Source organism: Butyricicoccus faecihominis (genome assembly GCF_024462775.1).
GTDB lineage: Bacteria > Bacillota > Clostridia > Oscillospirales > Butyricicoccaceae > Agathobaculum > Agathobaculum faecihominis_A.
In genome coordinates, this window is record NZ_JANGCE010000010.1 from 1 (window position 1) to 56512 (window position 56512).

The 56512-nt window shown below is 53.8% G+C and carries 57 protein-coding genes, 3 tRNA genes and 1 pseudogene (1 of these 61 cut by a window edge); 24 read left to right on the forward strand and 37 right to left on the reverse strand.

Annotated features, from left to right (window positions below):
* Positions 1-289 precede the first annotated feature (289 nt).
* Both NE562_RS07040 and NE562_RS07045 read right to left on the reverse strand, forming a co-directional pair.
* Positions 290-1027, reverse strand: a complete 738-nt coding sequence (locus NE562_RS07040; RefSeq protein ID WP_280961708.1) for a hypothetical protein — start codon at positions 1025-1027, stop codon at positions 290-292.
* A gap of 22 nt (positions 1028-1049) precedes the next feature.
* The gene (locus NE562_RS07045; protein WP_280961709.1) at positions 1050-1568 is read right to left on the reverse strand and encodes a peptidylprolyl isomerase; all 519 of its coding nucleotides are present in this window, start codon (positions 1566-1568) and stop codon (positions 1050-1052) included.
* A gap of 363 nt (positions 1569-1931) precedes the next feature.
* Between NE562_RS07045 and NE562_RS07050 the strand changes: the two genes are divergently transcribed.
* Positions 1932-2642, forward strand: coding sequence for a ClpP family protease (locus NE562_RS07050; protein ID WP_280961710.1), 711 nt, complete (start codon positions 1932-1934; stop codon positions 2640-2642).
* A 58-nt stretch (positions 2643-2700) separates the two neighbouring features.
* Here the strand turns inward: NE562_RS07050 and NE562_RS07055 are convergent, their stop codons facing one another.
* On the reverse strand, positions 2701-3162 hold the full coding sequence (locus tag NE562_RS07055) for a DUF1273 domain-containing protein (RefSeq protein WP_280961711.1): 462 nt from the start codon (positions 3160-3162) through the stop codon (positions 2701-2703).
* 18 nt (positions 3163-3180) lie between these two features.
* Positions 3181-3825 carry a hypothetical protein gene (locus tag NE562_RS07060; protein ID WP_280961712.1) on the reverse strand — a complete coding sequence of 215 codons (645 nt, stop codon included), beginning with the start codon at positions 3823-3825 and terminating at the stop codon, positions 3181-3183.
* Between the two features lie 145 nt (positions 3826-3970).
* On the opposite strand from NE562_RS07060, the gene NE562_RS07065 reads away from it, so the two are divergent.
* The 5 genes from NE562_RS07065 to NE562_RS07080 all read left to right on the forward strand — a co-directional run bounded on the left by NE562_RS07065 (position 3971) and on the right by NE562_RS07080 (position 6715).
* Positions 3971-4306, forward strand: a complete 336-nt coding sequence (locus tag NE562_RS07065) for a helix-turn-helix domain-containing protein (RefSeq protein WP_280961713.1) — start codon at positions 3971-3973, stop codon at positions 4304-4306.
* A gap of 131 nt (positions 4307-4437) precedes the next feature.
* Positions 4438-4836, forward strand: coding sequence for a helix-turn-helix domain-containing protein (locus tag NE562_RS17875; RefSeq protein ID WP_419195995.1), 399 nt, complete (start codon positions 4438-4440; stop codon positions 4834-4836).
* 78 nt (positions 4837-4914) lie between these two features.
* On the forward strand, positions 4915-5244 hold the full coding sequence (locus NE562_RS07070; protein WP_280961714.1) for a helix-turn-helix domain-containing protein: 330 nt from the start codon (positions 4915-4917) through the stop codon (positions 5242-5244).
* Positions 5245-5275: 31 nt separating this feature from the next.
* Positions 5276-5752, forward strand: a complete 477-nt coding sequence (locus NE562_RS07075; protein ID WP_280961715.1) for a helix-turn-helix transcriptional regulator — start codon at positions 5276-5278, stop codon at positions 5750-5752.
* A gap of 633 nt (positions 5753-6385) precedes the next feature.
* Positions 6386-6715 (forward strand): hypothetical protein, encoded by a 330-nt coding sequence (locus tag NE562_RS07080; protein WP_280961716.1) that lies wholly within the window; start codon positions 6386-6388, stop codon positions 6713-6715.
* Between the two features lie 58 nt (positions 6716-6773).
* On the opposite strand, the gene NE562_RS07085 is transcribed toward NE562_RS07080, so the two are convergent.
* The 3 genes and pseudogenes from NE562_RS07085 to malQ all read right to left on the reverse strand — a co-directional run.
* On the reverse strand, positions 6774-7688 hold the full coding sequence (locus tag NE562_RS07085) for a DMT family transporter (RefSeq protein ID WP_280961717.1): 915 nt from the start codon (positions 7686-7688) through the stop codon (positions 6774-6776).
* Positions 7689-7698: 10 nt separating this feature from the next.
* Positions 7699-10068 carry a glycogen/starch/alpha-glucan phosphorylase gene (locus NE562_RS17880; RefSeq protein ID WP_419195996.1) on the reverse strand — a complete coding sequence of 790 codons (2370 nt, stop codon included), beginning with the start codon at positions 10066-10068 and terminating at the stop codon, positions 7699-7701.
* A 45-nt stretch (positions 10069-10113) separates the two neighbouring features.
* Positions 10114-11613 (reverse strand): annotated as a pseudogene (gene malQ / locus NE562_RS17885) (4-alpha-glucanotransferase); the annotation flags it as partial.
* A 159-nt stretch (positions 11614-11772) separates the two neighbouring features.
* On the opposite strand from malQ, the gene NE562_RS07095 reads away from it, so the two are divergent.
* Both NE562_RS07095 and NE562_RS07100 read left to right on the forward strand, forming a co-directional pair.
* Positions 11773-12087 (forward strand): phasin family protein, encoded by a 315-nt coding sequence (locus tag NE562_RS07095; RefSeq protein WP_280961719.1) that lies wholly within the window; start codon positions 11773-11775, stop codon positions 12085-12087.
* Positions 12088-12156: 69 nt separating this feature from the next.
* A complete protein-coding gene (locus NE562_RS07100) occupies positions 12157-13740 on the forward strand; it encodes an ABC1 kinase family protein (RefSeq protein WP_280961720.1) in 1584 nt (527 codons plus the stop codon).
* Positions 13741-13853: 113 nt separating this feature from the next.
* Here NE562_RS07100 and NE562_RS07105 read toward each other — a convergent pair whose 3' ends face one another.
* The 6 genes from NE562_RS07105 to NE562_RS07130 all read right to left on the reverse strand — a co-directional run bounded on the left by NE562_RS07105 (position 13854) and on the right by NE562_RS07130 (position 20282).
* Complete coding sequence (locus tag NE562_RS07105; protein ID WP_280961721.1) at positions 13854-14810, reverse strand: sugar ABC transporter substrate-binding protein; 957 nt, start codon at positions 14808-14810, stop codon at positions 13854-13856.
* Between the two features lie 50 nt (positions 14811-14860).
* Positions 14861-15838, reverse strand: a complete 978-nt coding sequence (locus NE562_RS07110) for an ABC transporter permease (protein WP_280961722.1) — start codon at positions 15836-15838, stop codon at positions 14861-14863.
* Positions 15825-17351 carry a sugar ABC transporter ATP-binding protein gene (locus NE562_RS07115; RefSeq protein ID WP_280961723.1) on the reverse strand — a complete coding sequence of 509 codons (1527 nt, stop codon included), beginning with the start codon at positions 17349-17351 and terminating at the stop codon, positions 15825-15827. Before NE562_RS07115 ends, NE562_RS07110 begins: the two co-directional genes overlap by 14 nt.
* Positions 17352-17572: 221 nt before the next feature.
* Positions 17573-18463, reverse strand: coding sequence for a flavin reductase family protein (locus NE562_RS07120; protein ID WP_280961724.1), 891 nt, complete (start codon positions 18461-18463; stop codon positions 17573-17575).
* Positions 18464-18489: 26 nt separating this feature from the next.
* Positions 18490-19263 carry an SDR family NAD(P)-dependent oxidoreductase gene (locus NE562_RS07125; RefSeq protein ID WP_280961725.1) on the reverse strand — a complete coding sequence of 258 codons (774 nt, stop codon included), beginning with the start codon at positions 19261-19263 and terminating at the stop codon, positions 18490-18492.
* Between the two features lie 17 nt (positions 19264-19280).
* The gene (locus NE562_RS07130) at positions 19281-20282 is read right to left on the reverse strand and encodes a Gfo/Idh/MocA family protein (protein WP_280961726.1); all 1002 of its coding nucleotides are present in this window, start codon (positions 20280-20282) and stop codon (positions 19281-19283) included.
* 348 nt (positions 20283-20630) lie between these two features.
* Between NE562_RS07130 and NE562_RS07135 the strand changes: the two genes are divergently transcribed.
* A complete protein-coding gene (locus tag NE562_RS07135) occupies positions 20631-22850 on the forward strand; it encodes an extracellular solute-binding protein (RefSeq protein WP_280961727.1) in 2220 nt (739 codons plus the stop codon).
* A 467-nt stretch (positions 22851-23317) separates the two neighbouring features.
* Positions 23318-24484, forward strand: a complete 1167-nt coding sequence (locus NE562_RS07140; protein WP_280961785.1) for an iron-containing alcohol dehydrogenase — start codon at positions 23318-23320, stop codon at positions 24482-24484.
* A gap of 115 nt (positions 24485-24599) precedes the next feature.
* Here the strand turns inward: NE562_RS07140 and NE562_RS07145 are convergent.
* From NE562_RS07145 to NE562_RS07155, 3 genes are all read right to left on the reverse strand, one after another.
* Positions 24600-24675: transfer RNA gene (locus NE562_RS07145), tRNA-Thr, on the reverse strand.
* A 2-nt stretch (positions 24676-24677) separates the two neighbouring features.
* Positions 24678-24753: transfer RNA gene (locus NE562_RS07150), tRNA-Trp, on the reverse strand.
* A 4-nt stretch (positions 24754-24757) separates the two neighbouring features.
* Positions 24758-24833: transfer RNA gene (locus NE562_RS07155), tRNA-Asn, on the reverse strand.
* A gap of 353 nt (positions 24834-25186) precedes the next feature.
* Between NE562_RS07155 and NE562_RS07160 the strand changes: the two genes are divergently transcribed.
* The 3 genes from NE562_RS07160 (at position 25187) to NE562_RS07170 (ending at position 27760) form a co-directional block, all read left to right on the forward strand.
* Complete coding sequence (locus NE562_RS07160) at positions 25187-25519, forward strand: hypothetical protein (protein WP_280961728.1); 333 nt, start codon at positions 25187-25189, stop codon at positions 25517-25519.
* A gap of 120 nt (positions 25520-25639) precedes the next feature.
* Entirely contained in the window at positions 25640-27010 is a 1371-nt protein-coding gene (locus tag NE562_RS07165) for a Mur ligase family protein (RefSeq protein WP_280961729.1), read from the forward strand.
* Positions 27011-27025: 15 nt separating this feature from the next.
* A complete protein-coding gene (locus tag NE562_RS07170) occupies positions 27026-27760 on the forward strand; it encodes a type 1 glutamine amidotransferase (protein WP_280961730.1) in 735 nt (244 codons plus the stop codon).
* 94 nt (positions 27761-27854) lie between these two features.
* Here the strand turns inward: NE562_RS07170 and NE562_RS07175 are convergent, their stop codons facing one another.
* Positions 27855-29006, reverse strand: a complete 1152-nt coding sequence (locus NE562_RS07175) for a GGDEF domain-containing protein (RefSeq protein WP_280961731.1) — start codon at positions 29004-29006, stop codon at positions 27855-27857.
* A 378-nt stretch (positions 29007-29384) separates the two neighbouring features.
* Positions 29385-30242 carry a tyrosine-type recombinase/integrase gene (locus NE562_RS07180; protein WP_280961732.1) on the reverse strand — a complete coding sequence of 286 codons (858 nt, stop codon included), beginning with the start codon at positions 30240-30242 and terminating at the stop codon, positions 29385-29387.
* Positions 30243-30451: 209 nt separating this feature from the next.
* On the opposite strand from NE562_RS07180, the gene NE562_RS07185 reads away from it, so the two are divergent.
* Positions 30452-31087, forward strand: coding sequence for a GyrI-like domain-containing protein (locus NE562_RS07185; protein WP_280961733.1), 636 nt, complete (start codon positions 30452-30454; stop codon positions 31085-31087).
* Positions 31088-31192: 105 nt separating this feature from the next.
* Here the strand turns inward: NE562_RS07185 and rsmG are convergent, their stop codons facing one another.
* The 8 genes from rsmG to rpmH all read right to left on the reverse strand — a co-directional run bounded on the left by rsmG (position 31193) and on the right by rpmH (position 38503).
* A complete protein-coding gene (rsmG, locus tag NE562_RS07190) occupies positions 31193-31894 on the reverse strand; it encodes a 16S rRNA (guanine(527)-N(7))-methyltransferase RsmG (protein WP_280961734.1) in 702 nt (233 codons plus the stop codon).
* On the reverse strand, positions 31891-33777 hold the full coding sequence (gene mnmG / locus NE562_RS07195; RefSeq protein WP_280961735.1) for a tRNA uridine-5-carboxymethylaminomethyl(34) synthesis enzyme MnmG: 1887 nt from the start codon (positions 33775-33777) through the stop codon (positions 31891-31893). Before mnmG ends, rsmG begins: the two co-directional genes overlap by 4 nt.
* Before the next feature lie 295 nt (positions 33778-34072).
* Positions 34073-35434, reverse strand: a complete 1362-nt coding sequence (mnmE, locus tag NE562_RS07200) for a tRNA uridine-5-carboxymethylaminomethyl(34) synthesis GTPase MnmE (protein ID WP_280961736.1) — start codon at positions 35432-35434, stop codon at positions 34073-34075.
* A gap of 19 nt (positions 35435-35453) precedes the next feature.
* Positions 35454-36446: an RNA-binding cell elongation regulator Jag/EloR gene (gene jag, locus NE562_RS07205; protein ID WP_280961737.1), complete on the reverse strand. Its 993-nt coding sequence runs from the start codon at positions 36444-36446 to the stop codon at positions 35454-35456.
* 1 nt (position 36447) lies between these two features.
* Complete coding sequence (yidC, locus tag NE562_RS07210; protein ID WP_280961738.1) at positions 36448-37419, reverse strand: membrane protein insertase YidC; 972 nt, start codon at positions 37417-37419, stop codon at positions 36448-36450.
* A gap of 208 nt (positions 37420-37627) precedes the next feature.
* The gene (yidD, locus tag NE562_RS07215) at positions 37628-37840 is read right to left on the reverse strand and encodes a membrane protein insertion efficiency factor YidD (protein ID WP_280961739.1); all 213 of its coding nucleotides are present in this window, start codon (positions 37838-37840) and stop codon (positions 37628-37630) included.
* Positions 37837-38178, reverse strand: a complete 342-nt coding sequence (gene rnpA, locus NE562_RS07220) for a ribonuclease P protein component (protein ID WP_280961740.1) — start codon at positions 38176-38178, stop codon at positions 37837-37839. Before rnpA ends, yidD begins: the two co-directional genes overlap by 4 nt.
* Before the next feature lie 190 nt (positions 38179-38368).
* Positions 38369-38503 carry a 50S ribosomal protein L34 gene (rpmH, locus tag NE562_RS07225; protein ID WP_125116087.1) on the reverse strand — a complete coding sequence of 45 codons (135 nt, stop codon included), beginning with the start codon at positions 38501-38503 and terminating at the stop codon, positions 38369-38371.
* A gap of 314 nt (positions 38504-38817) precedes the next feature.
* Between rpmH and dnaA the strand changes: the two genes are divergently transcribed.
* The 8 genes from dnaA to gyrA all read left to right on the forward strand — a co-directional run bounded on the left by dnaA (position 38818) and on the right by gyrA (position 48232).
* The gene (gene dnaA / locus NE562_RS07230; protein WP_280961741.1) at positions 38818-40098 is read left to right on the forward strand and encodes a chromosomal replication initiator protein DnaA; all 1281 of its coding nucleotides are present in this window, start codon (positions 38818-38820) and stop codon (positions 40096-40098) included.
* Between the two features lie 229 nt (positions 40099-40327).
* Entirely contained in the window at positions 40328-41437 is a 1110-nt protein-coding gene (dnaN, locus tag NE562_RS07235; RefSeq protein ID WP_280961742.1) for a DNA polymerase III subunit beta, read from the forward strand.
* A complete protein-coding gene (locus NE562_RS07240) occupies positions 41430-41645 on the forward strand; it encodes an RNA-binding S4 domain-containing protein (protein WP_280961743.1) in 216 nt (71 codons plus the stop codon). The genes dnaN and NE562_RS07240 overlap by 8 nt, the downstream gene beginning before the upstream one ends.
* A complete protein-coding gene (recF, locus tag NE562_RS07245; protein ID WP_280961744.1) occupies positions 41642-42742 on the forward strand; it encodes a DNA replication/repair protein RecF in 1101 nt (366 codons plus the stop codon). The genes NE562_RS07240 and recF overlap by 4 nt, the downstream gene beginning before the upstream one ends.
* A 213-nt stretch (positions 42743-42955) precedes the next feature.
* The gene (locus tag NE562_RS07250) at positions 42956-43204 is read left to right on the forward strand and encodes a DUF370 domain-containing protein (protein WP_280961745.1); all 249 of its coding nucleotides are present in this window, start codon (positions 42956-42958) and stop codon (positions 43202-43204) included.
* A 54-nt stretch (positions 43205-43258) separates the two neighbouring features.
* Positions 43259-45193, forward strand: coding sequence for a DNA topoisomerase (ATP-hydrolyzing) subunit B (gene gyrB, locus NE562_RS07255; RefSeq protein WP_280961746.1), 1935 nt, complete (start codon positions 43259-43261; stop codon positions 45191-45193).
* On the forward strand, positions 45193-45480 hold the full coding sequence (locus tag NE562_RS07260; RefSeq protein WP_280961747.1) for a GIY-YIG nuclease family protein: 288 nt from the start codon (positions 45193-45195) through the stop codon (positions 45478-45480). The genes gyrB and NE562_RS07260 overlap by 1 nt, the downstream gene beginning before the upstream one ends.
* Positions 45481-45652: 172 nt before the next feature.
* Entirely contained in the window at positions 45653-48232 is a 2580-nt protein-coding gene (gene gyrA, locus NE562_RS07265; RefSeq protein ID WP_280961748.1) for a DNA gyrase subunit A, read from the forward strand.
* A gap of 40 nt (positions 48233-48272) precedes the next feature.
* Here the strand turns inward: gyrA and NE562_RS07270 are convergent, their stop codons facing one another.
* The gene (locus tag NE562_RS07270) at positions 48273-48476 is read right to left on the reverse strand and encodes a helix-turn-helix transcriptional regulator (RefSeq protein ID WP_280961749.1); all 204 of its coding nucleotides are present in this window, start codon (positions 48474-48476) and stop codon (positions 48273-48275) included.
* A 2-nt stretch (positions 48477-48478) separates the two neighbouring features.
* Positions 48479-48877, reverse strand: coding sequence for a hypothetical protein (locus NE562_RS07275; protein ID WP_280961750.1), 399 nt, complete (start codon positions 48875-48877; stop codon positions 48479-48481).
* Positions 48878-49358: 481 nt separating this feature from the next.
* Here NE562_RS07275 and rnhA point away from each other — a divergent pair, with 481 nt between their 5' ends.
* Together rnhA and NE562_RS07285 are read left to right on the forward strand one after the other, a co-directional pair.
* Positions 49359-49796 (forward strand): ribonuclease HI, encoded by a 438-nt coding sequence (gene rnhA, locus NE562_RS07280; protein WP_280961751.1) that lies wholly within the window; start codon positions 49359-49361, stop codon positions 49794-49796.
* Entirely contained in the window at positions 49756-50469 is a 714-nt protein-coding gene (locus NE562_RS07285; RefSeq protein ID WP_280961752.1) for a hypothetical protein, read from the forward strand. The genes rnhA and NE562_RS07285 overlap by 41 nt, the downstream gene beginning before the upstream one ends.
* Before the next feature lie 66 nt (positions 50470-50535).
* Here NE562_RS07285 and NE562_RS07290 read toward each other — a convergent pair whose 3' ends face one another.
* From NE562_RS07290 to NE562_RS07330, 9 genes are all read right to left on the reverse strand, one after another.
* Positions 50536-52335: a recombinase family protein gene (locus NE562_RS07290; RefSeq protein ID WP_280961753.1), complete on the reverse strand. Its 1800-nt coding sequence runs from the start codon at positions 52333-52335 to the stop codon at positions 50536-50538.
* Positions 52332-52739: a recombinase family protein gene (locus NE562_RS07295; protein WP_280961754.1), complete on the reverse strand. Its 408-nt coding sequence runs from the start codon at positions 52737-52739 to the stop codon at positions 52332-52334. The genes NE562_RS07290 and NE562_RS07295 overlap by 4 nt, the downstream gene beginning before the upstream one ends.
* Positions 52740-52838: 99 nt before the next feature.
* The gene (locus NE562_RS07300) at positions 52839-53015 is read right to left on the reverse strand and encodes a transposon-encoded TnpW family protein (RefSeq protein WP_280961755.1); all 177 of its coding nucleotides are present in this window, start codon (positions 53013-53015) and stop codon (positions 52839-52841) included.
* A 425-nt stretch (positions 53016-53440) separates the two neighbouring features.
* Entirely contained in the window at positions 53441-53674 is a 234-nt protein-coding gene (locus tag NE562_RS07305; RefSeq protein ID WP_280961756.1) for a helix-turn-helix domain-containing protein, read from the reverse strand.
* A gap of 5 nt (positions 53675-53679) precedes the next feature.
* Positions 53680-54111, reverse strand: a complete 432-nt coding sequence (locus tag NE562_RS07310) for a sigma-70 family RNA polymerase sigma factor (RefSeq protein WP_280961757.1) — start codon at positions 54109-54111, stop codon at positions 53680-53682.
* Between the two features lie 279 nt (positions 54112-54390).
* Positions 54391-54552 carry a hypothetical protein gene (locus tag NE562_RS07315; RefSeq protein ID WP_280961758.1) on the reverse strand — a complete coding sequence of 54 codons (162 nt, stop codon included), beginning with the start codon at positions 54550-54552 and terminating at the stop codon, positions 54391-54393.
* An 82-nt stretch (positions 54553-54634) separates the two neighbouring features.
* The gene (locus tag NE562_RS07320) at positions 54635-54982 is read right to left on the reverse strand and encodes a YxeA family protein (RefSeq protein ID WP_280961759.1); all 348 of its coding nucleotides are present in this window, start codon (positions 54980-54982) and stop codon (positions 54635-54637) included.
* 39 nt (positions 54983-55021) lie between these two features.
* Complete coding sequence (locus NE562_RS07325; protein WP_280961760.1) at positions 55022-55798, reverse strand: ABC transporter permease; 777 nt, start codon at positions 55796-55798, stop codon at positions 55022-55024.
* Between the two features lies 1 nt (position 55799).
* Positions 55800-56512 carry the 3' portion of an ABC transporter permease gene (locus tag NE562_RS07330; protein WP_280961761.1) on the reverse strand. The gene runs 91 nt beyond the window's last position, so only the last 713 of its 804 coding nucleotides appear in the window; its start codon lies off the right edge, out of view; the stop codon is at positions 55800-55802.

A 56512-nucleotide genomic window follows, 5' to 3' on the forward strand; every position in this document is an offset into this window, starting at 1 on the left:
GGGAAACGCATAGGAAAAAACAAGAGAATCACCGAGCTAGTAGGGCGCGACGCCCTCGGCGCGCCGTCCCGAAGGGACGTAACACTATCTGAGAAACCATGTCCCTTCGCTCGGCTGTACCAGCCTGTTTGATGCTCTCACTAATCCCGGTGCTTCGCTCTCGGCGCGCCGAGGGCGTCGCGCCCTACATTTCCTGTGTTTGCGATACCTTCTTGTCTTGCCTGACGAAGTGCGGCCCAGACTGGCCTCTCTTGGCCTGCGGCCAATTCACCTTCTGCCCAAAGATGTGTTAAAACCGCATCAATGGTATCTGGTGCGGGGTGGCTTCGCCCTCGGGCAGGAGCATGGCGGTCATATCGGGCCGCCCGGTCTCAATGAAATTAACGCCGTCCTTAATCAACCGCGACAGCGTATCCATATGATCCGTGGGCAAACTCATGGTAAACAAGCCCGCGCGCTTGCAGGCGGAAAGGAGCGGCGCGGTCAGGTCGCTCGGCGCGGCGCGAAGGCCGAAAAGCCCCGTCGTCTGCGCGGCGCGCACCAGCGCGTCGATATTATCGGGCAGCGCGGGCAGCTCGCCCATGATATGCAGCTCCGGGTTGGCGACCGCAAGGCGCGCGGCTTCCACCAGCCCAAGGCCGACGAAGATGGTTTCATCTAAGTACTCCGCGTGGCGCAGCGTCATGCGAAGCTGCGGCAGCAATGTTTGGTTGCGCACCGTGATGGCGATCTTGGCCTGACAGGTCTTGGCCAATTCGATCGCCTGCCCGGCGGGCACCAACTGGGAGGACGCCGTGTGCAGCTCGGCGTAGCTGTAATCGCTGATGGCCATCTGCGTGCCGTCCGCCGCGACGCAGTAGCCGTCGCTCGATAAAACGGCAATGCCGTCCGCTGACATATCGACGGTCAGGCAGCAGCCCTTCGCACCCTCTTCGTTTCCGGCAAGGATGGATTCCAGCCCGTCCCGCTCCGTGCCCATGCAGCCCACCGCGGAAAGCACGAATATATCTTTATTGGTATAATACAATACCGTTCCCCTCTTTCTCCGTTTACAGGGTTTCGGGAGGATCGAACGTAGCGCCCCAAGTTTCCACCGTCACGGTCTTCATGCGCTGATCCTCGCGCGGACGGTCGTTCCAGTCGCGCGCGGTGGACACGATCGCGTCGGCCACTTCCATGCCTTCGATCACCATGCCGAAGGAGGCGTACTGGCCGTCCAGATGCGGCGCGTCCGAGGTCATGATAAAGAACTGGCTGCCGGCGGAATCGGGCACCATGGTGCGCGCCATAGATAAAACGCCGCGGCTGTGCTTGAGATCGTTCTGGAAACCGTTGCCGGTGAATTCGCCGCGGATCTCGTAGCCCGGGCCGCCCGCGCCGGTGCCTTCGGGGTCGCCGCCTTGGATCATAAAGCCGGGAATGACGCGGTGGAAGATCACGCCGTCATAAAAGCCCTTTTGGGCCAGAGAAATAAAGTTGCGCACCGTGTTGGGCGCGACTTCGGGATAAAGTTCGGCGCGAATAATGCCGCCGTTTTCCATTTCGATCGTAACGATAGGATTGTTCATGTTCATTTCACTCCGTATTCTGCCGCAATGCTGCGTCGTTTTACACGCATATATATTTATTATATTGTAACAAAGATTCGGGCAAACGGCAATACATGTTTCCATATTGAAACTGCGGTCAGTTACGCGCCGCACCGAAGTTATACACATATCAAGAGAATATTACCCCCGCGCATGGGGATAACTCTGTGCATAAAGTGGATAACTACTTGTATTCTCCCCACCATGCCCACGGAATATGGGGCGCGACTGTTTACAAATTGTAATATTTGATTTTTTACCATGCACATGCCGCATAAATTCCGTTTTTTTGCGGCACACTTTTGTTAAACGAGCGTTTTATGGGAAAGGGAGAGCGAACGTATGGCGGAAGAATTAGAGAATATAGAAGCACCGGAACAAAATAGTATTGCACAGACCGGCTCCATCACCGCGCACACCTCGCGCGGCACGGTGCACTGCATCACGATTATCGGACAGATCGAGGGACACATGGAGTTGCCCTCGCAGAACAAAACGACCAAATACGAGCACCTGATCCCGCAGATCACGGCGGTGGAGCAGGCGGAAGAGATTGACGGCCTGCTGATTTTGCTGAACACGGTGGGCGGCGACGTGGAGGCCGGGCTGGCGATTGCGGAGCTGATCGCGGGCATGGAAAAGCCCACGGTTTCGCTGGTGCTGGGCGGCGGTCACTCAATCGGCGTGCCGCTCGCGGTGGCGGCGAAAAAAAGCCTGATCGCCTCTTCGGCGGCCATGACCATTCACCCGGTGCGCATGAACGGCACCATTATCGCGGTGCCGCAGGCCTTTGAGTACTTGGCCAAGATTCAGGAGCGGATCGTGGACTTTATCACCTCGCACTCGCACATTTCGGCGAGCGTATTGCAGGACCTGATGCGCGAGACCGGCCAACTGACGAGCGATATCGGTACGGTAATATCGGGCGAACAGGCGGTGCAATTCGGCCTGATCGACGAGGTGGGCACGCTGAAGGACGCGTTGCAAGCGCTTTATGATCAGATAGAGGAAAGAAAAAAAGAGAAGGAAGCCGAAGCCCCTTCTCAGTCATAACGTGCAAAAGGGCGGGGACAGCCTTACGGTATCCCCGCCCTTTACCTATACCGAGCAATCATATCTCGATCACTCTGATTTCACGTCCCAAACTGTGCGCGTAGCGCATCGTGAATAGCGTTCCGCCGCGCTCACGGCCATCGTATACCGCGATCACGCGCGCGGACTGCCGCACCATATAGCGGTTGCGCTGCATAAAACAAGCTGGAAAGTAATGATCGCTTACGATCTTTACCGACTGACAGCATGCAATCAGCTTTTGAAACTGTCCGTCTTTTGCATGCAGCCGGTTGGGATAGGGAATGGCCGCTTCCAAGCAAACGCCGGGGTGACGCTGCGCTTGCTCCGCGACAATCGCGGCAAATAAAAGGTCGGTTCCCTCCGCAAAACCGGAAAGAAAGCGGTTGTAGCCATCCTCAAACGCCAGCGAAACCTCGCGCCGCAGTTTCTCCGCAATGTATTCTTGCTGATCCATCGGTATATTCCGGTGCCCCGTCACGCAGCAGGTTTTAAACTCCATGTGTATTGCCCCTTTATTTTATAAATCTAACAGCGCGTTTGGCAGATCTATATAGAGCCGGTCAAAAAGCTGATGTAACCCTTGCAAAAAGCCTTGCTTGACCGGATATGCTTGGTCAAAGGCGATGAACTGCGCCACCTCTTGCTCATAACCGGCGATAACGTCCAAATAGCAACACGCGAGCCTGCGTTTAAGCAAAGCGATTCGATACCGCCGGTTTGTATCCGGGTGTTTGGTAAGCGCGGCGGCGCGGGCAAGTCCCTCCAGCGCGCCACGGCGCCGCGCGGCCATATAATCAGACTGCAAAAATGTGCCCAGCTCGCTGTTTATTTGCGCCATAAGCTGTTCCGGGCTGCTTTGCAGCCCCATATATTCATGCAGCGCGGCGCTTGCGCCCTGATAAAAGAAAAACTGCTGAATATCAGCCAAATAATGAGAGTACTCATAGTGATGGTTTTCAACCTCGATGTAGTCGATCCCCTCATCACAGGTTTCCATCATATCATCCCAAGCGTCGTTCAATTCTTGCAAAAGCTTTACGTATGCAGGAAAGTGCTCGTTCACATATTTGCACACATGATCGAAGGGGTCATAAAGATCATCTTGCTTGTACACAGATATTTCGGTGACTAGGCGGGGGAAAAGGAACTGATTATATTTCATGTTTTAGACCTCCGTTAATGATTTTAAATCCCCATACCGTGCTAACGAATGATTATATACTCATTATCGTTCTAAAGAACGTTTTTTAATGTAAAAAAATAAGATAACATAGAAATAGAGATTTTTAACAAGGTGGTGTTATACGTTGGCAAAAAAATTAGTGCCTGATAATCTTGCGCAGAATATTGGAAAACGTATACGCCAGTGTCGAGATGCAGCCGGATTAACACAAGATCAGTTAGCTGAAATACTTGGCAAAGATGCGAAATACATTTCAGTCATTGAAAATGGAAAAAAGAAGGTTCAAATTGACACCTTCGTAAGTATTTGCAATGCTCTTCAAGTTGATTATACCTATATTATCACAGGGAATCCTACCAATTTTAAAAGCAAAGAGATACAAGATAAGCTTTTACAGCTGACCGAACGACAATTTAATGCTTCTATGGAGATAATTGATACTTTTCTAAGCAAGGATTGATTCTCTTTCATTATATAAAATGTTTTTTATCGTGTAAACTGTTATTTGAAATAATTCTACATTTTCCACCATGCAAGGTAACCGTTTTTATTATGATATAATTTTTATCATAAACGACGTTATGATAGGACATGTTGCTTGTGATTGGCGAAATTTTACAAGAGCTACGAAAGGATCGACACTTAGAACAAGCCGAGCTTGCGGAGGCTTTTGGTGTAAGTCGGTCTACTATTAGCTCATATGAAGTGGGCCGAACGGAACCCCCAATTGAAATATTATGTAAATACGCATCATTTTTTAATGTTTCTCTGGACTACATATGTGAAATGACACGTGACCTTCCTAATACATACTCGGCAGGTACACAATTCGAGCTGGAAAATAAGGAAATCTATCCTTTAAGTAATTTTGTGAAGGACATGAATTCTTTGTCTTTACCAAAGCGAAGTCATTTGATTCAACACTTAAACTACTTGACGCAACTAGAGTTGTACGAAAAAAAGAATAAAAAGCCGCCTAAAAGCAAGTAATTTCATGTGCTTTCAGGCGGTTTCATTTGCTTTTAGTCTTAGAAACTTCGCAATACAATAAAAAGGAGATGCCATACAATGTCCAATGAAAAGAAAAAGCTTGCAGTCGAAGTGGGGCAACGAATTGGTTTTCTTCGGCAGAAATTCGGCATGACGCAGGAGCAACTAGCGGAAAAAATTGAAACAAATGCTAAGTATATTACTGTTCTTGAATCCGGAAATAAAGTTATGCGCATAGATACTTTCGTAAACATTTGTAACGCGCTCAATGCTGATTATTCGTATTTGCTCACAGGAAATGAGCTATTACAACAGAGCAAACAGTTACAGCAACGGCTAGAAAAGCTATCTACAGACGAATATGCGGCATTAATCGCCTTTCTCGATGCCATTACAAAGGATAGATAGAATATGCAATGAAGCGTGAAACTCGCTGATTATGATGCAGTCAGGTGATTTTATGAATTATAGCAGATTAAAAGATTTAAGAATATACGAGGATCTATCACAGCAAAAAATTGCTGATATGATACAATGTCATCTTCATACTTATCGTAACTACGAGAATAAATCATGGGATACTATGCCTTTGTCCAAGGCGCTGGTTTTAGCCAAATTTTATAATGTTTCAGTCCGCTATTTATTTTGCGAAACAGAGGTATCGGAAAAGTATGCTATCCAGCAAAACGAAATAACAAAACGGATGCGATATATGCGAAAAAAGAATGGATTTAATCAAGAAGAGATGGCTGCTAAGTTATTTTGCAGCACCTTAACTTACAAACGGTATGAAGCAGACGCACTTGATATGCCAATGGGCCCTGTAATATCGCTTGCCCGCATATATCACATCACGCCTGACTTACTGATTGGGGAAGGAAATATTCTTGAATTTCAACTGCCACCCTTACATTAGCCTATATCGGTGGCTCGCTTTGCTCGCTCATTAAAAACGCGGCAATAGCCGCGAGCGGCCGCGTGAGGTCACGCGGCCCTACATGCGCGCGCTTCGCCATGCGTAGGGCAAGGTGACCCCACCAATGTTATTAAGATAAGGGAACAAGGGATTCACCGAGATTGTAGGGCGCGACGCCCTACAATCTCGGTCAATCCCTTGTTTTTCCTATGCGTTTCCCTTAACTAAATGACATTGGTGACCCACCCCGCCGCCCCGCGGCTACTGCCGCGCATTTTATCGCGAGCGCAGCGAGCCACCTGAAATATCGGTGGCTCGCTTTGCTCGCTCATTAAAAACGCGGCAATAGCCGCGTGGGGTCACTCAGCCCTACATGCGCGCGCTTCGCCCATGGGTGGGGGGGGGGGGGGGGGCCCCCCCCCGCCGCCTCGCGGCTACCGCCGCGCATTTTATCGCGAGCGCAGCGAGCCACCGATTTCGGGTAGGGCGGGGTGACCCCACCCCGCCGTCCCGTGGCTACCGCCGCGCATTTTATTGCGAGCGCAGCGAGCCACCTATTGACAAGCCCCCGTTTGTTCGGTATGCTTGAGTATATCGTGATTGTCGGATTTAGGAATAGAGGGATTGATTTTGATGAATGAAAAGGAATTATTAGCTTCCATTTCCGAACTATTTGAGCAGCAAAATGAACGAATAGACAAAAAATTCGACAAGATTGATCGAAGGTTCGAGCAGATTGATCAGAAAGTTGAGCAAATGAACACTTCGCTTGCCAAACTGCAAATCAATCAGGAAGGCATCATCATGCCGCGCCTTGATCTGCTTTTTGAAGGACACACCAGCATATTGGAAAAAATGCAGCACGATACCAGACTGCAACTGATCCAAGACCGTGTCGATACGTTGGAAAGTGCCGTGAAATACCTTTCCACCGAGCTAAAGCACTTAAAGAAAGCGGAATAACTACATAGAAAACGCCTGAAAGCATGCGAAAACTTGCTTTCAGGCGTTTTTTCATTTTTTAGTCGCTCGCCGGCGCGCGGCGCGCGCCGCCTATCCGTTCCGGCAGCTGCGCCAGAACGATGGCGGCAAACATGAGCACGCACCCAAACAGCTCGCGCACGCTCAGAGTCTGCCCCAAAATCAGCCAACCCGCCAAAACGGAAATCACCGATTCCAAACTCATGATGAGCGAGGCCACGGCCGGGTTCATGCCCTTTTGCCCGACAATCTGCAGCGTATAGCCCACGCCGCTGGACAGTAGGCCCGCGTACAAAACAGGCGCCCACGCCGCGAGGAGCTGCTCCCACGAGGGCTGCTCGAACACCAGCATGCCGACGGCGGCAAAACCCGCGCACACAAAAAACTGGATGCACGACATTTTAACGCAATCCACCTTGGGCGAAAAATGGTCGATGACCAGAATATGCAGCGAAAACAGCAGCGCGCAGATCAGCACCATGCCGTCCCCCAAGCTGATGGAGAACCCATCCTTGATGCAGAGCAGGTACAGGCCAACGAGCGCCAACCCCACCCCGCACCACACCTTTGCGCCGCACCGGCGGCCAAACAGCAGGCCGATCAGCGGCACAATCAGGATATAGCACGCGGTTAGAAAGCCCGCTTTGCCTACCGTGGTGTACAAAATGCCAACCTGCTGAAACACGCTGGCAAAGCACAGCACCGCGCCGCAGCACACGCCGCCGAGCAGCAGGGTCCGGCGGGCTTTTTGCCCTTCCTCCCGCGTTTGCTTGGGATTTGTTCCCGTTTGGCGCAGCACGGCGATCACCGGCAAAAGCGCAAGCCCGCCGATGACCGAACGCGCGCACACAAACGTAAACGGGCCGACGTGCTCCATGCCCACGCTCTGCGCCACAAAGGCAACGCCCCAAATAGTGGCGGTCAGTAACAATAACAGTGAATTTTTTAACTTCATAGAGACCCTTTTATTTTACCTTTTCAATCTGCCAGATATCGCGCGCGTATTCCGCGATTGCGCGGTCGGAAGAGAATTTGCCGCACATGCAGATGTTGTGCCAGCCCTTTTTCGCAAAGGCAAGCTCATCCTGCGCGTCGCGGTTGACCTGCTTCTTCGCATCCAGATAGCGGCCAAAGTCCAGCATGAGATAATACTGGTCCGGGCGCTGCCAGTCCGCGCCGTGCAGGATCGAATCGTACAGCTCGCGGAAATCGCCAGAGCCGCCGTCGTTCAGCGTGCCGTTGACGAGCGCGTCCATCACGCGGTGCACGCGGCCGTCGGATTCGTAAATGCCGTGGGGATTGTAATCGTTCGCGCGGTCGTTTATTTCTTCCACATGCGCGCCGAAAATGTAGTTGTTGCTTTCGCCCGCTTCCTCGACGATCTCGACGTTCGCGCCGTCCAGCGTGCCGAGCGTGACCGAGCCGTTCGCCATCAGCTTCATGTTTCCGGTGCCGCTGGCTTCGGTGCCCGCGGTGGATATCTGCTCGGAAACATCGGCCGCCGCGACCATATACTCCGCGCAGGAAACATTATAGTTGGGCACAAAGACGACGCGCAGCTTTTGCCGTACCTGCGGATCGCTTTCGATCACGCGGGCCACCTCGCCGATCAGCTTGATAATCGCCTTGGCGCGGCGGTAACCCGGGGCCGATTTGCCCGCGAAGAAATAGGTGGTGGGCTTAAAATCGTTTAGCTGGCCTTCCTTGATCTCGTAATACAGCTCCAAAACAGCCAAAATGTTCAGGAACTGGCGCTTATACTCATGGATGCGCTTGATCTGCACATCAAACAGGCGGGTCGGGTCGACGGTGATGTCGTGCGTCTTTTGCAGCCAATCGGCAAATTCGCCGCGGCGGGTGCGCTTGATGGCAAGGAATTCGCGCATGACGGCTTCGTCGTTCTCATAATGCGTCAGCTCGGTTAGGGCGGAAAGGTCGGTCAGCCACCGGTCGGAACCGAGCAGGCGGGTGAGCAGCGCGGCGAGTTCCGGGTTGCACAGGGCAAGCCAGCGCCGCTGGGTCACGCCGTTGGTCTTGTTCTGGAAGCGCTCGGGATAGACGGAATACCAATCGCGCAGCACGCGGTTTTTGAGAATCTCGGTATGCAGGCGCGCCACGCCGTTGACATAGCGGCCCGCGAACACGGCCAAATCGGCCATGTGGGCGCAGTTGTCCCGGGTAATAGACAGGCGGCCCACCACATCGCCGGGCACGCCTTTTTCCGAAAGCTCCTGCCGCAGCTTGCCGTCGATCTTCTCAATGATCGGGTACAGGCCGGGCACGGCGCGTTCCAGCAAATGGCGCGGCCAGGTTTCCAGCGCTTCGGGCATAACGGTGTGGTTGGTGTAGGAGAAAACGCCGCGCGTAATCGCAAAGGCGGCTTCAAAATCCAGCCCTTCCTGCATCAGCAGGCGCACCAGTTCGGGAATGGCAAGCACGGGGTGCGTATCGTTGAGCTGCACGGCGTGCAGGGCGGCAAACTGCGAAAAATCGTTTCCGTGCCGCTTCTTATACTGCCGCAGCATATCCTGCAAGGACGCGGAGGAGAAGAAATACTCCTGCTCCAGACGGAGCACCTTGCCCTCGTCACCCGAATCGTTCGGGTAAAGCACGCGGGAGATATCCTCCGCGCGGTTCTTTTCCGCGACCGAGCCGTCGTAATCCTGATTGTTGAAGCGGACAAAATCGAACGGCTCCACCGGCTCGGCCTGCCACAGGCGCAGCGTGCCGATGTGATCCGTGCCGTAGCCCAAAACCGGCATATCATACGGCACGGCGCGCACGGTGCGGCAGCCGTATTCGATCAAAACTGTCTCATCCTCGCGGCGGATCGACCACGGATCGCCGTATTTCGTCCAATCGTCCGGCACTTCCTTTTGGAAGCCGTTATCGATCTGCTGTTTGAACAGGCCGTAACGGTAGCGGATGCCGTAGCCGTCCAGCGGCAGTTCCAGCGTGGCGGCGGAATCCAAATAGCACGCGGCCAAGCGGCCAAGGCCGCCGTTGCCGAGCGCGGCGTCCTCTACCTGTTCCAGATCGGCGAGGGATACGCCCTCGGCCCGCATCATCTCGTCGACCTCTTTCGTCAGGCCGAGGCAGAGCAGGTTATTGAAGATCGCGCGGCCCACCAAAAACTCCGCGGAAAAGTAAAGCGCGTGGCGCGCGTTTAAATGCTGCTCGCGGCTCTTCTGCCAATCATCCGTGATCACGCCCACCAGCGCGCGCGACAGCGCCGTGTGCAGCTCCGCCGGGGTGGCGGTCGCAAGGGTCTTGTGATAATCGGTCTTGAGCGCGAAATTCATCGCTGCCTTTACGGCTTTGGTTCGTTCATTCATCTGTGTGTCCTCCTTATCCTCCAAAAGCGGCAAGCGGCGGTACAGCGCCGTTTCGCGCCGAAGCCGCGCCGCTAATGTTCCATCAAATTGGCCGGCGCAAAGGCGCCAGACCCAGTTGCCCCCGAGCGTTGAAGGCGTGTTCATCCGCGCTTCCGACGATAGGCCGAGTATATCCTGCATGGGCACGATGGCAAGATCGGCCACGCTGGCCCATACCGAGCGCAAAACGCCCCAGTTCAGGCCCTCCCGCTCGTTTAGGCGCAGATAGGCCTTGGCAAAGGCCACGTCCGCGGGCGGCGCGGTGCGCATCCAGCCCATGATCGTATCGTTATCGTGCGTGCCGGGGTAGACCACGCAGTGCTTTTCGTAGTTATGGGGCAGGTAATCGCTGTTTTCGCGGCTGTCAAAGGCGAATTGCAGCACCTTCATGCCGGGGTAGCCGGTCCCGCGCAGCAGGGCGCGCACCGAATCGGTCAGGTAGCCGAGGTCCTCCGCGATCACCGGCAGCGGGCCGAGCGCTTTTTCCGCCGCGCGGAACAGGCGGATGCCCGGCCCCTTGCGCCAGCGGCCGCGTTTTGCGTCTGCATCGCCCGCGGGCACGGCGTAATAGCTGTCAAACCCGCGAAAATGGTCGATACGCAGCCGGTCAAACCGGGAAAGCAGCACGGAAAGCCGCCTGATCCACCAGCGAAAGCCGTCCTTTTCCATCGCGTCCCAATCGTACAGCGGGTTTCCCCAAAGCTGCCCGCCGTCCGTAAACCCATCTGGCGGCACGCCCGCGACCTCGCGCGGCAAGCGGTCGCCGTCCAGTTGGAACTCGGCCGGGTCGGCCCACACCTCCGCCGAATCGAGCGCGGCATAAATGGGCAGATCTCCGATCAGGCGAACGCCCTTTTGCGCCGCGTATGCGCGCAGCGCGTTCCACTGGCGGAAAAATAAGTACTGCACCGCGCTCCAAAAGGAGGTCTGTTCAGCCAAGTCCCACTCGGCACGCCGCATTGCGGCAGGCTCGCGAAAGCAAAAATCGCGTTCCCACGCCGTCCACGGCGCGCCGCCGTGCGTTTCCTTTAGCGCCATGAACAGCGCGTATGGCCGCAGCCAGTCGGCGTTTGTTTGCTTAAACCGCCGCAGATCGGCGGGCGGGCTTTTCAGCAGGCGGCGAACGGCCTGCCTCAGCACCGGGAACCGGTTTTGATACAAAAGGCCATAATCGACCCGCGCGGGGTCACATCCCCAGTCTATGCCCCGCAGCTCGGCCGGAGTGAGTAACCCATCCCGGACCAGCTCATCCAGATCGATCAGGTAGGGGTTACCGGCAAGCGCGGAAAAGGACTGGTACGGCGAATCGCCGTAGCCGGTGGGGCAGATGGGCAAAAGCTGCCAGTAGGACTGCCCGGCCTCGGCCAGAAAATCGATAAAGCGCCGTGCCTCGCGTCCCATGGCGCCCACGCCGTGGGGCGAGGGGAGAGAGGTCATATGCAGTAAAATACCGCTTTGGCGCATGCGGTCACCCCCTTTCCAGTGAAAACTCCATAGAGCAAGCATATAACATTTTTCGGTAAAATGCAAGGCGCGGGGCGTGAACAGCGCAAAAAGCTGTTGCAGTTTTCGGGAAAAAGTGGTAAGTTAAAGATACCGAAAGTCGCGCCGTATGGCGGCGCGCCAACCGGTGCAGACTATGTTTTGGAAAAGAGGCGGTTCTTTATGATGGAAAAGTTAAGCGACGACTTAAAGAAGATCTTCTTGGCCGGCGTGGGCGCGGTCAGCGTGACGGCGGAAAAGTCTGGCGAACTCATCGATAAGCTTGTCGAAAAGGGCCAGCTTACCGTGGAGCAGGGCAAGGTGCTCAACGAGGAGCTCAAGCACACCGCCAAGGAAAAGGTGAAAAGCGCGCTCGATATCGACGACAGCGCCGAAGGCATAGCTGCCCGTATGGACAAAATGACGCCCGAGGAGCTTGCCGTCCTGCGCGCAAAGCTCGATGCACTCCAAGGCGGGGACGCATCCAAGGAAGGGTAAAACCTGCCCGCGGCTTTTCCCCAAACGGGAAAGCCGCGGGCGATTTTCTATTGTAAAGTGGAGAAAAAAATGGACGAGAAAAAAACCGGCCGTGGATCGCGCCTCGGCGAGATCCTGTCGGTTCTGCGCCGGAACGACGTCATGCACGGGCTGGACCCCAAAAAGCTGCGCACGATCTTGGAGGAGCTTGGCCCCACCTTTATCAAGCTGGGGCAGATCCTGTCCATGCGCGCCGACCTGATCCCGCGCAAATATTGCGACGAGCTGGAAAACCTGCGCACCGAAGTAACCCCCATGCCCTTTGAAGAGGTGGAGGCCGTGGTGACCGAGGAATACGGCGCCGCGCTTACCGACCTATTTTCCTCGTTCGACGCAAAGGCCTTGGGCTCGGCCTCCATGGCGCAGGTGCACAAGGCCGTGCTGAAAAGCAGCGGCGAAACCGTGGCCGTCAAAGTGCAGCGGCGCGGTATTTTTGAGACCATGCAGCGCGACATGCAGCTGCTGCGCCGCGCCGCGGGCATGCTCAAGGCCGTCACGGGCGAGGGCATGCTGGACGATCTGCTTACGATCTTAAACGAAATGTGGGTCGCCGCGCTGGAGGAAATGGATTTTATCATAGAGGCCGAACATATGGAGCGCTTTGCGCGCGATAACGAGGGCATTGTTTACACCGGCTGCCCGGTGGTAAAGCGCAACCTGACCACGCGGCGCATTCTGGTGATGGAGTATATCGACGGCATTCCGATCAACGATCTGGACGCGCTTAATAGCGCCGGGTACGATCCGGAGGAGATCGGCGCCAAGCTGGCCGAAAGCTATGCCCGGCAGGTGCTGGACAACGGTTTTTTCCACGCCGACCCGCACCCGGGCAACTTATTTGTGCGCGGCGGTAAAATAGAATGGCTCGATCTGGGCATGATGGGCGAACTGACCGGCCGCGACCGGCAGCTGTTCGGCAAGCTGATCTTCGCCTTTGTTTCGGGCGATGTGTACGCCCTCAAGGACGCGGCGCTGCTGCTCGGCGTGCAGCGCGGCGAGATCGACCACGCGGCGCTGTACGGCGATATCGACCTGCTGCTTTCCAAGTACGGCACGGCGGCCTTCGCGGAGATCGATCTGGGCGAAGCCCTGCGCGACCTGACCGATATTTTCAACCGCTACCATTTGGGCCTGTCGCCCGGCCTGAGCATGCTCGCGCGCGGCGTGATGACGATCGAAGGGGTATTGAGCCGCGTCAGCCCGTCGATCAATTTTATTCAGATCTTCTCCGGCCATATGACGGAGGCCGGCTTTGAACGGGAGGGCCTCGCGCACGAGCTGCGCGAGCAGGGCATGCGCCTGCTGCACACGCTGCACAAGGCCGTGGACATCCCTTCTTATATGGCGGATGTGCTGAAAATGACGGTCAAGGGCCAGACCAAGGTCAATCTTGAGCTGACCGGCTCGGAGGAGCCGCTCCGCCGCATTGACCGCATGGTGGACAAGCTGATTCTCGCGATCATCACCACCGGCCTGCTGGTCGGCTCCAGCCTGATCTGCACGACCGATATGAAGGGCAAGCTGTTCGGCATTCCCGCCCTCGGCGCGGTGGGCTATCTGCTCGCCATCCTGCTCGGCCTGCGCCTTTTATACGATATCGCGCGGAAACGGTAGGGGAGAAAAAGCAACAGGGCTGATTTGGCGAAAAATCAGCCCTGTTGCTTTTGTATGTGGGACAGGAGTATCACGATGTGTTCCGTATGCTTCCGCCGGTTAAAGGGCGGGGATCATGCATAATCCGCAACGTTTTCAGCCGTGACCAGCTCGAAATTGACCGTCACTTCGCTGCCGACCGCTTCGCCGCTTCGGATCTTGCTGATCGTTTCCACGCAGGTCTGCGCTATTTTGACCGCCGGCTGGGAGATGGAGAACAGCATTTCTTCGCTTTTGATCTTGGCGCACGCGTCGGCGGTCGCGTCAACGCCGCAAACCGACACGCCGTCCAAACGGTTCGCCGCTTTGAGCGCTTCGATCGCGCCCATGGCCATCTCATCGTTGGCGCATACGATCGCGTCGAACGACGGATAGGCTTGGCACCAGTCCTCCACAACCTTCATCGCCTTATCGCGCATGTATTCGCCGGTCATGCTGGCGAGTATTTCGACGTCCGGCCGCTTTTCATTGATCACGGTGGTAAAGCCCTCTTCCCGCTGAACGGAATGATACAGACCCGGCGTACCGGACAAATACAGTACCTTTGCGTTTTCCGGCAGCGAGTTTGCCAAATAATCCGCCTGCATAACGCCGGCTTCACGGTGCTGGCAGCCCACGAACGTGCTTTCGCCGCCCTCCGAGGCGATCGCCAGACAAATGACCGGAATATTCGCGGTATTGGCGGCCTGCACGCCCGGCGTAACGCCGGCGTAGTCGCAGGCGACCACAACGATCAGATCCATCTTCTGCATAATGAAGTTATCAATCTGGTCGAGCTGCTTTTGCTGATCGTTATTTGCTTCGACGCAGGTGACCTCCACGGTTTGATCACCGGCCATTTCCTTGATAAAGCTATCCTCCACCAGTTTGAGCCATACGTCGGAATCCGCCTGATTGGTGTAGCCGATGCGGAAAACGCCGTCGGCGTCCGCCGCGTCCGTCGGCGCCGCGCTGTTTCCACAGCCTGTGCATAAAGTAAGCAGAAGCGCCGCTCCCGTGATTCCCGCCAGTATTCGTTTGATTGCTGCCATTTTTCTTACCTCCATTTTCTCTTTTCTCTTTATGAACGATTGAAGGGTACTCAATGCTTGGCCTTTGTCGCCGATTGCTTGGTTACCACATCAATAATCACCGCAAATAATATGATCAGGCCCTTTATCACCTGCTGCCAATAGGTGTTTACGCCCAAAAGATTTTGCACATTGTTGACGATGCCCACGATCAACGCGCCAATCAGCGTGCCGAAAACATTGCCCACGCCGCCGGCCAGCGAGGTACCGCCGACGACAACCGCCGTGATTGCGTCGAATTCATACGAAACGCCGCCCGCCGGTGTGCCGGAAGCCTGCCGCGCCATAAAGACGACCGCCGCGATCGCGGTGATGAAGCCGTCCAGCAAAAACGCTTTGCGCACCACACTTTTGGATTTGATACCGGAGGCGATCGCCGCGTTTTCATTGCCGCCCACCGCATATACATACCGGCCAAACGGGGTCTTGTTTAACAGAATGAGGACCAAAATAAAAAAGAGGATCATAATCACCACGGAACTCGGGATAAAGCCGATATACCCCTGACCGAACCAGTTGAACGCGGGATAACCGACCATGGACACCGGTGAGCCGTCGGTCATCAGCAGCGCGCCGCCGCGCGCGATGGTTTGCAGGCCCAGCGTCATGATAAAAGCCGGAATGCCAAAACGGGTAATGATATAGCCATTGATCAGGCCGATCAGCATGCCCACCGCGATCGCCGCCAGAAAAGCGAGCAGCACGTTGTTCGTGTAGGACATCACCAGACAGGCAAAGCAGCCGATAAAAGCCAGCTCCGCGCCGTAGGCTACGTTGATATGGCCTAAAATAATCACGAACGTAGCGCCGTACGCCAGCAGGATGACCACGGCGTTTTGCAGCAGCACGTTGCGCAGATTGATCGGGTTGATAAAATTCGGGACCAACAAGCTGGCTAATGCAAAAATCACGATCAAAATGAGAAGCGTGCCGTATTTGCCGTAGAATTTGCCGAAATTAAACGGTTCTTTTGTTTTACTGCTGTTCAAGATTCATCCCTCCTGTTGCAAGCCGCATGATGTTTTCCTGCGTCGCCTGTTCGCGGTCCAAAATGCCTTTTTGCACGCCCTCCTGCATGACGACCACCCGGTCGCTCATGCCGACGACCTCGGGCAGCTCGGAGGAGATCATGATCACGGCCATGCCTTGCCGGGCAAATTGTCCCATGAGCTTGTGGATCTCCGATTTCGCGCCCACGTCGATGCCGCGCGTCGGTTCGTCAAGGATCATGATCTTGGTATTGCCGATCAGCCACTTTGCCAGAACCACCTTTTGCTGGTTGCCGCCCGACAGGGTATAGGCGGCTACGTCCAAACCCGCGATTTTGATACGCAGCAACTCAACCATTTCCCTTGATCGCTCCGCGATACGCTGATCGTTGACCAGCCCCCACTTGGTAAACTGCTTCATATTGGCCAGCGAAATGTTTTGAGCGATATTCCGTCCCAGCACCAGTCCGTATTCCTTGCGATCCTCGGAAACCATGGCGATGCCGTGCGCGATCGCGTCCGCGGTATTGCGGATGTGCACGGGCTTGCCGTCTATGTAAATCTCGCCGCTGGTATAGGCATCCAGCCCAAAGATCGCGCGCATCAACTCGCTGCGGCCCGCGCCGACCAGACCGGAAAACCCAAGGATTTCGCCCCGGTGTAGCTGAAAACTGATGTCGCGGAACCGGCCGCCATCCGCCTCTTGCTGAGTCAGGTGCTTTACTTCCAGCACCACATCCCCGATCGGGATCGTGGTATCCTTGGGGAAAATGCTGGTGATCTCGCGCCCGACCATCAAGGAAACCAGCTTGTTGCTGTCATATTCGCCGGCCGGACCCGATTCGATCCATTTGCCATCTCGAATGATCGTGATCTCGTCCGCTATGCGAAAGATCTCGTCCATCTTGTGCGTGATATATAGGATAGCGACTCCTTTTTCCTTGAGCGCCGCGATCTGCCGGAACAAAACGTCCACCTCTGCATCCGCGATAGCGGAAGAGGGTTCGTCCATAATGATCACCTTGGCTTTCATGGAGATCGCCTTGGCGATTTCGATCAGCTGATGGCCCGCGATGGACAGCTCCTTCATTTTCTGCCGCGCCTGATAGGGAATGTTCAGCTGATCCAGTAATTGCTGCGTTTGCCTGTACAGCTCGTTAAAATTGACAAAGGCGCCCGTTTTGGGTTCCCGACCCAGAAAGATGTTTTCGCCCAGCGTCATTTCCATGATCGGGTTGAGCTCCTGATAGATCATCGCGATCCCCATTTTCATGGTGTCTTGGATCGTGTGGCGCCCTACCGGTTTTCCCTCAAACAGCATTTCGCCTTCGTCCGCGGCATACGTGCCGTTTATGATTTTCATGAGCGTTGACTTGCCCGCCCCGTTTTCACCACAGATGACATGAACCGCGCCCTTGCGCACCTTAAGATCGACCCCGTCGAGCGCTTTGACCCCGGGAAATATCTTGACGATATGCCGCATCTCCAGAATGATCTGCTCTTGCCGTTCCATGCTCCGCCTCCTTTTCCCTTATCCTTTCCGGTACGGTCTGTTTGCTTAACAATATATAACCACAGTGGGGGAGCGGTCTCAATACGGTTTTCCGGTGTTTTATAAAAACCGTTTTCTCAAAACGTTTCATTCTTCCACCTAAAAAAATAAACACAACCGATATATGCGGGATATACCGGTTGTGTTTTAAGAGGAAGAGAGGTTAGCGTATTAATGCGGGTTTATTTTACTTCGCGCCAGCAAATATCGCGGAGCAGAGCGGTAAGCTCGTCCTTGACGGCCTTATTGGCCTTGGGATCGCGGTTCAGGCCCCACGCCTTGTTCAGTTCCAGCAGCTTTGCGTGCTCGTCCGCCGTGATACGGCCGCGCTTTTCTTCGGAATCCATCCAGGTGTTGAAGTTGCCGATCCAGCGGTTCTCGTCGCCCAGCTTGTCGTCGGTGCGGTAACGCTTGGCGGTATCCAAACGGCCGTAGTTGAGGCGCGGCGTCTTGCCCGTGATCGAGCATTCATACAGCAGATCGACGCCGCCGAGTCCGGGCTCGTCCTCGATCGCCATATCGCGTTCCAGCGCGTCCTTCTGCACGGAGCAGCTCACAACCTTGCCGATGAACAGCGTATTGTTGCTCAGCGGATAGGTATCCACGATCTTGACCTCTAAATTGGAAACGCACTCGGCAATGCCGGGTACCGATACCTGCTTGGAGGGCAGTTCGGTCATTTTGGCCACATCGGCCTCGCTGATGCCGGAGGGGATCGGCATGCCCGCGATCCAGCTCTCGGTGAGCAGGTCGGCGGTGTAATAGCTGACCGTACACTCGCGGGTCAGCATCAGGTTTTTGCGGCCCTGCCGGCGGTTGTGCATATTAAAGCAGAAATACCAGCCGCATTCCGCGGGCTCGCCCCACATGGCGGTGCCCATGGATACCGGGGTGCTGTTCAGGTTGCCGTTTTGATCGTACGTATTGATAAAATAGCAGGCCACAGGCGTCTGAATCCAGCGGTGCGAGAAACCATAGTCCTCATACTTGGTCAAAATATCGCCCATGTCGAACTTGTCCTTGGCCTCGATATCGGCATAGATCTCGGCCACATCAAAATATTTGTGTTCCATTTTACATACCTCCGTTTTTACTTGGATCAATACATGACATTGCCGCCGGCAATCAGGATATCGGTGCCGGTCACGTACGAATTCTTTTCGCTTGCCAAAAAGCAGACCAACTCGGCTATTTCCTCGGGCTGCGCGGGGCGGCGGATCGGTACCGTGCTCATCAGTTCGTCGATCAGCTCGTGCGCCGGACGGCCTTCCTGCACGGCGCGGTCGGCCATACCGTTGCGGAACAGGGTCGTATCTGTGTAGCCAGGGGAGATAGAATTGGCGAGAATGCCGTATTGCGACAGCTCGATCGTCAGCACCTGCATCATCATCGCGATAGTCGCCTTGGATACACAGTACGGGCCGTTCGCAAACTCGCCCGCCTTGCCGGACTGGGATGCGGTCACGATGATGCGGCCATAGCGGTTCTTTTTCATGATCTGGCCCGCGGCTTGACACATGAACATCGCGCCCTTGCAGTTGACCGCAAAGGATTTATCCCACTGGGCCTCGGTCACTTCGGTCATTTGGGCCGGGATGCAGATGCCCGCGTTGTTGGACAGGATATCCACCTTGCCGAATTCCTTGACGGCGGCGGCGAAAGCCGCGTCGACCTGCGCCTTGCTCGAAACGTCCACCTGCATGGCGACCGCGCGGCGGCCAAGCGCCCGAACTTCGTCCGCCGTTTGCTGCGCGCTCTTTTCATCCAGATCGAGCGCCACGATATCCGCGCCGTAACCCGCCATTTTTAGGCAGATCTGCTTGCCCATGCCGCGCGCCGCGCCTGTGACGACTGCTACTCTGTCTTTTAACATACTTGGTTCCTCCTCATTTATTCACCCGGATAGGTCAGGCCCCACTGGCTTCTGACCTCATCCATGATTTTCATTACGCCCAGCGTTTCATCCAGCGGCAGCACGTCGCTTTCCAGCTTGCCTGCCTTTAGGCAGCGCATAGCCTCTTCAGCCTCGTACCGGTAACCCGGCCCGTCGATCGGGATAACGGCTTGCTCCACCGCGGTGTGTTCGTCCGTCAGCTTTTGCTCCATGACGAGCGTCGCGCGATCGGCGTTCATAAACGGCATACGCACCTTGATAAAGCCTTTCGTGCCGACGATCCATGCCTCCTGCGGGGTTTCCGCCAGCATGGTGCAGCTTAAGATCGCGATCTGTCCCTTCGGATACCGCAGCAAAACGACCGATTGTTCATCCACCTCGGTATCGCCGATCGTCGCCATGCTCTTAATCTCCACAGGCTGGTGGCCGAGCACCATTGACGCGAAGGAGAGCGCGTAGACGCCCAGATCCATCATCGCGCCGCCGCCGACCTTGCGGTCAAACTGGCGGGTCGAATGGTCTTCAAACAAAAATCCGTGATCCGCGCGCACATATTGAATCTCTCCGATCGCGCCCTTGTCCAGCCACGCGCGCACCGTTTGGGCGATTGGCAGGAACCGGCTCCACATCGCTTCCATGAGGAACAGCTTTGCTTCGCGCGCCGCTTCGATCATCTCCGCCGTTTCTTTTGCGTTCAGCGCAAAGGGCTTTTCACACACGACCGGCTTGCCCGCTTTGAAACAGTCCAGTACCATTTGCTTGTGCGCCGGGTTTAGGATCGATATGTAAACAATGTCGATATCCGCATCGGCGAGAAATTCCTCATAGCTGCCGTAGGCCTTTTTTATTCCGTGCGCCTCGGCGAACGCTTGCGCCTTCGCCAGCGAAGTTTTGGAAACGACCGCTTCCAAAACGCCGTCCTCCGTGTAAGTGATGCCGGTAGCAAAGCGTTCCGCCACCCAGCCGGGGCCCACGATCCCCCAACGTACTTTTTCCATTGCCGCACTCCTTTCACATTTAAAAAAATGCTTTTTTTAATCCTTGCCGTTGTGTCTTGTTGTGTTCGATGCTGTGCCTATACTATAACAATCCGCCCTATTGGAAACAATTCGTTTTGCGCCACTTTGACTAGAAATGCTCTATCGAAACGTTTCGATGAATCTTTTAAAACGATTTTATTTGTTCAGGCAGTTTCATAAAAGCGGACGATCCCCGATAAATCGCCTGCTATAAATTGAAAAAGTACCATGTTGGGAGATTTCCCCTGCGCCAAACAGGTTTGTTTTTAGCCTGTCAGTCGTGCTAAAATGTCGGTAATGCAATAGAGGTGAAAGGATGTGCACGACATGATCACCATCAAGGATGTGGCGAAAAAGGCCGGCGTATCGATTTCCACGGTCTCCAATGTGATCAACGGAAAAGGCGCGATCGGCACGGAAAAGTATAAGCGCGTCAAGGCGGCCATGGAGGAGCTGGATTACCACCCCAGCTTTATTGCGCAGAATTTACGCAACAATCGTTCCCATCTGATCGGCGTTATTTTACCGACGCTGGACGAGCCTTACAGCAGTATGTTCCAAGGGATCGACGAGAGACTCAACCGCTATGGATATTTTCCCATTGTCAAGCTGACGGAAAATAACCATAGCCTTGAGGAAAACGCTGTCAAACAGCTTGCGGGGCTCGGGGTCTCCGGTATGATCCTGACCTCCTGCTCTCCGAAGCAGCTATGCTGCCGCAGCCTTTTGCAGTCGCAGCGTATTCCTTTGGTGCTGCTTGACCGGGATATCGCGCAGCTTGATTGTCCCAAGGTCATGTTCGACAAGCGCGCCTATATATACGAAAGGACCGCGCTTCTGCTCAAACGCGAACCCAATACGCGCCTGCTCCTTATCCGCTACAAGGAAGCGCTGAGCTGCGACGAGGCCTGTACGCAAGGCTTTCAGCAGGCCTATCAAAAAAATATGACCGAGCACAGCATTCTGTCTGTGAAATTTGAATCGGTCAGCTATTTCAACCAAATCTATACCTATTTACAGGAGCACGGCGAGCAGATCGATCAGATTATTACCACCGACCCGCCGCTCGCGCAGGCGGTGAGCGACGCGGCCGATTTGATTGGTAAAAGCTACCCGATCCATGTGCTGACCGGGGACAACTGGCAGATATCCCGGCGCTATTCCAGCTTGAAGCCTATTGAGCAAAACACGATATACGGAGGCATGCAGGCGGCCTCCCTGCTGGTCGAACAACTGCGGGACAGCGGTTCGGAGAACCGGACCGTTAAGATCAAGCCAAAGCTTTTGCGCAAGGACGCGGCGCCGTTTTTACGTGTTCCAACCGATACGGTGCATATTCTCTCGATGGATTGCACCGCTATTTCGGTTTTGGAACGGCTCAGCTCGGTTTCGGGACGCGAAGTAGGCGTAAACGTGCAGTTTGAAAAGCTGCCGCCCACCGAATTGACGCTTGCCGTGGAGCAGGAGCTGCTCGAAGGGCGTAGCGAACACGACCTGTTCATGATCGACATGCCATGGCTGCAACACATCGTCAATCAGGATCTGCTTTACGATATCAGCGATAAGATCGCCGAAGAAATCGTGTCTTCGTTTCCCGAAGCCATTCAGCGCACGTTTTACAAGAATTTGAACCATCGCAACATCGTGCCGATCATCGCGGGCATTCAGGCGCTTTATTACCGGCGCGATATTTTCAACGATCCAGATCATCAAACCGCCTTTTTTCAGCGTTACGGCATTTCACTCGGCGCGCCGCATAATTGGAAGGAATTCAACTATATCTGCGAGTTTTTTACGCGCGCCCACAATCCGGATTCTCCCTTTGAGTACGGCACGGCCATGACCACAAACTACGACATCAATTTAGCCAATGAATATTTGCCCCGGCAGTGGGCTTTTCACGGGAATTTTGTGGATGAATGGGGCGCCGCGACGCTGAACGACGATGCGAACTACCGTGCTTTGGAAAGCATTCGCGCCACTTACCGCTATTCCTTCAACCAAGCGATGAACGACAATTTGGACGACGATGTTTTCAGCCTGCTGCTGGAAGGAAAAATCCCCATGGCGCATGGCTTTGCCAACCACTATATTCCGGAAAAATATTCCGATACCGATGGCGGCGCGGATATCAAGCGCCATATCGTCGTTTGCGAAGCCCCGGGCCGCTCTTCTCTGCTCAGTGGCTGGGCGCTCGGCGTCAACCGCAACTCCAAACGGGTACCGGCCTGCTGCGCCTACCTGAAATGGCTGATGACCGACCGCATCGCGGTATCCAATATGCGTCTTGGCGGCTGTATCCCGACGTTGGCCGTACATGAAAACGCTGACCTCCGCATTCAATACCCTTGGTTGAATTTGATGACGCAGGCGTTTTCCGGCGGACGGACGCGAAATGTGATCTACGACCGTTTTGGCAATTTGATCGAACCCGTGCAGCTAGACTACATCATCGCGAACGCGCTGCGGGAAGCCTTTTCCACCCCGCACAGCAGCCGCGATATTCTGGCGGGCGCGCAGGAGCGCCTGTCTTCTCTGATTCGTTAAAACCAGCTTTTTAAAGACCCCTCGCGCCGCAGCGCGCATAAGATAGGATTTTGCCGCTTGCGGCAAATTCCATAAAAAGCCGCGACATGTGCGTGGTTTTGCTCTCATTTAATCGCCGCCCGAGCGGCGGTTATAGGATAGAGGCCTACGGGCTATACAAACCGACTTCAAGTGCCGTCCAGACCGGCTTTTCTTGCCCCGAAGGGGCAATTCAACTTCTGCCTGAAAGGCGCGCGCAGAAGCCGGAATACTCGACCGAAAGGGTGCTTTGTTTCGATCGACAGACTGTAAAAAATTGTTTTTTGACAGTCCGGTTAAAACATCGATACCCTGTTTTGTAACGTTTTATTGGAATGGTTTGTCTTTTTCTCCTTCCATTTGCCTTGCGTAGGGTTTTGCTCTTCTGCTATGCTTTAGCACGGTAAGGATACATCACAACCGTACGAATGGAGGAGCCCAACATGCAAATGCAACGTTTTACAATTCCGCGCGATGTGTATATCGGTTCTGGAGCGATCGACCGGCTCAAGGAGCTGCAAGGCCGCCGGGCGTTCATCGTCATCGGCTCACAGCGCCTGATCAAGGACGGCACCGTGCCCAAGGTGCAAACTCTGCTGCGCGAAGCCGGTATTGCTTCGGAGGTGCTGGCCGGTATTGAAGCCGACCCGACGGTCGCGACCGTCAAAATGGGGGCGCAAAAAATGCTCGATTATCAGCCCGATCTGATCATCGGCATAGGCGGCGGCTCTCCAATCGACGCGGCTAAGGCAATGTGGATCTTTTATGAATACCCCTCGTTTACCTTTGAAGAAGCCGCGAAACCGTTCAATTTACCCACGCTTCGCAAAAAGGCGCGCTTTATCGCCATCCCGACCACAAGCGGTACAGGCACCGAGGTCACCTCTTTTTCGGTTATTTCGGACACGGATTCCAATATCAAGTACCCCATCGCGGATTTTAATGTGACCCCCGATCTGGCTCTTGTCGATACCGATCTTGTTTCGTCCATGACGCCGCAGCTGATTGCCAACACCGGTATGGACGCGCTGACCCACGCGATCGAAGCCTATGTGTCGACGGCGCGCAACCCCATCACCGATGCGCTGGCTATGCGATCGATCGAGATGACCGCGCGTGATATCATTCCCTCCTACAAGGGCGACAACGCGGCGCGCGAAAACATGCATATTTCCCAGTGCATGGCCGGTATGGCGTTTTCCAACGCGATCTTAGGCATCGTCCACTCGATGGCGCATAAGACGGGCCGCCTGTTTGGCGTGCCGCATGGCTGTGCAAACGCCATTTATCTGCCCTATTGCATCCAGTACAATGCAAAGACCGCCGCGCCGATCTTTGCGGATATCGCCCGCCGTTTGTCGCTTTACGGACAAACGGATGCGGAATTGACGGACCGTTTGGTAGAGCTGATCCGAGATCTGCGCCGGCAAATGTCCATGCCCGCGACCCTTCAGGAGTTTGGTGTTGACGAAGGCTTTTTCCTGAGTCAACTGGATTCGATTGCGGAAGGCGCCGTAGGCGATCCGTGCACCGGTACCAATCCGCGTCCAATCGATCCGGCGCAAATGCGCGAGCTATTCCTTGCCACCTACTATGGCAAAGAAGTCGATTTCTAAGACCGCGACCGGATCATTTTCCATAAAAATAAGCCGTCGGCTCCAAAAGGCCGGCGGCTTTGCGTGTTTTAGAAATAAAAAAGGTTCCGGAACCTACATTCCAGAACCTTTTTTATGGAGCTGTTGACGAGATTCGAACTCGTGACCTCATCCTTACCAAGGATGTACTCTGCCTACTGAGCTACAACAGCGTTGGCAGGGGCAGAAGGGATCGAACCCTCGGCACGCGGTTTTGGAGACCGCTGCTCTACCAGCTGAGCTATACCCCTGTGTTGGCTCCTCAAGTTGGACTCGAACCAACGACCCTGCGGTTAACAGCCGCATGCTCTACCAACTGAGCTATTGAGGAATATTGATAAGCGCTACCCGCGCATGCATGCTCGCCTCGGCTTCAAGAGCCGCCTGCGGCGGTTCGCCTCGACACGCCGGCCTGCGGACCGGTGTACCAACGAAGCTATTGAGGAATATTAGAAATCTATTTGCTACGTCATGATAGCCTAAATATTATACCGTGGTTTTTGTGGTTTTGTCAATAGCAAAATGAAGGAAAATTCACCCCTTTTTTTGCATTTGAAAACCTCCTCACTCAGACCCGCGCCTTACGTATTTATTGTTTATCAATAAATAATACTTGTAATTCAATATATTCTATGGTAGCATATACCTGTATACACATCCATTATTCATTTAGGAGGCGATTTTATGTCAACCGGTGTTCCGCTCGCGGAGGCGATGCAATATTTTCCGCACATTGTTTTTCTCTATGATATCACGCTCGTTGTGGTGCTTTTATCCATTTACCGCGTCGTACGGAGCAAAGGGTCTTATAACCCAGCGCCCGATATGATCGTGCATGTGCTGCTGATTATCGGCGTCATGCGCGGGCTTATTTTTCAGGGCGTGCTCACCGATATCACGAATAACGGCTATAATCAGTATCTCAACAACCTATTTATCGTGCTGGGGCTGCATATCGTGCTCAATGTGGTTTATTTATTTTTGGTCTACCGCAAATGGAAAAAGGCAAATGCCTAGCGGAATCCTGAAAGCACGCGTCAATTTCCCTCCTTTTTGTTTCGCAAAACTTGTATCCGGTCGCGAAATGCGGTATACTGAATGTTGACAAAACCGGACTTTTGGAGAGAAATACACGAAATGAAACTAAAAAGCATGCTTGCGCTTTGGGTCTGCAAGGCCTCGGGCGCTGTCCTTCGGCGGATGGGCCGCGGCGGCACCAATCTGCCCGGCAAGCTCGCGCTGAAGATGGACCGCGATATTTTGGGCGCGCTGGCGCAGGGCGTCCGTGTGACGGTCGTGACCGGCACCAACGGCAAAACGACCACCTCCCGCATGATCGAGCAGGCGTTTGAGGACGCGGGGCTCAAATATTTTTCCAACAAATCGGGCGCCAATCTGCTTACCGGTATCATTGCGGAATTTGCGCGGCATACCTCACTTTCCGGCAAGCGCCTGTATACCCACGCGCTGATCGAATGCGACGAAGCCGCGTTCCGCACGGCCAGCAAATACTTGCCGGTGGAATGTCTGGTGGTAAACAATATATTCCGCGACCAGCTCGACCGCTTTGGCGAGATCACGCACACGCTGAACAGTATCCGCATTGGCGTAAAAAACGTGCCGGGCGCAACCCTTTGCCTGAACGCGGATTGCTCGCTGACCGCTTCGCTTGCGGATGATTGCCCGAACAAGATCGTTTGGTTTGGCGTCAATGTGCCGATTTATGAAAACGCCGCGCACGAGCTGTCGGACGCGCCCTATTGCATCCACTGTAAAACCGAGTATGAATATGACTATATCACCTATGGTCATCTGGGCGGCTTCCACTGCCCGCACTGCGGCTATTGCAGGCACACGCCGGATGTAGCGGTGACCAAGGTTCTCCGCGCCGGGGCCGACGCGTCCGAGATCGAGCTTACGGTTTTTGGAAACGCCCACGAAGTGCGGGTCAACCTGCCCGGCGGCTACAACATCTACAACGCGGCGGGCGCCGCAGCGGCGGCCCATGTCGTCGGGATCACGGACGAAACCGCGGTGGAAGCCCTCGCGAAGTTCGAGTGCGGCTTTGGCCGGGCCGAGCAATTCATGCTGGGCAGCGCGTCTTCGCGGATGATGCTGGTCAAAAACCCGGCGGGCTTTAATCAGGTCATCAACCTGATCGCGCACGGCGACGGCGCGTACCAGCTCGCCTTCCTGCTCAACGACCGGTTCGCGGACGGCACCGATATCAGCTGGATCTGGGACGTCGATTTTGAGACGTTGGCCGCGCAGAAGGAACGGTTTTCACCCATTTACGTTTCCGGCGGGCGGGCGGACGATATGGCGCTGCGCCTGAAATACGCGGGCTTTGACGCCGATACGCTGCACCTACTGCGCGAGAACGACGCGCTGCTGGACGAGATCGGCAAAGCCGAAACGCCCGCCTTTTTAATGCCGACCTACACCGCCATGTTCGACCTGCGGGAAGCGATCGGCAAGCGCACCGCCGTAAAGGCATTCTACGAATAAGGGGGAATGGAAAAAATGGAGCTCAACCTTTGCCATCTATACCCCGATATTCTGAACCTTTATGGCGACCGGGGCAACATTATCGCCATGCGGCGCAGGCTGGAAGCGCGCGGCGTTACCGTAAACATCAGCGAATGCTCGATCGGCGAGCCCATCGATCCGAGCGCCTTTGATATCTTTTTCATCGGCGGCGGGCAGGACTTTGAGCAAGAAGTGCTGCTGCGCGACCTGTCCACCGGTAAAGCGGACGCGATCCGCGCCGCGGTGGAGGACGAGAAGGTCTTTCTCGCCATTTGCGGCGGCTATCAAATGCTGGGCCAATACTACGAGACCTGGGACGGCCACCGGCTGGATTTCATCGGCGCGATTGATATCCACACCGTGGGGGCAAAGGATCGCATGATTGGCAACTATATGTTCCAAACGCCGCCCGAAAGCGGCGATACCACCGTGGTAGGCTTTGAAAACCATTCGGGCAAGACCTTTTTGGGCGAGGGCGTACGGCCGCTAGGCAAGGTGCTCGCCGGTTTTGGCAACAACGGCGAGGACGGGACCGAGGGCGCGCGCTATAAAAATGTGTTTGCGACCTATTCCCACGGTTCGCTGCTGCCTAAAAACCCGGTTTTGTGCGATTTCCTTCTCAAAACCGCGCTCATTCGCAAATATGGGGAAATAGAACCCTTTATCCCGCTGGACGACGCCATTGAAAACGCCGCGCATGACTACATGCAGCAGCGCTTAACCAAATAAAAAAGACGATATGCTGCATGCTTGTTTGCAGCATATCGTCTTTTTCTTTATCGATTGTTCCAAAATGTCTATTGCTTACCTGCAAGCCGATCGTTTATACCGGACGGAATATCGTATAATCATCCTTGCCGTGTTTTTTTACCTGATAGAGCGCAAAATCGGCGTTTTGATAGAGCGAATCAAAATCGTCGCCCGCTTCAGGGGACAGCGCGATACCGATGCTGGTCGAGATGTGGCACTGCTTACCTCCGTTTTTAAAATCATACCGCAGGATTTCCAGCAGGCTTTTTGCTTTTTCTTCCACCCATGCGCGCGACGGGGCGGCGATAAACACAACAAATTCATCCCCGCCGATCCGGCCCACGATATCGCTATCCCGAAACTGCCGGCGAAGCAGCCCGGCAAAATCCTCGATCACGAGATCGCCCATGGTGTGCCCCCATGTGTCGTTCACTTTTTTGAAAAAGTCGATATCGAGCATAAAAAAGGCGTACAGCCGGCCGGGCTCTTCGGTCAGACATCGGCGTATCAGATTTTGTGTGGCGGCTTTGTTATATAGGCCGCTCAGAGAATCCCGGTTTAGCTGTTCCAAAATGCGTTCCTCCTGTTGTTTCTGGGTGTCTATATTCTGCCGGTAAATGAACATACGAATGGATTCATCGTCATCCCAATAAAAAATACGGGCAATGATACGCATCCAATAAAAATTCTTTCCGCCGTCGGTCGATATCATAAAATCATATTTTAAGCTCTGTTCGCCGCTGTGATAGGCCCGCAGAACGTTTTCCGGCGAGAAGGTATTCAAATATCCCTGCCTGAACTCTTCCTTGATCTGTTGTCTGGCTATGATGGGAAGCGCTAGATCATATGGCGTGTTGTGCGGCACGCCGAGGCTTTCAAAGTAGCTTTCTGTTTCTTCGCTTGCCGCTCGGTTGTGTGTTACATCAATCTCATAAATGTTTTCATAAAGCTTCTCCGTTGCGCGCTGAAACACCAGCTGGTGCTTTTGCGCGGAGGACGCCGTTTCACCGTATAGCTTTTGAATCAGGCCCAAAACGATCGCTAAAGCCGCCGCGACCGTTGTGACCGCGCAAATAACGCCCACGATCACCTGCTGCGCGATGATGCCCGGCATGATAAAAAGCGCGTGCATTGTCAGGCAGCTGTATAGAATGATTACAAGAAAACCGGACGCAACGACCAGACTGAGAAGCAGGCCGATTTTTCCTATTGATTTTTGCTGCATATCCTTCCTCCCAGCCCTTTTGCTTCAACAACAGAATTGCGGTTCTGTTGTAATCCGCTGTTCCAATCAGCCTGAAAGGCAATAAAATAATCAAATAAGCGTGCTGTGCGATCTAAAATAAAAAATTGCGTACACGAAATAGGCCGATCCGCTATCTTTCCAAGCGAACGGCCTTATTCTGTTGCATATAAATACCATATTGTAATACGCATGGTTGATACTTTCTTGTCAACCTTCCCTCTTTCGTGCTACAATAAGATATACTGTACCGCTATGTACAACAGAACCGCAATTCCGTAGTTTGCGCCAATAAGCTGGGAGGAAGGATATGCAGAAAAAAATAATACGGGAGATTCATTTGTTACAACAGAACCGCAATTATGTGACGAGAAGGCCCATTCGCTCGATTTGACGCGCGTGTGTGCCGCCGCTTTCCACGGTGTAAATGCGCGTGGTGGAGATACTGGTGTGACCCAGCAGATCGGCCAACCGGGACAGATCCTTTTCCACCGCGTAATAGGTGCGCGCGAAAAGATGGCGCAGATTATGCGGAAACACCTTGCCCGGCTGCACGCCCGCGGATTCGCACAATGCTTTCATATCGCGCCAAATGTTCGATCGGTCGAGAGGTTTTCCACACCTTGTGCAAAACACCGCGCCCGACCCGATGCCCCGCCCCTTTGCAAAACGAAGAAGCATGCGGCGCAGCTTTTCCGGCAAAAACACCGTGCGGCGCTTGCCCTTGCAGTTCACTTCGGCCCGGCCCGATCTTGCCGCTTCCAGCGTAATAAATTGCAGTTCGGATACGCGGATGCCGGTCGCGCAAATGGTTTGCAGCAGCAGCGCCAAGCGCTCGTTACCCCGCTGGCCCGCCGCTTGTACCAAGCGAACATACTCGTCGCGCGTCAATTCCTTTTCCACGCGGCAGAACAGATCCCGCTGCATCCGCAGCGGCTTTACCCGCAGTTCGCCCCTTCCACGATAGCTTAAATAGCTGTTTACCGCCGCCAGCATGGCATTTACGCTGGCAGTCGCATAGTTTTCCTGCAAGTTTTCCTTCCAGCTGATCAGCGCCGCCTTTGTAAGCGATTCACCATTTAAAAATACCATAAGCGCACGCAAATCGTGCAGATATTTTTCGATGGTCTGTTCCGCCCGCTCTTGTTCCCGCAGGAACGCTTTAAATTGCGTCAAATCCCATGCCGTCAGGGTGGTCTGCTGCTGTTTGTTTCGCATACCGTTCTCCTCCTTCGTATCCCGTTATTATGTCTGGAACGCAAACGTAATATGCTTATTTATAGCCTATTTTCGCCAATAAAAAAAGTGCCGCAACATATTTGCAGCACTATTTTAATATTTAAAGTAAAAAGCGGACATTCCTTGTCCCATTATCTATGGTATTGTTAAAACATAGACCGGTTATTTCTACTAAGGAGGCGTCAGATATGGCTTTTGATTTTAAGAAAGCGTACAAGGAATTCTATATGCCGAAAAACAAGCCCGAGGTTGTCGACGTTCCCGCCGCAAACTATATAGCAGTCCGCGGAAAAGGGGACCCGAATGAGGAAAACGGCGCTTACCAGCAGGCCATCGGTATTTTGTACGCGGTCGCTTATACGCTGAAGATGAGCTATAAAGGCTCGCGCAAGATCGAGGGCTTTTATGAATACGTCGTTCCGCCGCTGGAGGGCTTTTGGTGGCAGGAGGGGATTACCGGCGTAGACTATGCCGACAAAAGCGCTTTTTGCTGGATCTCCGTGATCCGCCTGCCCGATTTTATTTCCCGGGATGATTTTGATTGGGCCGTGGAGGAAGCTTCCAAAAAGAAAAAATTAGACTGCTCCGCCGCGGAATTATTAACCGTGCGCGAGGGACTGTGCGTACAAATCATGCATTTCGGCCCCTACGACGACGAGCCCGCCACCGTCGCCCTGATGGACGACTATTTGCGGCAAAATGGTTACGAAAATGATTTTACTTCCACCCGGCTGCACCACGAAATCTACCTTTCCGACGCGCGCCGTGTCGATCCTGCGAAATGGAAAACCGTTATACGACACCCTGTGAAAATTAGGAATTAGTAATTAGTAGTTAGTAATTATGGAGTCCGGCAAAGCCGGATATTTCATATTCGCGCTTCGCGCGAAACCTTCATTCCTAATTCCTAACTCCTAATTCCTAATTAATTAAAGCGGTTTCGACCGGATCTTGGCAAAACGGCGCGGATAGGCGGCCGGCGTGGGCGCGATCTTTTCCATGCGGACGACCGCGCGTTCGGCTTCGCTGAAGGGAGGGCGCAACCGGATGATTTCGGGCGGCGCGCTGCCGAGCACCTTAGCGGCGTTAAGGGCGTTTTCGGTCTCCTGCTCACAGTCCGCAGCCTTCATCGCGAGAAACACGCCGCCCATGCGCAGCAGCGGAAACGCCAGCTCACAGAGCTGGTTCAGCTCCGCCACCGCGCGCGAGGTGACAAAATCAAAGCTTTCACGGTTTTCCGCCGCGAATTCCTCCGCCCGCGCGTGTACCGCGCGGGCATTTTTTACGCCCAGCGCCGCTAGCGTTTCATTTAAAAAATCCACGCGCTTGCGCTGCGCGTCCAGCAGCGTGAATTCCGCCCCAGTCAGCACCGCGAGCGGCACGCCCGGAAAGCCCGCGCCCGTGCCCAGATCGAGCACCCTCACCCCCTGCGTCAGCATGGGCGCAAGCACCGCGCAATCTAAAAAGTGGCGGGTGACGATCTCGTTCGGCTCGGTGATCGCGGTCAAATTCATATGAAGGTTGGCCTCGCGCAGTCTTTCGGAAAAGGACAATAAATTATCCACAGCCTGTGGAGGATAATCCGGCGCACACCGCTCAAGACCTTCGATCAGCAGTTCCCTTTCGTTCACGGCTTTCCTCCATTCCGTTTTGCGTCAATATAGATCATTAGCGCGGTAATATCCGCGGGGGAAACGCCGGAAATACGCGCCGCCTGCCCAAAGTTCAAGGGTTTTACCGCGTCCAGCTTTTGCCGCGCCTCTAAACGAAGGGTATCGATGCAGCTATAATCCAGATCGGGCGGCAGCTCGCGCGACTGTAAGCGGCGGTATTGTTCAACATCGCGGTATTGCCGCTCGATATAGCCCGCGTATTTCACCCGGATATCCACCTGCTCCCGCACAACGGCGGGCAGCGCGGGCCGCTCGGGGTCAAAGGGCGCGAGCAGCTCATAGCTCAATTCCGGGCGGCGCAGCAAATCGATCAGGCGGCAGCCCGCTTTCAGCGGCGTGCTGCCCTGTCCGGCCAAAAAGCCGTTTAGCCGCTCACTGGGCGCGACCGGCACACTGGACACACGGTCGATCTCCTGCTGCACGCGGGCATACTTTTCCCGCACGCGCTCGCCGCGCGCGGACGGATTTAAACCGATACGTACGCCGATTGGCACCAAACGCTCATCCGCGTTGTCTTGGCGTAGCAGCAGGCGGTATTCCGAACGCGAAGTCATCATGCGGTAGGGCTCGTTCGCGCCGCAGGTGACCAGATCGTCGATCAGCGTACCGATGTAGCCGTCCGCGCGGTCGAGGACAAGCGGCTTTTCGCCCTTGATCCCCAGCGCCGCGTTCACACCCGCGACAAGTCCCTGCGCGGCGGCCTCTTCATAGCCGGAGGAACCGCAGAATTGGCCCGCGCCGTAAAGGCCGGTTATTTTTTTTGTTTCCAGCGTTGGGCGCAGCTCCAACGGATCGACGCAGTCGTATTCGATCGCATAAGCCGGTCGCATAATCTCGGCCTGCGAAAGGCCCCTTACTGTGCGCAGCATGTTGCGCTGCACATCGAACGGCATGGAAGAGGAAAAGCCCTGCACGTAAATTTCCTCGGTATCCAGCCCCATGGGCTCCAGAAACAGCTGATGGCGCGGCTTGTCCGCGAAACGTACCACCTTATCCTCAATGGAGGGGCAATACCGCGGGCCAATGCCCTCGATCATCCCGCCGTAAAGCGGCGAGCGGTCCAGATTTTGCCGAATGACTTCGTGCGTTTCATCCGTCGTATAGGTCAGGTGGCACACGGCCTGATTGGGCGGCGGGCTCTCTGTCTCAAACGAAAAGGGAATGATCTCCTCTTCGCCGCGCTGCTCTTCCAGCCCGGTAAAATCGATCGAACGGCGGTGAATACGGGGCGGCGTGCCGGTTTTGAAGCGCTGTAAACGCAAACCGAGCGACCGGAGCGATTCGGTCAGCTTGGTCGCGGCAAACATGCCGTCCGGCCCGCCTTCTCGCATGAATTCACCGATGATGATGCGGCCGCCGAGAAACGTGCCCGAGCACACAATCGCCGCCTTCACCGAATGGCGCGCGCCGACCGCGGTGACCACGGCGGATACCGCCCCGTTTTCCTGCTCGATGGACACGATCTCATCCTGCATCAGATAAAGACCCTGCTGCTGTTCCAGTGCGTGCTTCATATACGATCTGTATTTAACCCGGTCGGCCTGCGCGCGCAGCGAATGCACGGCAGGGCCCTTGCCCCGGTTCAGCATGCGGTATTGGATGCAGGCGGCGTCCGCCGCGCGCGCCATTTCACCGCCCAGCGCATCGATCTCGCGCACCAAATGCCCCTTTGCCGTGCCGCCGATCGCCGGATTACAGGGCATGTTGCCCACCGCGTCCAGATTGATCGTAAAGCACGCTGTCTTGCAGCCGAGCCGGGCGCACGCCAGCGCGGCTTCAATCCCTGCGTGTCCGGCGCCGATCACGGCGACGTCGAATGTCTCTGCTTCAAAAACCGTCATGTGCAGCCCTCTCTTTCTATTGAAATAACCGGGGAAAACCGATCGAATAAATGGTTTTCTCCTGCTTTTTCTTTCCGATTGCCTGTTGATAACTCTGTGTAAACTTTGGATAACTCACTTTTTTTGCAAATTTTTTCAGTCCAAATAGTAATAAACTCGATGTTATATTACTATTTGTATAAAAATATCACATACCGTAAAACTTTATACACAGCAAGCTGTGTTTTTCATTCATGTTCCATAAAAAGGCCGCTGCCGGAAAGCAGCGGCCTTTTCTCATCGGATAAACCGGCCTTTATTTGCCGACACAAAAATCGCTGAAAATGCGGGATACGACGGCTTCCTTCACCGTTTCACCGGTGATTTCGCCAAGGGCGGCGACCGCGCCCTCCGCATCCATGACGACGGCGTCCGGCGTCATACCGGACTGCGCCGCGTAAAGAGCTGCCTCGCACCGTTCGGCGGCGCGGGCCAAGGCGGCGGCCTGCCGGGCGTTGGTAATCAGCGCGCCGTCAAGCGCGCCATCCCCAAGGCCCACAAGACGCGGAATAAGGCTCAATAATTCCTCAAATCCCTCGCCGGTTTTGGCGGAAAGGGAAATGATATGTTCAAAATAAGGCGTGAGTTTCGCGTCGTCGCACGCATGCGGCAGATCGCTTTTGTTTAAAATGGCCACCGCTCGGTGTCCCGCCGTACGGGCAAGCACCAGCATATCCTCCTCGCCAAGGGGGGTAGAGCCGTCAAACACCGCAAGGATCAGGGACGAAGCGTTTGCCTCGGCCATCGCGCGGTCAATACCGGCCTGCTCGATCGGATCGTTCGTATCGCGCAAGCCGGCGGTATCGGTCACGCGCAGCAAAAGCTGGCCAACCTTGACATTTTCCTCAATCAGGTCGCGCGTCGTACCCGGGATAGGGGTGACGATCGCGCGCTCCCGTCCGAGCAGGGCGTTCAAAAGCGTGCTTTTTCCCGCGTTCGGGCGGCCGAGTATGACACAGGGCACGCCTTCGCGCAAAATACGGCCGCGTTCATAGCTTTCAGCCATACGGTACAGGCGGCTGGTCACACGGTGCAGCAGCGCGGCTGCTTCGTCAAACAGCAGGGGATCAATCTCTTCATCCGGAAAATCGACCACCGCATGGAAATGCGCGATCATGCCGATCAGCTCCTCGCGCATTTCATGCACGGGGGAGCCGACCGCGCCCATCACCTGCGCCGCGGCATTTTGCGCGGCTTCCGCCGTGCGGGCCGTGATCAGATCGTGCACAGCCTCCGCGCCGGATAGATCCATTTTACCGTTCAAAAAAGCGCGGCGGGTAAATTCCCCTGCTTCCGCCTGACGCACCCCCTGCTGAAACAGCGCTTCAAGCGCGAGACGCAGCACCGCGGTCGAACCGTGGCACTGTAATTCCGCCATCGGCTCGCCGGTATAGGTGTGGGGCATGTGCATCGCCACCGCGTAGCAGCAGTCGATCACCGCGCCCTTCTGGTCGCGCAGAACGCCGTAGACAAGCTTTTGTGCGGGCGCATCCGTCAGCGGCGCGCCGTTTTTTGCTTCAAAAACAGCGCTTACCGCTTCTATCGCCCGTTCGCCCGATACCCGGATCAGTCCGATCGGTCCGCCGGCCGAAGAGATGGCGGCAATGGTATCGTTCATGTTTGCCCTCCCAGCCCGATCAATGGTGGGAGCGGTAACCGTTTTCGGGCGCGATCACAACGCGGCGGCCAGGTTCGGTGCCGGTCGAATAGGTCGTCACGCCGTTAAAATCCTGCAAAGCGGCATGGATAATGCGGCGCTCATAGGGGTTCATCGGTTCCAGCGTCATCGAACGGTGGGATTTTACCACCTTCATGGCCATTTTGCGGGCCAGCCGCTCCAGACTCTCACTGCGTTTCTCACGATAATTTTCGGTATCCACCGACAGGCGGACATGCTCTTCAAGCGCGTTGTTCAGCACCAGAGAGCCGAGATACTGGATCGCGTCCAGCGTATCGCCGCGTCGACCAATGACCGGGCCCATATCCGGGCCGGCGATATTCAGGCGCAGCTGATCCGCCTCCACCTGAGGCAGTACGGTGATCTCATTTTCGATGCCCATCTTATGGAGAAGGCCGCCTACAAAATTGATCGCAAGCTCCTCTGCCTGCTTCATAGCGGCTTCGGATACCGGAATAATTTCGCGCTCCTTGGGTACGGAGGGCGTGATGGGTCGTTCGATCCGCTCGCGGCGCGGGCGGCTGCCCTCGCGGCGGGGACGGTCGGTACGGGTGGGGCGGTCGGTACGCTCCGTGCGCTCACGGCGCGGGGGACGCTCGCCGTCCAGCTTCTGGGGGACAAAATCCTTGGGCGCGGGCTTTACCAGACGGGGCGTGGTATCTTCCGTTGTGATGGAGAGCTTTTCCGTCGGCGCCGGTCTCGGCGCGGGCTTTTGCACCGGCTTTTCCGCCTTTTTCTCCACAGGAGCGGGAGCGGATTTCTGCACGGGTTCATCCGGCCCTTCATAGGAGACACGCACGCGCGCGGGCGTCGCGCCGATCCCTAAAAAGCCTCGTTTGCCGTTATCGAGCACTTCGACGGATACGTCGTCCCGGTCCATACCGAGCTGGCGCAGCGCGTTTTCAATCGCGGCGTCGCGGTTTTCACCGGTGGCTTCCAAAACTTTCAGCATTTTATTTCTCCCCCTTCTTTTTCTTTGCGTTCTGTTCCGCGTTCAATTCACGCTGTTTTTCTTTCTTTTGCTGTTTTTCGCGCTCTAATTCCGCGGCGGCTTCACTTTCCTTCAGCTGCTGCTTTTTGCGGAAATGGCGGGTCAGGATGATTTCCTGCAAGCAGGTCAGCACGTTGTTCAGAATCCAGTAGATACCGATCGTGCCGGGCAGGATGAAGCCGAAGTAAACGCTCATCAGCGGCATCATCATCATCATGGCCTTCATCGAGCCGTTCTGCTGAACGGCGGTGTTGTTGCCCTGCATCTTCTGCATGATAAAGCTGGACAGGAAAGCGGTCGCGCCCGACAGGATCGGGATGAGCCACATGATGCCGAAGTGCTTGATCGAGGGGATTTCGGCCAGATTGAGGCCTAGGAAGGTGAAATTGATCGGCACCAGCGTACCGCTTGTCCCTTCGACGATCTTCATGATATCCGCCGGGAAATTGCCGTTGGCGTCGATCAACTGGCTGAGCTTGTCGATGATCGTGATCTGGCCATAGTAGCCGGCGGTCGCCGTGTCGATGCCGACCTTGACGGCGAGCGCGTCGATTACATCCTGACCAAAGCCGAGCATGAACTTCATCGGCTGCTGCACGGCGTAGTACAGACCCATCATGATGGGCAGCTGGATAAACTGCGGCAGGCAGCCCGTCATCGGGTTTACGCCGTGCTTATCGTACAGCTTCTGCACTTCTTCGTTCATTTTAACGCGGTTGTTTGCGTATTTCTTCTGGATCGCCTGCATTTCGGCGTTCATCGCCGTCATAGACATCATGTTCTTTTTGCTTTTAACGCCAAGCGGGATCAGGATCAATTTGATCAGCAGCGCAAACAGCATGACCGCAAGGCCATACGAATGCACCGCGTTGAAGATCGCCATCAGTACGATACCGAAAGGCCGTACGATGACGAGTCCGAATATATCGCCCATATGTTCCTCCAAAAAGTTTTCGGTCAAAAAATCCTATGACCGTTTTCTCGCGCACAGCGCGCATTAAATGTTAAATGGGAGCTTTGCTTCCATTTAACAAAAAACCGGGAGCATGTATCTCGGTTTTTTAACAAACCGGCGTAGAAGTGTGCCCAAAGGGCGCGCGCCGAAGCCGGAATTTTAAATCGAAACTGTAGTTTCGATTTAATTATGGGACTGGGTCATACGGCTCGTGGTGACTGAACGGGTGACAGCGCATCAGCCGTTTGAACGCGAGCCATCCTCCCTTGAGTGCGCCGTATTTTTCGATCGCTTCGACAGCGTACTGCGAGCAGGTCGGAATATAACGGCAGCAGGGGGATTTTAAAGGCGAGAGATACCGGCGGTAAAAACGAATGGCCGCCAGCATCGCGCGCTTCATGATTTTGCCGCGGCGCTGTTTTGCCCAAGCGTCCGCAGCAGCGATTTTTCAATTTCGTGGTAAGTGGCGCCGACCGCGCGGCTGCGCGCGACGAGCACCAGATCAAATCCCACGCCAAACCGGTCTTCATTCAGGCGGTATGCCTCTCGAAACAGGCGCTTTACGCGGTTTCTTCCCACCGCGCCGGCAAGCTTAACGCTTACCGTAAGCCCCAGCCGGTTATAGCCGAGATTGTTTTTGCGGCTGTACAGCACGAGATACCGGTCAGCCGTTTGATTCCCCCGGTGATAAAGCCGGCGGAACTCATAATTTTGTTTGAGTGAAACCGTGTGTTTCATAATGTTACTCCCCGTTTTTCCGGTGCCCCCAAAAAAACGAAATCGCTTTGCATCTAGTCGATCTGCAAAGATAGCCGGGTCTTTTTCTGCTCCGCGGCGGCCCGGCCCAAAACCTTTTTTACCGCGCCCTATAAACGGGAAAAAACGGGCCCGCATTTTTCAAAACGGGCCCGTTCTTTGAGGTTTCAAATTAGTGGGTCAAACGTGCGCGACCCTTGGCGCGGCGGCGGGCCAGAACCTTGCGGCCGTTCGACGTGCGCATACGCTTGCGAAAGCCGTGCTCCTTGGAACGCTGACGCTTCTTGGGCTGGTATGTTCTCTTCATTTCGTGCACCTCCTGTTTTTCAAATTTACGGATGGGCACCGGCATAAGTCCGGTACAAATGCGGGCGCATGCCGCTGCCTTTCCGTATACGTTGATACAATGATTATTATCTTATAAAAAGCTCAAAATGTCAAGGTTTTTTTCTTTTTTCAACATCTTGGGGCCTATCTGAATTCAACCACCATTTCTTGCGTTTTTTATGCCGTCCGATTGCCCTCCCACCTTGTTCCATACCGGTATTTTTCATTGAAACACGTCATATTTTGTGCTAAAATAGATTTATCTATTTGAAAACGGAATTTAGGAGGCATTTCATGGCCAATAACATATTGGAAATGGCGCTCACATTGCTTGAGCGCGATTTTCCTCCCTCCAGCCTTTCCGCTTGGTTCGACGACGTCACCGTCGTTTCCTTTGCGGAGGGCCATTTAATTCTGCACTCACCCGTGCAGTTTAAACAGGAATTTATCGAACAGAAGTTTACCGAGCCGTTGCAAAACGCCATGCAGGAGCTGACGGGCGATCCGGTATCCGTACAAATTGTCACGGGCGAATACAGCGCCCCTTCGGCCACCGCCTCTCCCTATGACGATTACACGTTCGAGCGCTTCATCGTCGGTTCCAGCAATAAATTCGCGCACGCCGCCGCGATCGCGGTATCCAAAAGCCCGGCTGAAATCTACAATCCGCTGTTTATCTACGGCCAATCCGGTCTTGGCAAAACGCACCTGATGTATGCGATTGCGGGCGCGATCCGCATCAGCCATCCGAATTACCGCATCATCTACGTCAAGGGCGAGGATTTCACCAATGAAGTCATCACCGCTATCCAACAGGGCAACATGCAGAATTTCCGCGCCAAGTACCGCATGGCCGATCTGCTCCTGATCGACGATATCCAGTTCATCGCGGGCAAGGAACGCACGCAGGAAGAATTTTTCCATACCTTCAACGCCCTGTACGAAGCCCAGCGCCAGATCGTGCTGACGAGCGACCGTCCCCCGAAGGAGATCAACACGCTGGAGGACCGCCTCAAGACCCGTTTTGAATGGGGCCTGATCGCGGACATTCAGCCGCCCGATTTCGAGACCCGCGTCGCTATCATCCGCGCCAAGGCTGAAAAAATGACCATTGCCCTGCCGGACGAGGTATCCACCTATATCGCGCAGAACATTCAGGCCAACATCCGCCAGCTCGAAGGCGCGGTGAAAAAGATCAAGGCCATGAAGGAACTGATGGGAGAGACCATCGACGTGGAGCTTGCCCAGCGCGCGATCGAAGCGGTCAAAACCGAAAACCCGGGTCTCAACCCGACGCCCGAACGCATCATGGAAGCGGTCGCGAACTATTTCTACATCCCGGTCGGCCAGCTGCTCTCGCACAACCGCTCCAAGGACGTGGCCTATTCCAGACAGATGGCCATGTACCTGATTCGTCAGGAACTGGAATATTCCTTCCCCGATATCGCCAAAATATTCAACCGCGACCATACCACCGTCATGCACGCGTGCAACAAAATCGATGTGGAACGCCGCCAGTCCGGCGAAACCGAGGAAGTCATCAAAAAGCTGCATAACAACATCCGGGGCGAGTGAGAATTTATCCACAATTCCCCTGTGTATTCCACAGCGGCTCCGCTGTGGACAAACTTTTGCCGGAAATACGCTGTGGAAATGATCCAAACCATGCACAAACTTTTCGCCATGCCATTTCCCCAGTAAAATCGACGGCAAAAATACTTATCCACATGATACACAGCCCTACTACTACGATAAATACCTATCTATTTCTTTTTACTCAAAAAGCGCAGAAAGAGGAGAAACCATGAAATTTTCCTGTGAAAAAGAAACGCTGCTCGGTTTGCTCGGCACCGCATCCCGCGCAGTAACCGGAAAAAGCGCCATGCCGCTGCTTGAAGGATTGCTGATCGAAGCGGAAAACGGCGAGCTCACCATTACCGGCTACGACCTTTCCATGGGCATACGAACCACGGCGGAAGCCGATATTGTGGAACCCGGCCGCATTGTACTGAATGCAAGGCTGTTTTTCGATATCGTCCGCAAGCTGCCGACCGACGCGGTCTATCTCGAAACCGACGACAAGCTGCTCACCACAATCAAGTGCGGCCGTTCGGTATTCAACCTGATCGCGACCGAAGCGGACGAATACCCCGCGTTGGCCGAAGTTTCAAACGACACCGGCTTTACCCTGCCGCAGGCGATCCTCAAGAGCATGATCGCGCAAACGATCTTTTCCGTTTCCGATAACGAATCCAAGCCAATCCACACCGGCTGCCTGTTTGAACTGGAACCCGGCCAACTAAACGTGGTCGCCGTGGACGGCTATCGTCTTTCCGTGCGGCGTGAGCGCATCGATAGTATTTCCGGGGCCATGAAATTCGTGGTGCCGGGCGCCTCGCTGCGCGAGATCGAACGCATTTTGACCGAGGAGGACGGCACGGTCGACATTTTTCCCGATCGCAAGAACATTTTGTTCCGCATTGGCTCCACCACGCTGATTACCCGCCTGATCGACGGCGAATTTCTCAATTACCGCGCGGCCATCCCCGCGGAATTTGAGCATAACGTGACCGTGGACCGGCACGAGCTGATCACCTGTATCGAACGCGTTTCTCTGATCGTTTCCGAAAAGCTGAAAAACCCGGTCCGTTTCCACTTTGACGGCAGCTTTGTGCAGCTTTCCTGCATCACCGCGATTGGCAAGAGCTATGACGAATGCGCGATAGACGGCGAGGTAAGCGATCTGGAGATCGGTTTCAATAACCGCTACATGCTCGAAGCGCTGCGCGCAGCGGGCGAGGATACCGTGCGCCTGTCTCTCAAAGGCTCGCTCAATCCGGTGGTTGTCACGCCGCTGGAAGGCGACGCTTACACCTATCTGGTCCTTCCGGTGAGGCTGAAAGCCAATGATTGAACTGGAGATCCGCGAAGAGTATATTAAGCTCGATTCGTTTCTAAAGCTGGCAAACCTTGTTTCCTCCGGCGGCGAAGCAAAGATCCGCATCGCCGAAGGCGAGGTGCTGGTCAACGGAACACCCTGCCTACAGCGCGGGAAAAAGTTGCGTCCGGGCGATACGGTATGCATGGACGGTCAGGAAGCCCGTGTGAAAGAGAAAATATGAAGCTGATTACGCTGAATTTGCAAAATTTCCGCAATTATACCGAAGAAAAGTTTGTTTTCGATCCGTCGGTCAATCTGATTTGCGGCGAAAACGGACAGGGAAAGACCAACCTTCTCGAAGCGGTGGCCGCCCTTTCCACGATGCGCCTGTTCCGTACGGCGCAAAAGCGGGAAGGGTTGCGCTTTGACGCGGATTTCGCCAAAATATTGGCCGAAGTAGAGGCGCAGCACCGTGATTTTTCGCTCGATCTGCGCTTTTCCCGCGTAAAACCGATGGAGATCTACAAAAACGGCGTGCGTCAAAAGCGGCAGTCCGATGTGCAAGGACTTTTTAAAACTGTTTTATTCTGCCCGGAGGATCTTTCTTTGGTACGGCAGGGCGCGGCGGCGCGGCGGCGTTTTTTAGATACCGCGCTTTGCCAGCTTCGGCCTAATTACGCGCGCTGTCTGGAAGAATACCACCGCCTGCACGAACATAAAATACGTATTCTGCGGGATAGCGAGCAAAATCCCTCCCTCCTCTCACTGTGGGAGGATTTTTCGCTTCGTATGGCCAAATTCGGCGCGCATATCATCCGTTACCGCGCCTATTATTGCAAGAAATTGCTCGCCGCTTCGGCCGAGCTGCACCGGGCGATCGCGCCGCAGGAAGAGCTATCCGGTGAATATCAGACCGTTAAGACCGTGACCGATCCGTTTGCCGCGGCCTCTGTCATCGAGCAGCAGCTGATCGAGCATGTGTTATCCCATAAAACGGCGGAAATCAAGGCGAGAAGCTGTCTTTCCGGACCCCATAAGGACGATCTGGTCATGCTGCTGAACGGCCGCAGCGCGTCGGCTTACGGCTCGCAGGGGCAGGTGCGTACCTGCACGCTGTCGCTCAAGCTGGCCGAGCGTGAATTATTCAACGGAGAGGACGGGGAATACCCGGTTTTGCTGCTGGACGACGTGCTTTCCGAGCTGGACCGTCGCCGGCAGGACTTTGTTTTGAACCATATTTCCGGCGGTCAGGTGCTGATCACCTGCTGTGAGGACGGAATATCTGAAAAACTGCACGCCGGCGCAGTATTTCCCATAGAAAACGGCAAAATTATTTAAGTTTATCCCAGTTTTTTATACACAAGCTGGGGAAAAAGTGGTATAATGATAATTAGGAATTAGTAATGAGTAATTAGTAATTGGAGCAGCTTCGGCGGAGTCGGTCTTTTTTAATATTTAGCGCTAGGCGCGAGACTTTATTTCAATTACTAATTCCTAACTACTAATTATTCATTAATAAAAACGGAGTTTTTATCAAAAGTGTATTTGCATTTGGGTCAGGATTATGTAGTGCCGCTCCGGCAGGTTACCTGTGTGTTCGATATGGACACCGCGACCGCGTCAAAATGGACGCAGAAGCTGGTACGCCGCCTGCAGGAAGAAGGGCGCATCATCGAGCTGTACGAGGATCTGCCCCGTGCGGCCGTTTTGTGTGTGGGAGAGCTTGGCGAGTATCTGTACCTGACCGAGCTTTCTTCGCGCGCCCTGCAACGAAGAGTAGAAAAAAGATTTGCGATCTAACGGATCCCCGCGCCTGCCCCCAGTAGTTTTGCCACCGAAAGGATTTTTATGAGTATGAGTGAAGAAATCAAAGACGAGATGCTTGATCTAACCGTGACCGAAGCATACGACGAAAACCAAATTCAGGTGCTCGAAGGCCTGGAAGCCGTGCGTAAGCGCCCCGGTATGTACATCGGTTCTACCTCGGCGAGAGGTTTGCATCATCTGGTGTACGAGATCGTAGACAACTCGATCGATGAAGCGCTCGCGGGCTATTGTACGCATATCGAAGTAACGATCGAAAAGGGAGATATCATCCGCGTGCAGGATAATGGCCGCGGTATTCCCTGCGGCATCCATCCGCAGATGGGCATTCCCACGCTGGAGGTCGTTTTGACCGTACTGCATGCGGGCGGCAAGTTCGACGGCTCTGGCTACAAGGTATCGGGCGGCTTGCACGGCGTCGGTTCGTCTGTTGTGAACGCGCTGTCCGATTGGATGGAAGCCGAAGTGCGCGACGGCAAGGAAAAGCACTTTATGCGCTTTGAACGCGGCGTTACCGCGAAAAAGATGGAATCCGTGCCCTGCGAAAGCGAAACCGGCACCACCATCCGCTTCCATGCCGATCCTGAAATTTTTGAAACCACCGATTATGATTACGATACGCTGGAAAAGCGGCTGCGCGAGCAGGCGTTTTTAAACGCGGGCATCCGCATCACGCTGCGCGACGAGCGCGACGACGACGTGGTGGAGGACCTGATGCATTACGAGGGCGGTATCCGCCAATTCGTTCAGCATTTGAACCGCACCAAGACCCCGCTGCACGAAGAAGTCATCTATATGGAGGGCAGCCGCGAGGGCTCGATGGCCGAGGTGGCCATGCAATATACGGACAGCTACAGCGAACTGATGCTTTCCTTTGCCAATAACATCAATACGACCGAGGGCGGCACCCATGAGACCGGCTTTAAATCCGCCTTGACCCGTGTGCTGAACGATTATGGCCGTAAATACAGCGTTCTGAAGGAAGGCGAGAGCTTTAAGGGCGAGGACGCCCGCGAAGGGCTGACCGCCATCATCTCGGTCAAGCTGCAAGAAGCACAGTTCGAGGGCCAGACCAAGACCAAGCTGGGCAACAGCGATATGCGCACCTTGGTGGAAACCATGGTGGGCGATAAGCTGATGACCTTTTTTGAGGAAAACCCCGCGGTAGCGCGCACGATCATCGAAAAGGCGCAAACCGCCGCCCGCGCGCGTGAAGCCGCCAAAAAGGCCCGCGAAATGACGCGCCGGAAATCCGCGTTGGATTCCGCTTCTCTGCCCGGCAAGCTGGCCGACTGTATTGAAAAGGACCCCGCCTATACGGAAATCTACATCGTGGAGGGCGATTCCGCGGGCGGCTCGGCCAAGGAAGGGCGCGACCGGCGCTATCAGGCCATTCTGCCGCTCTGGGGCAAGATGCTGAACGTGGAAAAAGCCCGTTTGGACCGCGTATACGGCAACGATAAGCTGACGCCGATGATCACCGCCTTCGGCGCGGGCTTTGGCGACGATTTCGACCCCGCGAGACTGCGCTACGGCAAGATCATCCTCATGGCCGATGCCGACGTGGACGGCAGCCATATCCGCACGCTTCTTTTGACCTTCTTCTTCCGCTTTATGCGTCCGCTGATCGAAAAGGGACACGTGTATATCGCCCAGCCGCCGCTTTTCAAGAATGAAAAGGGCAAGGATGTGCGCTATATCTACGATGAGGACCAGCAGCGCGCCTGTATCGAAGAGATGGGCGACGGCGTGCGCGTACAGCGCTACAAAGGTTTGGGCGAGATGGACCCCCAGCAGCTTTGGGAAACCACGATGGACCCCACAAACCGCATTTTGAAGCAGGTGACCATGGACGACGCGGCCGCCGCGGACGAAACCTTTGCCCTGCTGATGGGCGAAAAGGTAGAACCGCGCCGCGAATTCATTGAGAAAAACGCCAAGTATGTTATGAATTTGGATGTTTGATGTATTATTATGTCTATATTTTGACGAATAGTAATCATCACGTATTATATACGGGTATTACAAATAACTTAATACGGCGTATATATGAACATAAACATCATGTTGTAGATGGTTTTACAAAAAGATATCATGTTGATCAGCTGATCTATTTTGAACAGACAACCGATGTTTATGCTGCTATTGCCCGAGAAAAGCAAGTAAAAGGTTGGACAAGGGCAAAAAAAGTAAAATTAATTACGGATCAAAATCCGTCATGGAAGGATCTTTATAGCGAAATTATTCAATAGGAAATTTCGGTGTGGTTCCGCGCGTTCGCGCGAGATTCTTCACTCCACTGCGTTACGTTCAGAATGACAAAACTGGGTCTTGTCATTCTGAGGAGGCCGTTTGGCCGACGAAGAATCCCGCGCGAACGCGCGAGGTTCTATATAAGTACAGCCAACTTTTTGGAGGCATAGAATGAGTCAAGAATACGAAGAACAGAAAATCATACAGGTCGATCTGGAACGGGAGATGAAAAAGTCCTATATCGATTACGCGATGAGCGTAATCGTGGGACGCGCCCTGCCCGATGTACGCGATGGCCTAAAGCCCGTCCATCGCCGTATCCTGTATGCAATGTATGAGGACGGGCTGACCTCGGACAAGCCGTACCGCAAGTCGGCAACGACCGTCGGTAACGTGCTTGGCCGTTACCATCCGCACGGCGACGCTTCAGTATACGACGCGCTTGTGCGTATGGCGCAGCCTTTTTCCCTGCACTATCCGCTGATTGACGGCCACGGTAACTTTGGTTCGGTTGACGGCGATCCCCCGGCGGCTTACCGTTATACCGAAGCCCGCATGGCCAGAGTAGCAAATTACATGCTGGCGGATATCAAGAAGGATACGGTCGATTTTGGGCCGAACTTCGATGAAGAGCGCAAGGAACCGCTTGTTCTGCCTTCCCGCTATCCCAATCTGCTGGTCAACGGTTCTTCCGGTATCGCGGTCGGTATGGCGACCAATATCCCGCCGCATAACATGACCGAAGTGATCGACGGCGTTTGCTACGTGATCGATCACCCGGAAGCCGAGCTGGACGAAATTTGTCAGTTCATCAAGGGCCCGGATTTCCCGACCGGCGGCATTATCATGGGCCGCAGCGGCATCCGCGCGGCCTATGCGACCGGCCGCGGCAAGATCAAGCTGCGCGCCAAGGCGGAAATAGAAGAACTGGCGAACGGAAAAAGCCAGATTATCATTACCGAGATCCCGTATATGGTCAACAAGGCCCGTTTGGTGGAAGCCATGGCGCAGCTGGTCAAGGACAAGCGCGTGGACGGCATCACCAATATTCAGGACCATTCCTCGCGCGAGGGTATGCGGATTGTCGTCGACGTGCGGCGCGACGCAAATGCGCAGGTCATTTTGAACCAGCTGTACAGCTATACCCAGCTGCAGGATACCATTTCGATGATCCATATCGCGCTGGTGCCGAGCGCGGCGCACCCGGATAAGCCGCAGCCGCGCGTGCTCACCCTGCGCCAGATCATCGACCATTATATCGAGTTCCAGAAAAACGTGGTCGCCCGCCGCACCCGGTTTGACCTGAAAAAGGCGAAGGACCGCGCGCACATTCTGGAAGGACTAAAGGTTGCGACCGATAATATCGATCGCATCATCCAGATCATCCGCGCTTCCAAAAATGAAGCGGAAGCCAAGCAGAATTTGATGAACGAGCCGTTCTGGATCGATCAGATCGCGCTGCTCGGCATTGTGGACGGTTCCGATCACTTTGAATTCCATATGGACGAATTACAGGCGCAGGCCATCGTCGATATGCGTTTGGGCCGTTTGTCCGGTCTGGAACAGCAGAAGATCGATGAGGAATACTCTGATCTGGAAGGAAAAATCGCGGGATTTGAGGAAGTTTTGTCGTCTGACTATAACATGTTGCAGGTCGTCAAGGAAGAACTGCAAGAGGTAAAGCAGAGATACGGCGACGAGCGCCACACGCGTATTGAAAATGTAGCGGATGAGATCGATATCGAAGATCTGATCGAGGAGCAGGATTGCGCGTATACGCTAACGCATTTCGGCTATATCAAGCGCCAGCCCACCATGGTTTACCGTTCGCAGAAGCGCGGCGGCCGCGGCGTATCGGCAATGAGCACGCGCGAGGAAGACTTTGCGCGCAATATCTTCATCGGCTCCACCCACGATACTATTTTGTTCTTCTCCGATCGCGGCAAGGTCTACAAGCTCAAGGGCTATCAGATCCCGGAGACCGGCCGTTCGGCCAAGGGCATGAATATCGTCAACCTGCTTGAATTGGAGAACGACGAGAAGATCACCGCCATGTTCCCGATCAAGGAATTTGTCGATGATAAATTCCTGTTCTTCGTCACCAGACGCGGCACGGTCAAGCGTATTGTATTGAGCGATCTGCAAAATATTCGCCGCGCCGGCCTGCGTGCGCTCAATCTGAACGAGGACGACGCGCTTGTCGACGTTCGTTTGACCGATGGCAATCAAAATATCCTGATCGCCACCCATCAGGGCCGCGCGATCTGCTTTGATGAAAACGAAGTGCGCGCCATGGGCCGTGTGGCCACAGGCGTGCGCGGCATTCGCCTTTCGGATGAGGACTATGTCATCGGCGCGGGCCGCGCCCGTCCCGGCGCGCAGGTGCTGAGCATTACCGAAAACGGCTTTGGTAAGCGCACCCCGGTGGAGGAATACACCGTGCACCACCGTGGCGGCGGCGGCATCACGCTGCATAACCTGACGGAAAAGACCGGTCTTGTCGCGGGCCTGTCCATTGTGGATGAGGATAACGATGTGATGATCATCACGAACGACGGCGTTATCATCCGCACCCCGGTAGGGGAGATCCGCCAGTGCGGCCGCGGCAGCCAAGGCGTTATCGTCATGCGCACCGGCGACGATGTAAAGGTTATTTCGATTGCCCGCACCGATCACGAGGAGGAAGAGCCCGAGATCGAGGAAGGCGCGGAAACCGTTTCAGAAGAAGCCGAAGAGACAACGGAAGAATAATCGAAAGGCTCATCGCGGATAACTCCGCGGTGAGCCTTTTTTATGATTCGTCTGTGAAGGTAAATATTTCTTCCACACGAAGCCCAAATACCTTTGCGATATCCATCGCCAGCTTGAGGGAAGGATTATACTGTCCCTTTTCCAGCCGTCCTATGGTCTCGCGGCGCACGCCGACCAGTTCGGCCAGCTGGGCCTGATCCATGCTGTGAGCGGCGCGCAGTTCCTTTATTTTTGTTTGCAGCATAATCAGCGCCCAAAACGTTCATAAAGCAGAAAAATACCGTCGTGCAGCAGGTTCAAAACGGCAAATAGCAAAATGATTTCGCTGCGCGAGAGTGAAACGGCCTGAATATTCAGCCGGCTGCTTAGCAGCACAAAAATGGCGAATATAAGGAAAAAGCCATCGTACAGCATGGAATTTGCCTTATAATTGTTTTGCGCCGCGCGTTCATCCGGTTTTTCCACCTTGGAGCCGAGCGTGGTGTAAATAATGGCTACCACGGTCGCAAGAAGAATCACGGTAATGACAATCTTCAATGGGACCGGCAACCCTCTGACCGGAAAAAACAGGGCCATGGATTGAAAAAAGACAACGATAGCCCAAGAAATAACGCTGATCAGCTTGGCGCGCGTCAAAGAAAGCATTGGCAATGTCATAGAAATCAACCTTTCAGATGTGATGTATTTGTATCTTTGTGAGATAAATATATCACATATAGGAGAGGCTGTCAAGATTTTTATGAATTTGCTTCACCCTGTGAATGCGGCGGCGAGGTGAGGTCACCCCGCCGTTTTGCGGCTTTTACCACTCTAATTCTTTTTCTCTTTTGCTTCTTGAAACCGCGCGCAAGATGGCGTATTTGGTTTGCGGTCCTTTAATCGTGGATGGACGCAGTGTCCGCAAAAAATCTCTTCATAATTTTTCCTCGATTTAATATAGTGTTGGCGAAAATATTTGCAGTCCTTACAGATGCTATCCATAATTTATACCTCCTCATTCACCTACATTATAGTCTAAATTTTTAATTTTTGTTGAAAATACACTTAATCGGATGTAAAAAAGCTTTTAGCATTTTTTTCTTCACCCAATTATGCTATAATAAGAAAAAAACATTTGGGAGATACTATGAAAAACGTGACGATCTATACGGACGGCGCTTGTTCGGGCAACCCGGGACCGGGCGGCTGGGGCGCGGTTATGCAATACGGAAAATTTGAAAAAGAGCTGTCCGGTTCCGAACCCATGACCACCAATAACCGCATGGAGCTGCTCGGCGTGATCACCGCGCTGGAGGCGCTATCCGAGCCGTGCATCGTCGATCTTTATTCGGACAGCAAATATGTGGTGGACGGCATTACCAAGGGCTGGGCCAAAAGCTGGCGCGCCAAAGGGTGGGTTAAGGGAGATAAAAAACCCGCGAAAAATCCGGAGCTGTGGGGAAGGCTTCTTGATTTATTGGACAAACATCAGGTAAAGTTCCATTGGGTCAAGGGTCATGCGGACAATCCCTATAATAACCGCTGTGACGAATTGGCCGTGGGGGAGTACCAAAAATACAAATAAGGGGGCGGACGATACGGAACAGAAAGGCCTGCGCCGTGTAAGAACCGGCACGCTGATCTTTTATTATGTGTTCACGATCTGCGCGGGCATTTTTGCCTTAAAACGCGATGCCGCGATCTATAATATTCTTTTGGTGGCGGCCGCGTTTTTGCTGCCCGCCGTACCGCTGTTGCTGTATCGTGTGTTCCATTTGCGCCCGGTCTATTTGCTGGAGATTATTTTTGATTTGTTCGTTCTGGCGGCCGTATCCTTTGCCAGTTTGTTCGGCGGCTATGAGCTGATCCCGATTTGGGATAAAATCCTGCACTTTTTATCCGGTTTCTTATTCGCGGTATTGGGCACGGTCGTTTATTTTTCCATGAAACCCGGACACCGGCGCGAAAAGGCGGACGCCTTTAACGCTGCCCTTTATACTTGGATGTTTTCCATGATGAGCGCGGTGCTTTGGGAGATATGGGAATATATCGTTTCCTTTACCGGTCCGGATCCACAGCAGGTTGCAACGACCGGCGTCGGCGATACGATGCAGGATATCATCGTTTGCACGATCGGCGGGCTGATCACCGGTATTTCTTGCTGGAAGTATCTGCGGCACATGGGTGAGCAACGTCATGTCGGCCTGATGATGCGTCTGTTTGAATCTTATTATCAACAGAATGTGGATAACTTATAAAAAAGGAAAGCCCGCCTAATAGGGCGGTGACGTAAGAAAACATTTATGTGGAGGTCGGTGCAGCCGTTAAGCTGCGCCGACTTTCGCTATTTTTTGGGCTGCTTGGGATTGCTCCCTTGCTTCCTCAAAATCAAATGCACCAATGAAGTTATACACGATCTGGATTTCCCGCACCTTTACCCGTGGCTCGTTTTCGTCGGGGGTGTAAACGTCGGAAATGTAAATCTTCTCGACGAACTCCCGCAAAACGCTGGCATCAAGCTCGGTCATGTCGGTGTACTTCTTGACCGCAGAAATGAAACTCTTGACGTTCAGCTTTTCCTTTTCCTGCTGCTTCACGTCCTGCCGCAGTTGTTCCACAACGCCCTTTAGATTTTCCTGCTCCTGCTCATAGTCGCGGGACAGCTTGATAAACCGCTCATCGGATAGCTTGCCGGAAATGTTATCTTCATAAATGCGTTTGAAAATAACGTCCAGCTCGGCAATCCGTTTCTCGGCCTGCGCAAGCACATCCTTTTTCTGCGCCAGCTCCTTGTCCCGTTCCCGCAGGCTTCGATCTGCCGCCCGCTTGATAAAGTCTTCCTCGTACTGGGTCACATATTGAATGGCTTCCCGCAGGTTCCGCAGAACGATTTCTTCAAGGATAACGCGGCGAATGGAATGGGTCTTGCAACGGGTACGGTCTTTGCGGTAGGTGGAACAGATGTAATATTCCTGCTCCGGCTTGAAATGGTTTGCCCGACACAGATACATCTTGCCGCCGCAGTCCGCACAGTACAGCAGCCCCGAAAACATCCCCATATCGCCCATCTTGGTAGGACGCCGCCGCCCCTGACGGATATTCTGTACGATTACAAACACGCTTTCCTCAATGATCGGCTCCTGCGTATTCTCGAAGATAGCCCATTGGGACGGGTCGTTCCACAGCTTTTTCTTGCTCTTGAACGATTGCTTGGTGGTCTTGAAGTTCACTGTATGCCCCAAATACTCGATACGTTCCAGCATCCGGGAAACGGTTTCGTTCGTCCACTTACAGGGGTCTGCCGTGGGCTTGTTGGAACAGGGCAGCCCTTTTTGACGGCAATAGGCGGTAGGGTTCAGGATTTTATTTTGACGCAGCCACTTAGCGATTTGCGTCGGCCCCAAACCGTCCACGCACAGCGCAAATACTTTCTGCACGATGGCGGCGGCTTCCTCGTCAATCAGCCATTTCTTTTTGTCCTCCGGGTCTTTCTTGTACCCATAGGGCGGGATGGTTGTAAGGTGTTCACCAGAACGGCCTTTGGATTGCCATGTGGCCCGGATTTTCTTGCTGGTGTCCTTGGCGTACATCTCGTTAAATACGTTGCGGATGGCGGTAAATTCGCTGTCTCCCCGGATACTGTCCACGCCGTCGTTGACGGCGATAAAATGAACGCCATACTCCGGGAAAAGCATTTCCGTGTACATCCCGACTTGAAGATAGTTGCGCCCGAAGCGGGACATATCCTTGACGATAACGCGCTTGATCTTGCCCGCCTTAATATCGGCAAGCATCCTCTGGAAGCCGGGCCGGTTGAAGTTCGTCCCGGAATATCCGTCGTCCTCGTCATAGTGCCGGATGGCCGTATAGCCGTGGTCGCGGCAATACTTCTCCAAAATTTTTTTCTGGTTGCTGATGCTGTTGCTCTCGCCGTCCAGCTTATCTTCTTGGGACAGGCGTTCGTAACAGGCGGTAATGCCGTCTGCTTCGTCCTCCTGTGGCTGGTTATGGACGTAGAATTGAAGCACCGTATTCTGAATGACAGTCCGCGCTTCCTCGCTCAAAGGGGCCGTATTGACAATGCGTTGGAACGAACCGACAGGGCCTATATTCGTGTTCATCATTTCTGCTCACCGCCTTTCACTAAAGAACGGATTGCAGAGAAGATTTCACTTTCGGCCAACGGCCCGCCGCCCTTTCTGATAGAGATCACCGCCGCGCCGTACTTGGCGGCGGCGTCAACAAATTGCAGGCTGTCAAGCGTGTTTCTGCTGATGCGGTCAACGCTGGCGACGATCACCTGCTTTACGCGCCGGGCGCGAATATGCGCCCACAGGGACGCAAGCGAGGGACGGTCGAGGGTCAGTCCTGAAACGCCGGTGTCGGCATAAAGGACGAAGCTGTCAATTCCATGCTGCTGTGCATAGCTCAACAGTTGGTACATTTGATTGTCAAGGTTCAGGTTTGTATCATTTTTCCGTGCCGCACGATAATAAAGTGCAGTCACCATTTCCGGCTGTTTACTCATGTTTGCCTCCTATTCCGCAGCCGGAAAACGGGGCTTTGATACGGTATTATTATACCATATCAGGCCCCGCCCGTCAGCTTTTAGGATATGAAAAAAGTCTTAATTTTGATTGGCTTGTTTGCTTAAATCGTTTTGTATCAGCCGATGGATTTTTGCCACCGCATTTTCGGTGGCTCCATCCTTGACGGTTGCTTTCACAATATAGAGAACGCCCCCGATCTCGTACTTGCGTACCACAGGGGCGGCTTCTTTCTGATTTGATACTGTACTGTTCATACAGTAGCCCCCTTTCGCTTTCATCGGTAAAAAACGAAATGGGCAGAAAAACGGATGGCTGCTGGCACAGCTCCACGGGACTTTCACCCCCGGCGTGGTTCTCACGCGGCCCTGCTCGTTGCCTGCGACGCTTTGAACGCTCGGACTACGACGACAAGGGAGTATCATTGTCCTGCCTGCACGTCGTCGCCCGCAAGCCGCCACGCTTGCATTACGGCCCGGTTTGATCGCTCCGCTTTTCCATAGGGGAAAACCTCTTGGCGCACCAGCCGCCCGGCTCGGTACAGACAGAATGTATCCGTCTGCCCTATGCTGCGCGGGCATTTTCTTCCTGCGCTTTCTTTTTCAAGGTGCAGCTATGCGGCCTCCGGGGGACAGTCCGGCGTGGAAAGGGTAAGACGCTTTTCTGGCCGGGGGCCGTATCGTCAGGTCTTGACGATCGCTTGGATAAGCCTGATTTCCAGACGGCGCTTCATGTACTCGTCTACGCACACATGGGGATAACCGTCCTCGTCGTAGAGCGTCTGGGTACACAGCTTGTTCATGTAGTCGCCATAGTACCGTAAGACACGCTCCACAGCTCCGGCATCCCCGGCGGTAGCCGCGTGAATGACCGAAAGGGGCAAAAGCTCTTTGCCTCTGTGGATAGGCTCTTTCATCCGCGTCAACCTCCTTTCGGCATGAACGCCATCAATTTTTCTCGCAGCTCTTTCAGGGTATTGGCCCTGTGACGCTGTACTGCGCTGCGGCTCATTCCCAGCAGGCCACCGATCTCGCCGTCTGCCATATCCAGAACACAATGCAAAATTAAAATGCTCTGCTCCGTCTTTGGCAGGCTGGCAAAGGCTTCGGCCACAAGCTCGTTGTCGATATGTAACTCATATCCGTGCGAAGTAAAAGTAAAGCTGTCGCTGGGATAGCAGTCTACCGTGCAGAGCTTGTCCAGCTCCACCTGCGATAAGTCGCTGAACATCGTTTCACGATCTCTTTGACGCCTCATATTCCGCAGGTAAGCTCTGGCTTCATTCCGCAGTACCGTTTTGCAAAAAGCGTCAAACCGGCATCGCTCGCCATAGTCGCGGGGGTTCGTTTCCATCTTCTCACCCCCTTTCCGTGGGGGATTTAGGTGGTACTCTCCCTTTCCGCTACTACCAATCCTGCGATACCGTCTGCTGCCCGCTGAATGCCTCCTTTTCTGAAAAAAGTTGAATTTTATTTCGGCCCGCAAAGCAGACCGCAGGAAACGACAAAAAACGCCCGGCTGGTGGCAGACCAGCCGGGCGTTGAGAGAAGTGCTAAGTTCAATTCTTACATGATATAGTTCATATTCGTGGCCGTGCCTATCCTGTGGCGGATCAAGGCTTTTTTTGAGCGGTCAGAGTAAAAGGGAATAGATAAAATAAGCACGGCGGCAATCTCCTTTTGCCGCCGTGGCTTCACGCAAATATACAGTCACACGCTCTACTTTGAGCAAAAGAAACGGCGGCTTCGATTTCTCAAAGCCGCCAGTCAAGGCACGGGAAAAGGGCTGCTGCACGACGGCTTTTTTTCTTTTGCCGTCGTCCGGCAGTTGAGGTCATATATTGTTTTTCAGCGAGTGTATCAACTCGATTAAGAAGTTACCTTGAATAATGTTCCTGTATAGCAGGCGGCAATTCTTCATATTGAATCTCGGCCCATGTAACTACACCGCGTAACGGAGCTACTTTCAGGCACAGATACGCATTATCTGTTAAAATTTTGCTGGTTTCAAAGGATATGTCTTTCTCTGCGCCTTTTTCGTCATAGGCGCTTAAAGTGTATTTGTAGTTCATAGCACCGTGAGGCGCGATCTCTGTTACCCACCGATTATCAATCTGCGTGTAATAATTCGTGTTGGTTTGCGTGGCAAGAAAAGCAACTGTCATAAAGACAAGGGCAACTACAGCTACGCCAACCCCGATGATAATAGTTTTCTTTTTACTCATGTACTTTGCGACCTCCTTAAGGAATCAGTATTAAAATAGTTACCAGCCTTTTTTCTGAACAACACGCTTTTCTTTCATATTCGGTTCATGTATGTTGCTTCGACCACCTAAGAAAATTATAGCAATCCCGATGGCAAACATAGAAATAATGCTTAATGCACAAAGAGGGGTATTCCAATAGACCCCCACCTCGTAACTGCGGTAATGAATCATACCCAATGCGGCTGAAATAGGATATATGGAAGAAAACAGACTATTGCCTGTAAACATTCCAATGAATCCGTAGACAAAGGCTAAAACTACGCCAATGAGAAAGTTGCCGCGCAATTTGTTTACCGCAACGATAATCGGCATAACTGCAAAAAAGAGAAATAGCGCCAAAAAAACCATTTGCCCAAAACTGATAAAAACGGCTTGCATGGTCAATCCACTATACCCCATGACAAGGTTCGTAGCGACCGTAAACACAAAGCATACCATTCCCAATAATAGTGATAGAATAGAGGAAACAATAATCTTGCCAAAGAGCAGCTTGGAATACGACACTGGTACGATAACAATATTTTTCAGAGTATCGTCCGTGGTTTCCCGCGAAATCATATACCCAGTAATAAGAGTAATGCACATTGGAAAGGTAAGCGTGGTAAAATTTTTGATGACCTGCTCGCTTAGAACTTGAAAATTCCAGACCATGCCATCGTCGGCCATAGAGGTGAACATCGTCAGCAGCACAGTAAGCAGCATCAGTGCAATACCAATCCAAACAATAAAGTATCTTTTCAGTTTTTCAAATTCCGTCTTTATAATTCCTGCCATATCACTCACTCCTTTTTTTATACAGATAAATGGCCAGTAGAATGGAGATCAGCCCGATTATCCCCAGTGTCAGGAAAAGTTGAATAGTAGATGGAACCAGACCCAGATCAACAAATCTCTGCAAATCCTCCGCATCACCGATTGCCATATGGGAAACCATTTGCGCAGACCCCCAAATCATAATGCTGGGAGTAGGCAATATGCTGACTAAAAACTTAGGCAACGCCGTGATGGTAAACGTGGACATCAGATTGAACACGCTGTAAAAAATGCAAAGCAAAATTGAAAATATATAGGATTTACTGAAAAAGACAATCAGCAAAACCAGCGGCAGGGCGCTCAGGGCGATGAGAAATCCCATCAGCACGGAGAACAACAGTTTATAAACGACGCCGGATACACCAAAGAAAACATAGCCGCACAGCATAGAAGCTACGGTTGACGATACGCAAAACAAGACGCTTAGTACCAGCAACACAACACATTTTGCAATTACCATTTGCGTACTGGTGACAGGAATTGTCCGTAAATTTTTGTAAGTGTCATTGTCACGTTCCGCAAAAAACAGAAGTGCCGCAATAATTCCGAGAATGCAGGGAAGAAGTAACTGCATACCAAATCCCATAACGGATTGCCAAAGGCCATCAAAGGCCGCCTCTTTCGTTTCGTATTTGCCCTGCGCAGTATTCATGTAATAAATGATTGCTGTAAGTG

What these genes read in the sequence shown, in the direction of transcription:
- dnaN (WP_280961742.1), top strand. Translation starts at nt 40,328, where the DNA reads ATGAAATTTTCCTGTGAAAAAGAAACGCTGCTCGGTTTGCTCGGCACC.
- NE562_RS07050 (WP_280961710.1), top strand. Translation starts at nt 1,932, where the DNA reads ATGGCGGAAGAATTAGAGAATATAGAAGCACCGGAACAAAATAGTATT.
- NE562_RS07320 (WP_280961759.1), bottom strand. Translation starts at nt 54,982, where the DNA reads ATGAGTAAAAAGAAAACTATTATCATCGGGGTTGGCGTAGCTGTAGTT.
- NE562_RS07075 (WP_280961715.1), top strand. Translation starts at nt 5,276, where the DNA reads ATGATGCAGTCAGGTGATTTTATGAATTATAGCAGATTAAAAGATTTA.
- NE562_RS07310 (WP_280961757.1), bottom strand. Translation starts at nt 54,111, where the DNA reads ATGGAAACGAACCCCCGCGACTATGGCGAGCGATGCCGGTTTGACGCT.
- NE562_RS07055 (WP_280961711.1), bottom strand. Translation starts at nt 3,162, where the DNA reads ATGGAGTTTAAAACCTGCTGCGTGACGGGGCACCGGAATATACCGATG.
- NE562_RS07095 (WP_280961719.1), top strand. Translation starts at nt 11,773, where the DNA reads ATGATGGAAAAGTTAAGCGACGACTTAAAGAAGATCTTCTTGGCCGGC.
- jag (WP_280961737.1), bottom strand. Translation starts at nt 36,446, where the DNA reads ATGCTGAAAGTTTTGGAAGCCACCGGTGAAAACCGCGACGCCGCGATT.
- NE562_RS07080 (WP_280961716.1), top strand. Translation starts at nt 6,386, where the DNA reads ATGAATGAAAAGGAATTATTAGCTTCCATTTCCGAACTATTTGAGCAG.
- rnpA (WP_280961740.1), bottom strand. Translation starts at nt 38,178, where the DNA reads ATGAAACACACGGTTTCACTCAAACAAAATTATGAGTTCCGCCGGCTT.
- gyrB (WP_280961746.1), top strand. Translation starts at nt 43,259, where the DNA reads ATGAGTGAAGAAATCAAAGACGAGATGCTTGATCTAACCGTGACCGAA.
- NE562_RS07070 (WP_280961714.1), top strand. Translation starts at nt 4,915, where the DNA reads ATGTCCAATGAAAAGAAAAAGCTTGCAGTCGAAGTGGGGCAACGAATT.
- mnmG (WP_280961735.1), bottom strand. Translation starts at nt 33,777, where the DNA reads ATGACGGTTTTTGAAGCAGAGACATTCGACGTCGCCGTGATCGGCGCC.
- NE562_RS07275 (WP_280961750.1), bottom strand. Translation starts at nt 48,877, where the DNA reads ATGCTTTCTTTGACGCGCGCCAAGCTGATCAGCGTTATTTCTTGGGCT.
- NE562_RS07170 (WP_280961730.1), top strand. Translation starts at nt 27,026, where the DNA reads ATGGAGCTCAACCTTTGCCATCTATACCCCGATATTCTGAACCTTTAT.
- NE562_RS17875 (WP_419195995.1), top strand. Translation starts at nt 4,438, where the DNA reads ATGTTGCTTGTGATTGGCGAAATTTTACAAGAGCTACGAAAGGATCGA.
- NE562_RS17880 (WP_419195996.1), bottom strand. Translation starts at nt 10,068, where the DNA reads ATGAATGAACGAACCAAAGCCGTAAAGGCAGCGATGAATTTCGCGCTC.
- NE562_RS07290 (WP_280961753.1), bottom strand. Translation starts at nt 52,335, where the DNA reads ATGATGAACACGAATATAGGCCCTGTCGGTTCGTTCCAACGCATTGTC.
- NE562_RS07185 (WP_280961733.1), top strand. Translation starts at nt 30,452, where the DNA reads ATGGCTTTTGATTTTAAGAAAGCGTACAAGGAATTCTATATGCCGAAA.
- rnhA (WP_280961751.1), top strand. Translation starts at nt 49,359, where the DNA reads ATGAAAAACGTGACGATCTATACGGACGGCGCTTGTTCGGGCAACCCG.
- NE562_RS07135 (WP_280961727.1), top strand. Translation starts at nt 20,631, where the DNA reads ATGATCACCATCAAGGATGTGGCGAAAAAGGCCGGCGTATCGATTTCC.
- NE562_RS07060 (WP_280961712.1), bottom strand. Translation starts at nt 3,825, where the DNA reads ATGAAATATAATCAGTTCCTTTTCCCCCGCCTAGTCACCGAAATATCT.
- NE562_RS07100 (WP_280961720.1), top strand. Translation starts at nt 12,157, where the DNA reads ATGGACGAGAAAAAAACCGGCCGTGGATCGCGCCTCGGCGAGATCCTG.
- NE562_RS07045 (WP_280961709.1), bottom strand. Translation starts at nt 1,568, where the DNA reads ATGAACAATCCTATCGTTACGATCGAAATGGAAAACGGCGGCATTATT.
- NE562_RS07165 (WP_280961729.1), top strand. Translation starts at nt 25,640, where the DNA reads ATGAAACTAAAAAGCATGCTTGCGCTTTGGGTCTGCAAGGCCTCGGGC.
- NE562_RS07305 (WP_280961756.1), bottom strand. Translation starts at nt 53,674, where the DNA reads ATGAAAGAGCCTATCCACAGAGGCAAAGAGCTTTTGCCCCTTTCGGTC.
- NE562_RS07175 (WP_280961731.1), bottom strand. Translation starts at nt 29,006, where the DNA reads ATGCAGCAAAAATCAATAGGAAAAATCGGCCTGCTTCTCAGTCTGGTC.
- NE562_RS07085 (WP_280961717.1), bottom strand. Translation starts at nt 7,688, where the DNA reads ATGAAGTTAAAAAATTCACTGTTATTGTTACTGACCGCCACTATTTGG.
- NE562_RS07140 (WP_280961785.1), top strand. Translation starts at nt 23,318, where the DNA reads ATGCAACGTTTTACAATTCCGCGCGATGTGTATATCGGTTCTGGAGCG.
- recF (WP_280961744.1), top strand. Translation starts at nt 41,642, where the DNA reads ATGAAGCTGATTACGCTGAATTTGCAAAATTTCCGCAATTATACCGAA.
- NE562_RS07325 (WP_280961760.1), bottom strand. Translation starts at nt 55,798, where the DNA reads ATGGCAGGAATTATAAAGACGGAATTTGAAAAACTGAAAAGATACTTT.
- mnmE (WP_280961736.1), bottom strand. Translation starts at nt 35,434, where the DNA reads ATGAACGATACCATTGCCGCCATCTCTTCGGCCGGCGGACCGATCGGA.
- NE562_RS07180 (WP_280961732.1), bottom strand. Translation starts at nt 30,242, where the DNA reads ATGCGAAACAAACAGCAGCAGACCACCCTGACGGCATGGGATTTGACG.
- NE562_RS07240 (WP_280961743.1), top strand. Translation starts at nt 41,430, where the DNA reads ATGATTGAACTGGAGATCCGCGAAGAGTATATTAAGCTCGATTCGTTT.
- NE562_RS07130 (WP_280961726.1), bottom strand. Translation starts at nt 20,282, where the DNA reads ATGGAAAAAGTACGTTGGGGGATCGTGGGCCCCGGCTGGGTGGCGGAA.
- NE562_RS07300 (WP_280961755.1), bottom strand. Translation starts at nt 53,015, where the DNA reads ATGAACAGTACAGTATCAAATCAGAAAGAAGCCGCCCCTGTGGTACGC.
- rpmH (WP_125116087.1), bottom strand. Translation starts at nt 38,503, where the DNA reads ATGAAGAGAACATACCAGCCCAAGAAGCGTCAGCGTTCCAAGGAGCAC.
- yidD (WP_280961739.1), bottom strand. Translation starts at nt 37,840, where the DNA reads ATGAAGCGCGCGATGCTGGCGGCCATTCGTTTTTACCGCCGGTATCTC.
- NE562_RS07105 (WP_280961721.1), bottom strand. Translation starts at nt 14,810, where the DNA reads ATGGCAGCAATCAAACGAATACTGGCGGGAATCACGGGAGCGGCGCTT.
- yidC (WP_280961738.1), bottom strand. Translation starts at nt 37,419, where the DNA reads ATGGGCGATATATTCGGACTCGTCATCGTACGGCCTTTCGGTATCGTA.
- NE562_RS07120 (WP_280961724.1), bottom strand. Translation starts at nt 18,463, where the DNA reads ATGGAACACAAATATTTTGATGTGGCCGAGATCTATGCCGATATCGAG.
- NE562_RS07260 (WP_280961747.1), top strand. Translation starts at nt 45,193, where the DNA reads ATGTATTATTATGTCTATATTTTGACGAATAGTAATCATCACGTATTA.
- NE562_RS07115 (WP_280961723.1), bottom strand. Translation starts at nt 17,351, where the DNA reads ATGGAACGGCAAGAGCAGATCATTCTGGAGATGCGGCATATCGTCAAG.
- NE562_RS07270 (WP_280961749.1), bottom strand. Translation starts at nt 48,476, where the DNA reads ATGCTGCAAACAAAAATAAAGGAACTGCGCGCCGCTCACAGCATGGAT.
- NE562_RS07295 (WP_280961754.1), bottom strand. Translation starts at nt 52,739, where the DNA reads ATGAGTAAACAGCCGGAAATGGTGACTGCACTTTATTATCGTGCGGCA.
- NE562_RS07125 (WP_280961725.1), bottom strand. Translation starts at nt 19,263, where the DNA reads ATGTTAAAAGACAGAGTAGCAGTCGTCACAGGCGCGGCGCGCGGCATG.
- gyrA (WP_280961748.1), top strand. Translation starts at nt 45,653, where the DNA reads ATGAGTCAAGAATACGAAGAACAGAAAATCATACAGGTCGATCTGGAA.
- NE562_RS07160 (WP_280961728.1), top strand. Translation starts at nt 25,187, where the DNA reads ATGTCAACCGGTGTTCCGCTCGCGGAGGCGATGCAATATTTTCCGCAC.
- dnaA (WP_280961741.1), top strand. Translation starts at nt 38,818, where the DNA reads ATGGCCAATAACATATTGGAAATGGCGCTCACATTGCTTGAGCGCGAT.